Source organism: Paramicrobacterium agarici (assembly GCF_002563955.1).
Taxonomy (GTDB): domain Bacteria; phylum Actinomycetota; class Actinomycetes; order Actinomycetales; family Microbacteriaceae; genus Paramicrobacterium; species Paramicrobacterium agarici.
The window spans coordinates 1072215-1127900 of the sequence record NZ_PDJE01000001.1; the positions used below are offsets into that span (position 1 = coordinate 1072215).

At 65.6% G+C, this 55686-nt stretch carries 56 protein-coding genes, 1 pseudogene and 1 riboswitch (2 of these 58 running past the window's edge); of the genes and pseudogenes, 31 read left to right on the forward strand and 26 right to left on the reverse strand.

Annotation, left to right across the window (positions count from 1 at the left end):
* Window positions 1-128, reverse strand: partial view of a hypothetical protein gene (locus tag ATJ78_RS05280; RefSeq protein ID WP_141898212.1) — the 5' portion only. 163 nt of this gene lie to the left of the window's left edge; only the first 128 of its 291 coding nucleotides appear in the window; it begins with the start codon at window positions 126-128; its stop codon lies beyond the left edge, outside the window.
* A 121-nt stretch (window positions 129-249) separates the two neighbouring features.
* Between ATJ78_RS05280 and ATJ78_RS05285 the strand changes: the two genes are divergently transcribed.
* Window positions 250-2346 (forward strand): heavy metal translocating P-type ATPase, encoded by a 2097-nt coding sequence (locus ATJ78_RS05285; RefSeq protein ID WP_098406644.1) that lies wholly within the window; start codon window positions 250-252, stop codon window positions 2344-2346.
* A gap of 24 nt (window positions 2347-2370) precedes the next feature.
* Here ATJ78_RS05285 and ATJ78_RS05290 read toward each other — a convergent pair whose 3' ends face one another.
* From ATJ78_RS05290 to ATJ78_RS05300, 3 genes are all read right to left on the reverse strand, one after another.
* Window positions 2371-3219, reverse strand: a complete 849-nt coding sequence (locus ATJ78_RS05290) for an NADP-dependent oxidoreductase (RefSeq protein WP_098406645.1) — start codon at window positions 3217-3219, stop codon at window positions 2371-2373.
* The gene (locus ATJ78_RS05295) at window positions 3219-3566 is read right to left on the reverse strand and encodes a hypothetical protein (protein ID WP_098406646.1); all 348 of its coding nucleotides are present in this window, start codon (window positions 3564-3566) and stop codon (window positions 3219-3221) included. Before ATJ78_RS05295 ends, ATJ78_RS05290 begins: the two co-directional genes overlap by 1 nt.
* A gap of 102 nt (window positions 3567-3668) precedes the next feature.
* On the reverse strand, window positions 3669-3857 hold the full coding sequence (locus ATJ78_RS05300) for a hypothetical protein (protein WP_098406647.1): 189 nt from the start codon (window positions 3855-3857) through the stop codon (window positions 3669-3671).
* A gap of 73 nt (window positions 3858-3930) precedes the next feature.
* Between ATJ78_RS05300 and ATJ78_RS05305 the strand changes: the two genes are divergently transcribed.
* Both ATJ78_RS05305 and ATJ78_RS05310 read left to right on the forward strand, forming a co-directional pair.
* Window positions 3931-5211, forward strand: coding sequence for a M18 family aminopeptidase (locus ATJ78_RS05305; RefSeq protein WP_098406648.1), 1281 nt, complete (start codon window positions 3931-3933; stop codon window positions 5209-5211).
* 26 nt (window positions 5212-5237) lie between these two features.
* Window positions 5238-5528 carry a hypothetical protein gene (locus ATJ78_RS05310; protein WP_098406649.1) on the forward strand — a complete coding sequence of 97 codons (291 nt, stop codon included), beginning with the start codon at window positions 5238-5240 and terminating at the stop codon, window positions 5526-5528.
* A 58-nt stretch (window positions 5529-5586) separates the two neighbouring features.
* Here the strand turns inward: ATJ78_RS05310 and ATJ78_RS05315 are convergent, their stop codons facing one another.
* The 3 genes from ATJ78_RS05315 to ATJ78_RS05325 all read right to left on the reverse strand — a co-directional run bounded on the left by ATJ78_RS05315 (window position 5587) and on the right by ATJ78_RS05325 (window position 9114).
* The gene (locus tag ATJ78_RS05315; RefSeq protein ID WP_245836217.1) at window positions 5587-7209 is read right to left on the reverse strand and encodes a multicopper oxidase family protein; all 1623 of its coding nucleotides are present in this window, start codon (window positions 7207-7209) and stop codon (window positions 5587-5589) included.
* 272 nt (window positions 7210-7481) lie between these two features.
* Entirely contained in the window at window positions 7482-7880 is a 399-nt protein-coding gene (locus ATJ78_RS05320; RefSeq protein ID WP_098406650.1) for a transferase, read from the reverse strand.
* Window positions 7881-8082: 202 nt separating this feature from the next.
* Window positions 8083-9114 (reverse strand): LLM class flavin-dependent oxidoreductase, encoded by a 1032-nt coding sequence (locus tag ATJ78_RS05325; RefSeq protein WP_098406651.1) that lies wholly within the window; start codon window positions 9112-9114, stop codon window positions 8083-8085.
* Window positions 9115-9267: 153 nt separating this feature from the next.
* Between ATJ78_RS05325 and ATJ78_RS05330 the strand changes: the two genes are divergently transcribed.
* The 3 genes from ATJ78_RS05330 to ATJ78_RS05340 all read left to right on the forward strand — a co-directional run bounded on the left by ATJ78_RS05330 (window position 9268) and on the right by ATJ78_RS05340 (window position 10899).
* Window positions 9268-9702, forward strand: a complete 435-nt coding sequence (locus tag ATJ78_RS05330) for an SRPBCC domain-containing protein (protein ID WP_098406652.1) — start codon at window positions 9268-9270, stop codon at window positions 9700-9702.
* Window positions 9699-10019 (forward strand): ArsR/SmtB family transcription factor, encoded by a 321-nt coding sequence (locus ATJ78_RS05335; protein WP_098406653.1) that lies wholly within the window; start codon window positions 9699-9701, stop codon window positions 10017-10019. Before ATJ78_RS05330 ends, ATJ78_RS05335 begins: the two co-directional genes overlap by 4 nt.
* Before the next feature lie 85 nt (window positions 10020-10104).
* Window positions 10105-10899: an alpha/beta fold hydrolase gene (locus tag ATJ78_RS05340; protein WP_098406654.1), complete on the forward strand. Its 795-nt coding sequence runs from the start codon at window positions 10105-10107 to the stop codon at window positions 10897-10899.
* Window positions 10900-10935: 36 nt separating this feature from the next.
* Here the strand turns inward: ATJ78_RS05340 and ATJ78_RS05345 are convergent, their stop codons facing one another.
* Window positions 10936-12288 carry an MFS transporter gene (locus ATJ78_RS05345; protein WP_342744777.1) on the reverse strand — a complete coding sequence of 451 codons (1353 nt, stop codon included), beginning with the start codon at window positions 12286-12288 and terminating at the stop codon, window positions 10936-10938.
* 66 nt (window positions 12289-12354) lie between these two features.
* A riboswitch (guanidine-III (ykkC-III) riboswitch) is annotated at window positions 12355-12419 on the forward strand.
* A gap of 13 nt (window positions 12420-12432) precedes the next feature.
* Between ATJ78_RS05345 and ATJ78_RS05350 the strand changes: the two genes are divergently transcribed.
* Together ATJ78_RS05350 and ATJ78_RS05355 are read left to right on the forward strand one after the other, a co-directional pair.
* Window positions 12433-12747, forward strand: a complete 315-nt coding sequence (locus ATJ78_RS05350) for a DMT family transporter (protein WP_098409222.1) — start codon at window positions 12433-12435, stop codon at window positions 12745-12747.
* A gap of 2 nt (window positions 12748-12749) precedes the next feature.
* A complete protein-coding gene (locus tag ATJ78_RS05355; protein ID WP_098406655.1) occupies window positions 12750-13118 on the forward strand; it encodes a DMT family transporter in 369 nt (122 codons plus the stop codon).
* Here the strand turns inward: ATJ78_RS05355 and ATJ78_RS05360 are convergent.
* A complete protein-coding gene (locus tag ATJ78_RS05360) occupies window positions 13109-13849 on the reverse strand; it encodes an SDR family oxidoreductase (protein ID WP_098406656.1) in 741 nt (246 codons plus the stop codon). The genes ATJ78_RS05355 and ATJ78_RS05360 overlap by 10 nt on opposite strands.
* A 211-nt stretch (window positions 13850-14060) precedes the next feature.
* Between ATJ78_RS05360 and ATJ78_RS05365 the strand changes: the two genes are divergently transcribed.
* The 8 genes and pseudogenes from ATJ78_RS05365 to ATJ78_RS05395 all read left to right on the forward strand — a co-directional run bounded on the left by ATJ78_RS05365 (window position 14061) and on the right by ATJ78_RS05395 (window position 19790).
* Entirely contained in the window at window positions 14061-14612 is a 552-nt protein-coding gene (locus tag ATJ78_RS05365; RefSeq protein ID WP_098406657.1) for a hypothetical protein, read from the forward strand.
* Window positions 14613-14644: 32 nt separating this feature from the next.
* On the forward strand, window positions 14645-15313 hold the full coding sequence (locus ATJ78_RS05370; protein WP_098406658.1) for an NAD(P)H-hydrate epimerase: 669 nt from the start codon (window positions 14645-14647) through the stop codon (window positions 15311-15313).
* 36 nt (window positions 15314-15349) lie between these two features.
* Window positions 15350-16447, forward strand: a complete 1098-nt coding sequence (locus tag ATJ78_RS05375) for an AI-2E family transporter (RefSeq protein WP_098409223.1) — start codon at window positions 15350-15352, stop codon at window positions 16445-16447.
* 127 nt (window positions 16448-16574) lie between these two features.
* A complete protein-coding gene (locus tag ATJ78_RS05380; RefSeq protein WP_098406659.1) occupies window positions 16575-16952 on the forward strand; it encodes a YciI family protein in 378 nt (125 codons plus the stop codon).
* A 75-nt stretch (window positions 16953-17027) separates the two neighbouring features.
* Window positions 17028-17141, forward strand: a pseudogene (locus tag ATJ78_RS16060) (RNA polymerase subunit sigma-70); the annotation flags it as partial.
* Window positions 17142-17493: 352 nt separating this feature from the next.
* Window positions 17494-17889, forward strand: a complete 396-nt coding sequence (locus ATJ78_RS16065) for an RNA polymerase sigma factor (protein WP_245836418.1) — start codon at window positions 17494-17496, stop codon at window positions 17887-17889.
* Window positions 17890-17897: 8 nt separating this feature from the next.
* On the forward strand, window positions 17898-19430 hold the full coding sequence (locus ATJ78_RS05390; protein WP_098406660.1) for a deoxyguanosinetriphosphate triphosphohydrolase family protein: 1533 nt from the start codon (window positions 17898-17900) through the stop codon (window positions 19428-19430).
* A gap of 93 nt (window positions 19431-19523) precedes the next feature.
* Window positions 19524-19790, forward strand: coding sequence for a TFIIB-type zinc ribbon-containing protein (locus ATJ78_RS05395; protein WP_098406661.1), 267 nt, complete (start codon window positions 19524-19526; stop codon window positions 19788-19790).
* A 72-nt stretch (window positions 19791-19862) separates the two neighbouring features.
* Here ATJ78_RS05395 and ATJ78_RS05400 read toward each other — a convergent pair whose 3' ends face one another.
* Window positions 19863-20720: an aggregation-promoting factor C-terminal-like domain-containing protein gene (locus tag ATJ78_RS05400; protein WP_245836218.1), complete on the reverse strand. Its 858-nt coding sequence runs from the start codon at window positions 20718-20720 to the stop codon at window positions 19863-19865.
* A gap of 412 nt (window positions 20721-21132) precedes the next feature.
* On the opposite strand from ATJ78_RS05400, the gene ATJ78_RS05405 reads away from it, so the two are divergent.
* The 7 genes from ATJ78_RS05405 (at window position 21133) to ATJ78_RS05435 (ending at window position 29979) form a co-directional block, all read left to right on the forward strand.
* On the forward strand, window positions 21133-21669 hold the full coding sequence (locus tag ATJ78_RS05405; RefSeq protein WP_098406662.1) for a DnaJ family domain-containing protein: 537 nt from the start codon (window positions 21133-21135) through the stop codon (window positions 21667-21669).
* Window positions 21666-23171 carry a carboxylesterase/lipase family protein gene (locus tag ATJ78_RS05410; RefSeq protein ID WP_098406663.1) on the forward strand — a complete coding sequence of 502 codons (1506 nt, stop codon included), beginning with the start codon at window positions 21666-21668 and terminating at the stop codon, window positions 23169-23171. Before ATJ78_RS05405 ends, ATJ78_RS05410 begins: the two co-directional genes overlap by 4 nt.
* A gap of 165 nt (window positions 23172-23336) precedes the next feature.
* Window positions 23337-24962, forward strand: a complete 1626-nt coding sequence (locus ATJ78_RS05415; protein WP_098406664.1) for an ABC transporter substrate-binding protein — start codon at window positions 23337-23339, stop codon at window positions 24960-24962.
* Window positions 24940-25983 (forward strand): ABC transporter permease, encoded by a 1044-nt coding sequence (locus tag ATJ78_RS05420; protein WP_098406665.1) that lies wholly within the window; start codon window positions 24940-24942, stop codon window positions 25981-25983. Before ATJ78_RS05415 ends, ATJ78_RS05420 begins: the two co-directional genes overlap by 23 nt.
* On the forward strand, window positions 25980-26831 hold the full coding sequence (locus tag ATJ78_RS05425; protein WP_098406666.1) for an ABC transporter permease: 852 nt from the start codon (window positions 25980-25982) through the stop codon (window positions 26829-26831). The genes ATJ78_RS05420 and ATJ78_RS05425 overlap by 4 nt, the downstream gene beginning before the upstream one ends.
* On the forward strand, window positions 26828-28555 hold the full coding sequence (locus ATJ78_RS05430) for a dipeptide ABC transporter ATP-binding protein (protein ID WP_098406667.1): 1728 nt from the start codon (window positions 26828-26830) through the stop codon (window positions 28553-28555). Before ATJ78_RS05425 ends, ATJ78_RS05430 begins: the two co-directional genes overlap by 4 nt.
* Window positions 28556-28587: 32 nt before the next feature.
* Window positions 28588-29979 (forward strand): LLM class flavin-dependent oxidoreductase, encoded by a 1392-nt coding sequence (locus ATJ78_RS05435; RefSeq protein ID WP_098406668.1) that lies wholly within the window; start codon window positions 28588-28590, stop codon window positions 29977-29979.
* A 53-nt stretch (window positions 29980-30032) separates the two neighbouring features.
* Here ATJ78_RS05435 and ATJ78_RS05440 read toward each other — a convergent pair whose 3' ends face one another.
* The 4 genes from ATJ78_RS05440 to ATJ78_RS05455 form a co-directional block, all read right to left on the reverse strand.
* Window positions 30033-31838 (reverse strand): DEAD/DEAH box helicase, encoded by a 1806-nt coding sequence (locus tag ATJ78_RS05440; RefSeq protein WP_098406669.1) that lies wholly within the window; start codon window positions 31836-31838, stop codon window positions 30033-30035.
* Between the two features lie 127 nt (window positions 31839-31965).
* Complete coding sequence (locus tag ATJ78_RS05445) at window positions 31966-32793, reverse strand: MBL fold metallo-hydrolase (protein WP_098406670.1); 828 nt, start codon at window positions 32791-32793, stop codon at window positions 31966-31968.
* A 63-nt stretch (window positions 32794-32856) separates the two neighbouring features.
* Window positions 32857-33492 (reverse strand): hypothetical protein, encoded by a 636-nt coding sequence (locus ATJ78_RS05450; protein WP_098406671.1) that lies wholly within the window; start codon window positions 33490-33492, stop codon window positions 32857-32859.
* Entirely contained in the window at window positions 33492-34706 is a 1215-nt protein-coding gene (locus ATJ78_RS05455; protein ID WP_098406672.1) for a serine/threonine-protein kinase, read from the reverse strand. The genes ATJ78_RS05450 and ATJ78_RS05455 overlap by 1 nt, the downstream gene beginning before the upstream one ends.
* A gap of 353 nt (window positions 34707-35059) precedes the next feature.
* Here ATJ78_RS05455 and ATJ78_RS05460 point away from each other — a divergent pair, with 353 nt between their 5' ends.
* Window positions 35060-35533 carry a DUF4262 domain-containing protein gene (locus tag ATJ78_RS05460; RefSeq protein WP_098406673.1) on the forward strand — a complete coding sequence of 158 codons (474 nt, stop codon included), beginning with the start codon at window positions 35060-35062 and terminating at the stop codon, window positions 35531-35533.
* Window positions 35534-35609: 76 nt separating this feature from the next.
* On the opposite strand, the gene ATJ78_RS05465 is transcribed toward ATJ78_RS05460, so the two are convergent.
* From ATJ78_RS05465 to ATJ78_RS05480, 4 genes are read right to left on the reverse strand one after another with little or no spacing between them, the layout of a single operon-like run.
* On the reverse strand, window positions 35610-38693 hold the full coding sequence (locus ATJ78_RS05465; protein WP_098406674.1) for a glycoside hydrolase family 2 TIM barrel-domain containing protein: 3084 nt from the start codon (window positions 38691-38693) through the stop codon (window positions 35610-35612).
* Window positions 38693-39574, reverse strand: a complete 882-nt coding sequence (locus ATJ78_RS05470) for a carbohydrate ABC transporter permease (protein ID WP_211288511.1) — start codon at window positions 39572-39574, stop codon at window positions 38693-38695. The genes ATJ78_RS05465 and ATJ78_RS05470 overlap by 1 nt, the downstream gene beginning before the upstream one ends.
* Before the next feature lie 23 nt (window positions 39575-39597).
* Window positions 39598-40542, reverse strand: coding sequence for a carbohydrate ABC transporter permease (locus ATJ78_RS05475; RefSeq protein ID WP_098406676.1), 945 nt, complete (start codon window positions 40540-40542; stop codon window positions 39598-39600).
* Window positions 40539-41879: an ABC transporter substrate-binding protein gene (locus tag ATJ78_RS05480; RefSeq protein WP_098406677.1), complete on the reverse strand. Its 1341-nt coding sequence runs from the start codon at window positions 41877-41879 to the stop codon at window positions 40539-40541. The genes ATJ78_RS05475 and ATJ78_RS05480 overlap by 4 nt, the downstream gene beginning before the upstream one ends.
* A gap of 142 nt (window positions 41880-42021) precedes the next feature.
* Between ATJ78_RS05480 and ATJ78_RS05485 the strand changes: the two genes are divergently transcribed.
* On the forward strand, window positions 42022-42642 hold the full coding sequence (locus ATJ78_RS05485) for a TetR/AcrR family transcriptional regulator (protein WP_098406678.1): 621 nt from the start codon (window positions 42022-42024) through the stop codon (window positions 42640-42642).
* A 55-nt stretch (window positions 42643-42697) separates the two neighbouring features.
* Entirely contained in the window at window positions 42698-44056 is a 1359-nt protein-coding gene (locus ATJ78_RS05490; RefSeq protein ID WP_098406679.1) for a mechanosensitive ion channel family protein, read from the forward strand.
* 54 nt (window positions 44057-44110) lie between these two features.
* Here ATJ78_RS05490 and ATJ78_RS05495 read toward each other — a convergent pair whose 3' ends face one another.
* Window positions 44111-45535: a GntP family permease gene (locus ATJ78_RS05495; protein ID WP_098406680.1), complete on the reverse strand. Its 1425-nt coding sequence runs from the start codon at window positions 45533-45535 to the stop codon at window positions 44111-44113.
* Between the two features lie 157 nt (window positions 45536-45692).
* On the opposite strand from ATJ78_RS05495, the gene ATJ78_RS05500 reads away from it, so the two are divergent.
* Window positions 45693-46628, forward strand: a complete 936-nt coding sequence (locus tag ATJ78_RS05500; RefSeq protein ID WP_098406681.1) for a sugar phosphate isomerase/epimerase family protein — start codon at window positions 45693-45695, stop codon at window positions 46626-46628.
* Window positions 46629-46649: 21 nt separating this feature from the next.
* Window positions 46650-47612 (forward strand): 3-hydroxyacyl-CoA dehydrogenase family protein, encoded by a 963-nt coding sequence (locus ATJ78_RS05505; RefSeq protein WP_098406682.1) that lies wholly within the window; start codon window positions 46650-46652, stop codon window positions 47610-47612.
* A 62-nt stretch (window positions 47613-47674) separates the two neighbouring features.
* Here the strand turns inward: ATJ78_RS05505 and ATJ78_RS05510 are convergent, their stop codons facing one another.
* The 4 genes from ATJ78_RS05510 to ATJ78_RS05525 are packed head-to-tail and all read right to left on the reverse strand — an operon-like array spanning window position 47675 to window position 51448.
* The gene (locus ATJ78_RS05510) at window positions 47675-48409 is read right to left on the reverse strand and encodes a GntR family transcriptional regulator (protein ID WP_098406683.1); all 735 of its coding nucleotides are present in this window, start codon (window positions 48407-48409) and stop codon (window positions 47675-47677) included.
* Between the two features lie 18 nt (window positions 48410-48427).
* A complete protein-coding gene (locus tag ATJ78_RS05515) occupies window positions 48428-49222 on the reverse strand; it encodes a triose-phosphate isomerase family protein (RefSeq protein ID WP_245836219.1) in 795 nt (264 codons plus the stop codon).
* 4 nt (window positions 49223-49226) lie between these two features.
* On the reverse strand, window positions 49227-49688 hold the full coding sequence (locus ATJ78_RS05520; protein WP_098406685.1) for a ribose-5-phosphate isomerase: 462 nt from the start codon (window positions 49686-49688) through the stop codon (window positions 49227-49229).
* Between the two features lie 2 nt (window positions 49689-49690).
* Window positions 49691-51448, reverse strand: coding sequence for a dihydroxyacetone kinase family protein (locus ATJ78_RS05525; protein ID WP_098406686.1), 1758 nt, complete (start codon window positions 51446-51448; stop codon window positions 49691-49693).
* A gap of 165 nt (window positions 51449-51613) precedes the next feature.
* Here ATJ78_RS05525 and ATJ78_RS05530 point away from each other — a divergent pair, with 165 nt between their 5' ends.
* Both ATJ78_RS05530 and ATJ78_RS05535 read left to right on the forward strand, forming a co-directional pair.
* Window positions 51614-52000 carry a DUF7715 family protein gene (locus ATJ78_RS05530; RefSeq protein WP_143741376.1) on the forward strand — a complete coding sequence of 129 codons (387 nt, stop codon included), beginning with the start codon at window positions 51614-51616 and terminating at the stop codon, window positions 51998-52000.
* Between the two features lie 45 nt (window positions 52001-52045).
* Window positions 52046-52411, forward strand: coding sequence for a nuclear transport factor 2 family protein (locus tag ATJ78_RS05535; RefSeq protein WP_098406688.1), 366 nt, complete (start codon window positions 52046-52048; stop codon window positions 52409-52411).
* 35 nt (window positions 52412-52446) lie between these two features.
* On the opposite strand, the gene ATJ78_RS05540 is transcribed toward ATJ78_RS05535, so the two are convergent.
* A complete protein-coding gene (locus ATJ78_RS05540; RefSeq protein ID WP_098406689.1) occupies window positions 52447-53904 on the reverse strand; it encodes a DHA2 family efflux MFS transporter permease subunit in 1458 nt (485 codons plus the stop codon).
* 299 nt (window positions 53905-54203) lie between these two features.
* On the opposite strand from ATJ78_RS05540, the gene ATJ78_RS05545 reads away from it, so the two are divergent.
* Entirely contained in the window at window positions 54204-54824 is a 621-nt protein-coding gene (locus ATJ78_RS05545; RefSeq protein ID WP_098406690.1) for a TetR/AcrR family transcriptional regulator, read from the forward strand.
* A gap of 20 nt (window positions 54825-54844) precedes the next feature.
* On the opposite strand, the gene ATJ78_RS05550 is transcribed toward ATJ78_RS05545, so the two are convergent.
* On the reverse strand, window positions 54845-55264 hold the full coding sequence (locus ATJ78_RS05550) for a DUF2185 domain-containing protein (RefSeq protein ID WP_098406691.1): 420 nt from the start codon (window positions 55262-55264) through the stop codon (window positions 54845-54847).
* Between the two features lie 71 nt (window positions 55265-55335).
* Window positions 55336-55686, reverse strand: the final stretch of a protein-coding gene (gene poxB / locus ATJ78_RS05555; RefSeq protein WP_098406692.1) for a ubiquinone-dependent pyruvate dehydrogenase. 1374 nt of this gene lie beyond the right edge of the window; 351 of the gene's 1725 nt are visible here — the last part of the coding sequence; the start codon falls outside the window, past its right edge; its stop codon occupies window positions 55336-55338.

Genomic DNA, 55686 nt, shown 5'->3' on the forward strand with positions numbered 1-55686 from the left:
GTGCCGGGGTCACCGCTTGGCGATGGGTGTTCGGCGCGACCTGCGGCATCCGGCCTGGACCATGAATGTGCGCCGGGATCGCCGTGGTGGTCGGGGGATTCGTCTGGTGTGGCGTCGTTGTCGTTCATCGTGATCACTCCCTCACCGCTCGGTTTACGCGCTTTCGACCGGGAAAGCAAGGGGGAAGACAGGTCGACCGCGCTTGTGTTCTTATACCCCCTAGGGGTATAGTGCGAAGCGGGAGGAAACATGGCACATACGCGAGAAGCACACGCTGACCATTCACCGCATGGTGACCAGGGGCCTGTCAGCGGTGACTCAGCTCACGGCGACCACGAGCACGCTCAACACGGTGATCAGGGTGCGCACGATGGCCACTCCGGCCACGACCATTCGTCGCACGTCGCTCAATTCCGGCGGCTCTTCTGGATCATGCTCGTGCTCGCGGCGCCGACCGCATTCTTCAGCACCATGTTCGCCGAGATCCTCGGCTACCAGCGCCCCGATTTCCCCGGCGCGGACTGGGTCTCGCCCGTTCTCGGAACCATCATCTTCGTCTGGGGCGGGCGCCCGTTCTTGACGAGCGGCTGGGGTGAACTGAGGTCGCGGCAGCCGGGCATGATGCTGCTGATCGCCATGGCCATCACCGTCGGATTCGTTGCGTCACTCGGTGCAAGCCTCGGAATCTTCGACCACCAGCTCGATTTCTGGTGGGAACTCGCGCTCTTGATCGTGATCATGCTGCTTGGCCATTGGATCGAGATGCGGTCGCTTGCGCAGACGACGTCGGCGCTCGACTCGCTCGCGGCCATGATGCCGGACGAGGCCGAGCGTGTCGTCGGCGATACGGTCGAGACCGTCGCCCCCGGGCAGCTCGACGTCGGCGATCTCGTGATCGTTCGCCCGGGTGGCCGCATTCCAGCCGACGGTGAGATCGAGCACGGGGCCGCGGCCGTCGACGAGTCCATGATCACGGGAGAGTCGACACCGGTCGCGCGTGACGTGGGCGAGCGCGTTGTGGCGGGCGCTGTCGCGACGGATTCGGCGCTTCGCGTGCGCGTCACTGCGACGGGCGAAGACACGGCGCTCGCCGGCATCCGCACCCTTGTCGCTGAGGCGCAGAACTCAAGCTCTCGCGCGCAGCGCCTCGCTGACAAGTCTGCCGCGCTGCTGTTCTGGTTTGCCCTCGGCTCCGCCGTCATCACCGCGCTGGTCTGGACGCTCATCGGTAGGCCCGATGATGCCGTGATTCGCACCGTCACCGTGTTGGTGATCGCGTGCCCCCACGCGCTTGGGCTGGCCATTCCGCTCGTCGTGTCGATCGCCACAGAGCGCGCTGCGAACGCCGGTGTGCTCGTGCGCGACAGGTTGGCTCTCGAGACTATGCGGCAAGTCGACGCCGTGGTCTTCGACAAGACGGGAACGCTCACGCGCGGCGAGCCGGTCGTGACCGGAGTTGCGTCTTCAGGCTCGGACGATGAGAACGACGTTCTCGCCATTGCCGCCGCGGCCGAGCATGACAGCGAGCACCCGCTCGCGCGCGCGATCGTGCGCGCGGCGGAGGAACGCGGACTCGAGCTCCCCGAGGCGAGCGACTTCACATCAGAGCCCGCTGTCGGAGTGACCGCGAGCATCGGCGGCCGCGTGATTCGCGTCGGAGGACCGGCGCTGCTGCGATCCGTCGGCGGCGAGAGTCTTGCCGACACGGAACCGTGGGAAGACGATGGCGCCACCGTTCTGCACGTCGTGCGCGACGGCGAGGTCATTGGTGCGATCGGACTGGCTGACGAGGTGCGCGACGAGTCGCGTCGCGCTATCGACGAGCTTCATCGCCGCGGCATCCGTGTGGTCATGATGACCGGTGATGCGCAAGCGGTGGCGGATGCCGTCGCGCAGCGACTCGACATCGACGAGGTGCACGCGGGGGTTCGACCCGAGCACAAGGCCTCGCACATTGCGGAGCTTCAGAAAGCGGGCCGTCGCGTCGCCATGGTCGGGGACGGCGTGAACGATGCTCCCGCACTCGCGAAGGCCGACGTCGGGATCGCGATCGGAGCTGGAACCGACGTCGCGATCGGCTCCGCGGGAGTCATTCTCGCGAGCGACGACCCGCGCGCAGTCCTGTCCGTCGTCGACCTCTCGAACGCGACCTATCGCAAGATGACGCAGAACCTCTGGTGGGCTGCCGGCTACAACCTCATCGCCGTTCCGCTCGCGGCAGGAGTGCTCGCACCCGTCGGCTTCGTGCTCCCCGTCGCCGTTGGGGCGCTGCTCATGTCGGCGTCAACGGTGGTCGTCGCGCTCAACGCCCAGCTGCTGCGGCGGCTCGACCTCAGCCCGCGCTGAGCGCCGAAGCGCCGTTAGCATTCGCTACGTCGCCGCTTCCGGATGCTCGGCGCGCGTCGGTTCTTCGGTCGTGAGCACGAGCTTGCCCACCACGTGCCCCTCAAGCAGGCGTTCGTACGCTTCGCGCACCCGGTCGAGAAGGTAGCGTCCCGCGATGGGCACGTCGACCTCTCCATTCGCGATGAACGACGCCACCGTGCGCACGTCGTCGACCGAACCGTCGGCGTAACCGTAAGTGCTGAACCCGTGCTCGACCGCGAACGCACCGTCAACGAGCGTGTTCACGCGGTGCGCTGGCACACCGAGATCGCTCAGCACCCCGTGGTGCTCATCGCTCGCGGTTCCCACGACGACAGCACCGATGCGCTGCGCGAGCTGGGCGGTCAGCAGACCGACGCCGCCCGCGGCAGCGCTCACGAGCACCGTGTCCTCGCTCTGAATGTTCATCGCTTGAACCGTCGCCATCGCCGTTTTCGCCGCAATGTCGAGGCAGGCAGCCTGCTCCATGCCGAGACCGTCGGGCACGGGCAGAACTTCGGATGCTGGTGCGACGAGGTAATCGGACTGCGCAGCCATACGGCACCCGCCGAAGACCAGGTCACCGACGCCGAACTCGTCGACGTCGCGCCCCACCTCGACGACGCGCCCCGAGAAGTCGTTGCCATTGCCCGCGGGCAGCGTCACGCCGTATGCGTCGGCGACCTGCGGGTCGGCGGCGATCGCCGCATCGATCGGGTTAAGCCCCGCCGCGATGACGCGCACCTGAACCTCGTCTGCGCCCGTATCGGGCAGTTCCTGGGACACGACATCGAAGACCTCGGGTCCTCCGTGTCGGTCGAACTGAACTCGGCGCGGTGGAGTCACGTTCGTCATCAGGCCGGGCCTCCGTCCGTCTGCTGTTCTTCGCTCGGCTCGCGATCGTCGGTCTCAGCGACCGGCGGGTAGTCGGCGCCGTCGGAGCGGCTGTCCACAGCATCCGTCCCGAGAATGACGTCGTCGTCAGAGTGCTCCGTCAACTCCGGGTTCTCGGCAACCGGCTCGACCTCGCCGTCTTCGTTCACGACGAACTCGGGGTCCCGAGGGTCCTGCGTCTCCGCGACCGTCTCGGGGTCTGGCTCAACACCGCCCTCGACGGGTTCACCCGCGAGCGCATCATTCGTGACCGTCTCCTTCTCGGTCAGGCGCGGGTCTTCAGGTGCAGGGGGATTCGTGTCGGTCATCGTCGCCTCCCGTTCGTCAACGTGTGGGCCACGTTAGCCACGCCGAGGCGAGCGGCAAAAGGGGGTTGCGCGCGCGGTGCTCGAGTGAGACAGGCTGCGCGCTCAGCGCTTGCGGCCTCGGCGGCTCCCGCGATCGGGCACGATCTGCGCGACCATGTAGAAGCCCAGCAGCACAACGCCCGCGATCTGAAAGACCAGGGCGACGGTGGCGAGATCTCTGTTCGTGAGCACGATGACGATGCCGATGATGAGAAGGATCGCACCGATCAGAGGAACGAGATAGGGACGCACGCGTACAGCTTAGGCGTGAGCCTTGCGCCACTGCTGAGCGGATGCCGTGGCAGGCCCGTGATTGGATGGAGGAATGGATGCTGTGACCGACCACATTGCCGATTTCGCTCGCTTCATCACGGCGTCGCCGTCGTCGTACCACGCCGCTGCTGAGGTGGCTCGGCGTCTCGACGAGGCGGGTTTCGAACGGCTCGACGAGGCGGCCGCGTGGAATAGCACCCCGGGAGGGCGCTATATCGTGCGCGACGGAGCCGTAATCGCATGGCTGCAGCCCGAGGCATCGACGCCGACGACGCCGTTCCGCGTGCTCGGCGCACACACCGACTCGCCCGGATTCAAACTCAAGCCGTCGCCGACGACCGGACGCCTGGGCTGGCTGCAGGCCGGCGTCGAGATCTACGGCGGACCGCTGCTCAACTCGTGGCTGGATCGCGAGCTCGAGCTTGCCGGCCGCCTCGCACTGCGTGACGGAACCGAGGTGCTCGTGCGCACGGGCCCGTTCCTGCGCATTCCGCAGCTGGCTATTCACCTCGACCGCAGCGTGAACGACGAACTCAAGCTCGACCGGCAGCGTCACGTGCAGCCGGTGTGGGGCGTCGGGGATGCTCGGGAGGCTGACCTGCTGGGTGAGCTTGCGGCCATGGCGGGAGTCGATCGCGACGATGTCGCCGGGTACGATCTGCTCACCGCCGACACGCAGGAGCCGCGCCGATTCGGGCGTGACGATGCTTTTTTCGCTGCCGGCCGCATGGATAACCTTTCGTCGGTGTACGCGGGGCTCGTGGCGCTGCTGAAGGCGCACAGCGCTGGCGCCAACGCCGAGCACATTTCGGTGCTCGCCGCGTTCGACCACGAAGAGCTCGGCTCGCAGTCGCGCTCGGGTGCGAGCGGCCCGATTCTCGACGACGTGCTGACGCGCATCGGCGAGAGCCTCGGATCAACGCGGTCGCAGCAGAAGCAGGCCTATGCAGCATCCTGGTGTCTTTCGGCAGACGCGGGGCACGCCGTTCACCCGAACTACGCCGAGCGGCACGACGTGGCGAATCAGCCGTTTGCGGGCGATGGCGTGCTGCTCAAGATCAACGCGAATCAGCGGTATGCGACGGATGCTGCTGGTGCAGCGCTTGTCGCACGGCTCGCAGCTTCGAGCGGCGCCGACTATCAGACGTTCGTGTCGAACAACACGGTTCCCTGCGGATCGACGATCGGGCCGCTGACCGCCACGCGCCTCGGCATGCGGACGGTCGACGTCGGAGTGCCGCTGCTGTCGATGCACTCGGCGCGCGAGATGGTGCACGTCGACGACGCCGTGGCGCTGGCGGAACTTGCGGGAGCGTTCTTCGCAGGCGCATAGTCACATCTGCCCGGTAGCATCGCGCCATGGCCTCGTATCGCGTCACGCTGTCACCAGGGGCGATGCGTGCGGGCGTCGCTCCCGAGCGGGTGATTCCAACAGTGGCGGATGCTATCGCAGAACTCACAACCGTCGAGGCCAGCGATCTGCAGCTCGTGCGCGGAACGCCACGCATCGTCGTGCGCTTCGAGTCTGACGACGACGAGCTGGCCGAGCAGGTCGCCGCTCATGCAGCATCCGTCGCTTCGAGTGTTGTCGAGGTTGCCGGCTGGTTTCTCACCCGGCGCGACGGCGGCCGGTGGAAGCGCGTGGCCTGAGCCGCCGCGCGCCGCATCGGGCGTGAGGCCCGCCGGTGCGCGCTGCCGTGCGTGCCGCTCAATGCTGGTGATCGCCCTTGTCAGCGTCGTCGCCCGGCGTCTCGTCGACGCGCCACTGAGACGGAACGTCTGCTCCCGGTTCCACGACCAGAAACTGCCCCATCATGCCCGCGTCCTCGTGCCGCAGCAGATGGCAGTGGTACATGTACGGGTTCTCGTCGTCGGCATAGTCGGCGAACTCCATGATGATGCGGTATTCGACGTCGGGCTCGAGGTAGATGGTGTCCTTCCACCCGGCAAGCTCGGGCGGCGGAGGCGAACCGCTCACGCTCAGCACCTGAAACTGCACGTCGTGCACGTGAAAGTTGTGCGGCGCAGGCATCTCGTTGACGACGTTCCAGATCTCCGTCGTGCCCACTGTCGCGACGGCGTCGATGCGGTCCATGACCATTTGCTTGTCGTTGATGCTATGCCCGCTGAGCGTGAACGATCGCTCGCCCACAGCATCCGCCGGGTCGATCGGGTCGATCGTCGTGAGCGTCTCGGGAACCTCGCCGACATGATCCAGTGAGGATGCTGCACGCAGCTGCAGCACGTCGAAGCGGTCCGCGTGCCCCGCCGCCCCCGTGATCGGCTGGAAGTTCTCACCCAGATCCGGTGGGTTGCTGCGCAGCGTCACCGTCTCGCCGGGCTGCAGCCTCACGAGAATCTCCGCGCGCTCGGCCGGAGAGAGCCGCACGTGGTCGAGCGTTACGGGCTTCTCGAGCAGACCGCCGTCGCTCGCGATCATGGCGAACTCGCGGTCGTCGTCGAAGGCGAAGTCGTACACGCGGGCGGGCGACGCGTTGAGAATTCGCAGCCGCACGACGTCCGTCGTGACGTCGAGGTAAGGGCCGATGGTGCCGTTGACGAGCAGCGTATCGCCGAGGGTTCCGACGAAGTCGTTCGTCTTCTCGAACTCGCCGTCGTCAGAGAACCGGGCGTCCTGCACGATGACCGGAATATCGTCGACACCGTATTCGCGCGGCAGCGGCAGCGCCGTCTCGACGGCGTCGCTGATCTGCAGCATCCCCGCCATTCCGTGCGACACCTGACGCTCGGTGTCTTCGTGAGCGTGCGGGTGGTACCAGAGCGTCGCCGCCGGCTGATCGATCGTCCAGTCGGGGCACCAGTCTGCGCCGGGTTCGATGGGCTGGTGCGGACCCCCATCTGCGGCGGCGGGCAGGTGCATGCCATGCCAGTGCAGCGTCGTCACCTCGTCGAGGTTGTTCGTGAGGCACGGGGCGAAATGCTCGCCGCGATTCACCCGGATTGTCGGGCCGAGGTAGCTTCCGTTGTATCCCATGGTCGGAGTTTCGGTGTCGCTGCGAAATTCGGTGGTGCCCTGTTCGGCGGTGAGATCGACGTGCACGGTTCCGTCAGCGTCGACGGTGCGCTCGGCCAGCGGCGGAATCGCGAGGGGCGTGTCGAAGTCGACGTTGCCGACGGTGTCGACGGCGGGTGAACTCGGGGCACACGCGGTGATACCGACCGTGATGCCGAGGCCACACACAGCGATGGCGGATGCTGTCGCGAGAACGGCGCGCGGTCGTCGCAGCCGTGGCGCGCGGCGTTCGCGGCCCATCTGCTGCTCGGTCGTGGGGCGGCCTTCGTGCTGCGGATCGCGGGAGTGTTGAAGCATACGTCCAGCCTCGCGAGCGCGTCGCCTCGCAGCATCCGGACCTCACCCCAAACCCGCTCGGGGCTGACCCTGACGCAACCCCGAGGCGAGCTGTGGCATCGGGCCGTCCTGTCCTCATTGCCCCAAAGTGAGTTGCAGAAAGTGGCGGCCATCAGAGTGGCGAATTGCCGCCACTTTCTGCAACTCACTGCTCACCGCCCCGCGACACGAAAGCGGCGAATGGCGACTCCGTTGGGGGAGCGCCATTCGCCGCTGACGAATGCGTTGTGCCGTTAGGCGGGAATGTCTCCCGGTCCGGCGATGTCCGCAAATGCGTCGACCTGGCTGTCGCCCGGAATGTGGGCGCCGTTGCCGATGCGGGCGTTCGCGCCGATGCGCGAGTGACCGCCGACACGGGCGCCGTGCCCGATGTGCGAGTTCTGGCCGACGTGCACGTTTGCGCCGACAACCGCGGCAGCTCCGATCGTGGCGTCGCGGTCGATCCACGCGGTCGCGCCGATCCATGCTCCGCGGCCGACGACGGCGCCGGGCTCAACGTATGCGGTTCGTTCAATGTGGGCGGTCGGGTCGACCGTTGCTCCCGAAGCAACCAGGCCGCGGCCAAGGGGGTGGCGACGGTAGCGGGTGATTGTTCCGGTGTCGGTCTCGACGACCTCAGCGGGTGTGCTCAATCAAACTCCTTGGGAATGTGGCTCATCCGAGATAACAATGCATGCGCATGAAAGATTCCTGCGAAAGACATCGGCGGCGTCTGATCGCTGGGCGATCTCGGGGCAGGACGCGGCACGTCTTCAATTCAGCAATATCTCCCGCAAAACACTAACAAATGCCGGGTGAAAGGCCAAAATGAATGGATGCTGTCACAGCAGCCGGTCAGCTCGCGAGAATGTCCTTCACCATCGGGACGACCTTGGTGCCGTAGAGCTCGATCGACTCGGCGAGCTGCCCGTGCGGCATCGGGCCGTTCGAGTACTTGAGATCGAAGCGGTCGAGCCCGAGCGTCTGGACCGTCGCGGCGATGCGGCGCGCGACGGTTTCGGGCGACCCGACGTACAGCGATCCGCTCTCGGCTTCGCCCTCGAAATCTGCGCGCGTCGTGGGCGGCCAGCCGCGCTCGGCGCCGATGCGGTCGCGGTTCGCGGTGAAGTGGGGGAACAGCTGCTCACGCGCGAGTTCGTCGGTTGCGGCAATGTGGCCGGGGGAGTGGGCGCCGAGCGGCATCCTGTCGACGTGCAGTTCGTCGGAAGCGCGGTGGTAGAGGTCGACGTAGGGCACGAAGCGCGCCGGGTCGCCGCCGATGATGGCGAGCATCATGGGAATGCCGTATCTGACCGAGCGGATCACCGATTCGGGGCTGCCGCCCACGCCGATCCACGCGGGAATGCGCCCCGCGGCGGTCTTCGGATACACGTTCGCTCCGTGCAGCGGCGCACGGTGTGTGCCCTGCCAGTGCACCGGCTTCTCGTCGAGCAGCTTCGCAAAGAGGTCGAGCTTCTCGTTGAAGAGCGTCTCGTATTGATCGAGGTCGTAGCCGAACAGCGGGAACGACTCGGTGAAGCTTCCCCGACCGAGCGTGATCTCTGCGCGGCCGCTGCTCACAGCATCCAGAGTTGCGAATCTCTCGTACACGCGCACGGGGTCGTCGCTCGAGAGCACCGTGACGGCGGTGCCGAGGCGAATGCGGCTCGTCTGCCCCGCGATCGCGGCAAGCACCATGTCGGGCGAGCTGATCGCGTAGTCGTCACGGTGGTGCTCGCCGAGGCCGATCGCGTCGATGCCGACCTGATCTGCCAGCACGGCCTCCGCGACGACGTCGCGAATCACCTGATGGCCGGGCGTGCGCTCGCCGGCGTCGGTGACGGTGACGTCGCCGAACGTGTCGATTCCGAATTGGGGGTCGCTCATGGTGTCCTCGCGCTCGTTATCTATGCGTTTGCATAGAGCACCAACGGGAGCGGCGTAGGGAATATTCCAGGCAATGTGAGGATGCTGCAACAAAACAGTTGCACGTCACGACAGACATGTGCAATCATTTTGTTGCAGATCGAGGAGGCGGAAATGGAAGAACTCGACAGTATCGAACGGAACGTGCACATTGCGGCAGCGCCGGAACGAGTATGGGAGCTCATCTCCGAACCTGGCTGGTATATCAATGACGGGGAGCTTCGTGAGCACCGGATCGAGCGCCGCGGTGACATCACGATCGTTCACGACGATGCCCATGGCGCTTTCGCATTTCTGACGGTCGCGCTCGATGAGCCGCGGTACGCCGCGTTCCGGTGGCTGCAAGATGCGAACGATGAGCGGTCACCATCGACGCTCGTCGAGTTTCGCATCGCCGAACAGGCAGACGGCGTGAAACTGACGGTGACCGAGAGCGGGTTCGCGGCGCTGCCCGGCACAGCAGAGGAGCGCCGCCGAGAGTTTGACGCGAATGCTGAGGGCTGGGAGCAGGAAGTTGCGCTGGCGAAGTCGTTTGCGGAGCGAGCGTGAGCGGCACGGTCGACGTCGAGATCTTCGCAGCACTCGGAGACGCGACGCGCTGGAGAATTCTGCAGAAAGTCGGGCGCGAGCCGTCGTCGGCGTCCGCGCTCGCCGAGCAGCTGCCGGTAACGCGCCAGGCGATTGTGCGGCACCTCGACGTACTCGAGCGAGCTGGACTCGTCGAGTCGCGACGACATGGGCGCGAACGCCGCTACGTCGCTCTCGGTGCTCGCCTCAATGCGGCCGCTCGTCTGCTCGCTGACCTGGGTGCCGGCTGGGACACGCGCCTGGCGTCGATCAGATCAGCCGCGGAGAACGAGGCCTGAACATGCGACGGGCCTGTAGCGCGCCCGTGCATCAAGGTGGCAGGCTTGTGGCGAGAACAGTGCCTCGATCACGAAGGAGTGACTGATGACGGAGTTCGTGACGTCTGCCGATGGCACGCCCATCGCGTACGACAGCTACGGTTCAGGTCCGGCGGTGATTCTGATCGCCGGGGCCATGCAGGCGCGCGCCTCAGACGCCACGACAGCGCAGATGGCTGAGATGCTTGCCGAACGAGGGTTCACGGTTATCAACTACGACAGGCGCGGGCGCGGTGAGAGCGGGCCTGTGAAGCCGGAGGATGCTGGACACGAGCTGCAGCACGAGATCGACGACATCGCCGCACTCATCGACGCCGCCGGCTCGGAGGCCGCGCTGTTCGGCAACTCCTCAGGCGGCTCGATCTCGCTGTGGGCGGCGAATGCCGGGCTGCCGATCAGTCGCCTCGCGCTCTGGGAGGTTCCGTTCACCGTCGAGGACTCCGGTGAGGCAGAAGAGAACGTCATCGAGCTGCGAAACCGCATCGCCGCTGGCCGCAACGAGGCCGCCGTCGAGTACTTCATGCGGGACATGCCGCCTGCGTGGCTCGAGGGTGCCAAATCGAGCGGCGCGTGGCCGGGCATGGTGGCTCTCGCTCCGTCGCTCGTTGCCGACGCGGCATCCATCGCGATTCATGACACACCGCGGGGGCAGCGTTGGCCGAACGTCACGCAGCCGACGCTTGCCATGGTCGGCACCGAGACGCTGCCGATCTTTCCGCCCGCCGCCGAGATGATCGTGAGCGAGCTTCCCAACGCGCGGCTGCGCACGGTCGCTGCGACGTACCACCAGTGGGATGCCACGGTGATGGCGGGCGCGCTCGCCGAGGAGTTTGGTCAGTAGCGTGCACGCCCGAAGCGCCACGGCGGCGTTGAGCTGTCACCGTTGCGGGTCGAGCGCGTCGTAATTCGCAAATCGCGGGTGCGTGCGCACCAGCATCCACACGATCAGCACAATGAGGATGCCGCCGAAAAGCGGTGGCACCCAGAGGGCCGTGAGCGCCGTCACCGCGCCCGCGACGAGGTCGCCGACCCGTGGGCCGCCCGTCACGACGACAGTGAAGACGCCCTGAATGCGGCCGCGCATCGCATCGGGCGCTGACGCCTGCAGCAAGGTCATACGGAAAATCGAGCTGACGTTGTCTGCACCGCCCGCGACAACCATGCAGAGCGTTGCGGCGATCAGCGCCGGCCAGTTCACCTGCTGCTCGCTCGCGACACCACCGCTGAGCGCCGCGATCAGAAGTACGACGCCGAACGCGAGCGTCGCTGCGCCGAACACCGCGATGGAATTGCGGATCGCGAGTCCCTGACGTCGCAGGGCACCGAGCCGGCCAGAGAAGACGCTCGTGATGAACGCGCCGACGGCGACACCCGCCGTGAGCACGCCGACCGTGATCGCGCCACCGCCGAGCAGCAGCGTTCCGACCGCGGGGAACATGACGCGCGGCTGCCCGAAGGTCATGGCCACGATGTCGACGATGAACGACATGCGAATGTTGGGCGCCGTCTTCAGAAAGCGCAGACCCTCCATGATGGAGGCGAACCCCGTTGAGCGCACCTCGCCCTGCGGCTCGATTTTCGGCAGCGACGCGATCCCCGCGAAAGCGAACGCAAACAGCACGACATCGGTCGTGAATGTCCACTGCACGCCGACCGTTGCGACGAGCACGCCCGCGAGCGCTGGGCCGACGGTGACCATGACACCCGCGCTGATGCCCGTGAGGGCGGATGCTGCCGGCAGAAGCTCGATCGGCAGCAGGCGAGGCAGAATCGCCTGCCTGGTCGTACCGAGCACCGTCGCGGCAACGGTGTTGATCGTCATCACGAGGTAGAACGGCCACACCTGCTCCACGTGCAGCCATGCGAGAATCGCGAGCGTCACCGTTGAGCTCCACGCGATGACCGCCGTGACGAGGGCAAGCTTTCGGCGATCGAACGCATCGGCCAGCATGCCGCCGTACAGCCCGAAGACGAGCATCGGCACGAGGGCGAAGAGCGCGACGAGCGAGACCGCGAACGTCGACGCCGTGAGGTCGTAGATGTGCAGGCCGATCGCGACGATCGTCATCTGCGTGCCGATTCCGGCGACGGCATTGCCGCCCCACAGCCGGGCGAACGCCGGGCTGCGCTTGAGCGGCGTCAAGTCCGCGAAGATCCCGGTGCGCGGCGCATCGGGAGGCGTGCCGGGAGAATCGTGCTCTGCCTCACCCGGGTTCTCGGAGTCAGTCACAACGTGATCACCCGGTGAAACTACCACGTGCTCCAGATCTGCTCAGGCAGCCCCGCTATTCTGGTCACCAAGGTCCCCACCGGGCCTGCGGACGAGGGAGCAGTACCCGCACAGCGACAAGACTGACCAGGAAAGGTGATTGTCGTGGCGTGGGTGATTCTCATCGTCTCGGGCGCACTTGAGGCCGTGTGGGCCAGTGCCCTGTCAGCATCCAAGGGTCTTAAAAAGCTGTGGCCCAGCGTTCTGTTCGTCGTCTCGATGTGCGCGAGCATGGCCGGTCTCGCGTTTGCGATGACGTCGATTGCGACCGGCACTGCCTACGCCGTATGGGTGGGGATGGGCGCCGTGCTCACGACCGTGTGGGCAATCGTGTCGAAGCAGGAGCGCGCGACGGTCACGCGCGTGCTGCTGCTCGCGGGGCTCGTCGCGTGCGTCGTCGGCCTCAAGGTGGTGAGCTGACCATGCGGTTCTGGATCGTTCTGCTTGCCAGCTCTGTGCTCGAAGCCGTGTGGGCGACGGCCCTTGGGGAGTCGCACGGGTTATCGCGGCTTGTTCCATCGATGGTGTTCGTCGTCGCGCTGACCGGAAGCATGCTCGGTCTCGGCTATGCCATGAAGGGGCTGCCCGTGAGCGTGTCATACGCGGTGTGGACGGGCGCGGGGGCCGCCCTCACTGTGACATGGGCCATGGCGACGGGCGCAGAAGCGGCGTCACTGCTCAAGGTGCTGTTTCTCGCGGGAATCGTGGCGTGCGTCGTGGGTCTCGCTGTCTTCACGCCCGCGACGCCGAAGCAGCAGGCAGAGTCCGAGACGGATGCTGCTCAGCTGTAGTGCTTCGCGAGGTACTCGCTGAAGGTCTGCGTGCCGTAGCCGGGACCCGGCACCATGTTCTTGCGTTCGCGCAGCGCCCGAACGATCGCTCCAGGCAGCCGGATGGATACGATGCGCTTCGTCGAGTGCGCGGCGGCCTTCCACTGCCGCGCCATCTGTTCGGCACTGAGCTTCTCGGGGCCGCCGATGTCGCGCACACGACCCGCCGGTTCTCCTGCTGCCAGCTCAGTGAGCCGCGTGGCGACGTCATCCACAGAGATCGGCTGCGCGCCGAAGCGCGGAACGAAGATCCACGGCAGGCGCTTCTGGTACGCGAAGATCATTCTCATGAGGTCGTGAAACTGGGTGGCGCGCAGAATCGTGTGGGGTACTGGTGAGGCCTCAAGCAGGTGCTCCACCTCCAGTTTCGACTGGTAATAGGGAAGAGGGATGCTCTCGATGCCGACGATCGAGATGTAGATGATGTGCGACACACCGCGACGCTCCGCCTCGACGAGCAGCCGCTCGGCAGCATCCACGTCTTTTGCATTTCCCGACGTGGCGAGGTGCACCACGGTGTCGACGCCGTCGAGAGCGTCGCCCAGACCGGTGCCCGTGAGCAAGTCGCCCTGCACTCGATCCGGCCCGGCATGGCGGCTCAGAACGCGCACCGAATGTCCCGCTCGGCGCAGTGCATCGACGGTGGGAATGCCCACCGTTCCCGTTCCTCCGGTGACCAGAATCTCGCTCATTCCATCATTGTCTCGAACCGGTGCGATTCCGGCTAGAGGTGCGGGGCTGACAAATGCGAGGCGGAGGGCTATATTGGTCGGCGGCCTGAAAACGGGAGGTGTGCAATGCGGTTCTGTGAGACACAGCATTCGTCCCGCGTTCATGCCGAGAAAGCCCGGTCGACCCGACCGGCACCCGCCCTGTGCGGGCCCCACGAGAGAAAGCACAGAAGTGAGTGCATCGTCCGTCGTTCTGCGACGTGGTGATTATCTTGACTGCCTGACAGAACTTGATGCCGAAGCCTCAGGGCGCGGCGTTCTGACCCGCGAGTTCGAGGAGTTCGTCCTGCACCGTGAAGGTGAGGATGCTGCGAGAGCGCTGATCGTCGGCGTCGACCTGTCTGAGTGCGATCGAGTGCGCGAGGTAAAGCGGTCGCTGCGTCGCATTGAGCAGCAGATTGACGATTCGTGCGCATTGCTCGAGGGCGACGCGCACGTGTACGTCGTGATCAAGGGAGGCGCCGCGCGCTCGTCGCGCGTTCTGCCCATCTACGAGACGCTCGCCGAGAAGTTGCACATGCTGGCCGGAAGCTCGCACGGCATCGAGATCAGCTCGACCGTGATCGACTGCACCGACTGCGAAGACAAGACGCTTTTGGCGAGGCGCATCATGGGTGACGTCACATCGACGAGCGCCGACGAAGGTTCGCCCGCGTCGGCTCTGCAGTGGCGTGAACTCGCGGACAGTTCCATTTGTGAGGCGTCGCTCAGCGACTACCTGTAGCGGCTCTGCGGCTGTCGCCATAGCCTGGCAGCATGATCTCGTATACGGCAGCGCAGGTGCGCGCCGCTGAACAGCCGTTTCTCGATGCGGGCGTGCCGCTTATGCAGCGAGCAGCACTGGCGCTCGCCGATGAGATCAGTGCCGTGGTGGATCACGCGCAGATGAGCACGCACGATTCTGCACCAGCACGCGTTCTTCTCGTCATCGGATCGGGCAACAACGGCGGCGATGCGCTGTTCGCCGGCGCGATTCTGGCCGCTCGGGGTCTTCTCATCGACGTGGTGCAGACCTCCGAACGCGTACACGAGGCAGGACTCACGGCTGCCGAGCAGGCGGGAGCGACGGTGACGTCCGCCGAGGACGTCGACGCCCTGCACTACGACATCATCGTCGACGCTATCCTCGGAACCGGATCGAGCGGCAGCGGGCTGCGCGGCACGGCACGCGAGATCGTGCAGCGCATGCTGTCGCAGCTCACTGAGCCACAGCATCCGATCATCGTCGCGTGCGACCTGCCGAGCGGCATTCATCCAGACACGGGAGCTGTGCCCGGCCCGTGCGTTCTGCGAGCCGACCTTACCGTCACGTTCGGGGCGGCCAAGGCGGGGATGCTGCGGGAACCCGCAGCGTGGTACGTCGGTCGGCTCGTCGTCGCCGACATCGGGCTTGCGGCCGAACTGGAGCGAATCGCGGCCGGGTGACGCCTCGCGACCCCGTGCTCCCATAGAGTGACCGACATGAGACGTCGTCGGCAACCCGCCATCGAGCCCGAGAATCGTCGGCCCCGCATGATCGTCGTGGGGAGGCCGCTGCGCACAGGATTTCTCGTCACGATCGGCGTGCTGCTCGCCGTCGCGCTCGGCGTCGCCGTGTCGAGCCTGTCAACGGTTCTTATCTATCTACTCTTCGCCGTCTTTCTCGCGCTTGCGATCGAGCCCGCGGTGAAATGGTGCTCACGGCGCGGAATCTCACGACCGTGGGCAATCGTCATCGTGTTCGCCGGTGTCTTCGTTGTGCTCGGCGGCATCCTCGGCTTCGCGATTCCCATTCTCGTGGGGCAGATCGCCCTGTTCGCCCGGTCGGTTCCCGCGCTCATCGACGAGTTTGCGACGTCGGATCTGTTTCATACCCTTGAGGGAATTTTCGGCCCGGGACTCGAGGGGCTGCTCGGTGATCTGCAGGCGTTCGTCGCCGACCCCTCGAACATCGCCGCGATCGGCGGCGGCGCGCTCAAGGTCGGAGTCTCGGTGGCGACGGGACTTTCGGGCGCGGTCATCGTGATCGTGCTGACGCTGTACTTCGTTGCATCGCTGCCCAGCATCAAAATGTCGATGTACCGCCTGGCACCCGCGAGAAACCGGGCGCGGCTCTCCGATATGACCGAGCAGATCACCGACGCGATCGGCGGATACACGGCGGGAATGGTCACGTTGGCATTCGTCAACGCGATCTTCACGGGGCTCCTGTATTTCGTTCTCGGACTGCCGTTTCCGCCACTCATGATGGCGGCCGCGTTTCTGCTCACGCTCATTCCGCTCGTCGGATCCGTGTTGTTCTGGGTCATCGGCTCGGTGCTCGCGCTCTTCGCGAACCCACTTAACGCACTCATCTTCGCCATCGCGTATCTCGTATACATGCAGATCGAAGCATATGTGCTCACTCCTCGGGTGATGAACAAGGCAGTATCGATTCCGGGCTCGCTCGTTGTGATCGGAGCTCTCGTGGGCGGCACGTTGCTGGGGTTGCTCGGCGCGCTCATTGCTGTGCCCGTGACGGCATCCATTCTGCTCATCATCAAGCAGATCTGGATTCCGGCTCAGGACGCCCGCGTCTGACGCCAGCACTGACCTGGCGCACGAACGGAACAGGGCATTTTTCTCGAAGTGTCGATTGACGGACGGGTCGATCGTCATCAAGGTAGAAACGGCAACGGGTCGTTTCGTACCTGGTAAGGAGAAACACATGCGTTACGCGCTCATTTTGCACAACGAAGAGGTCAGGCAAGAAGACGTTCCGGCCGAGGCATGGGCAGACGCCGAAGTGGGCTTCGAACGTTTCGTTCGCGAGCTGACCGATGCCGGCGTGCTGGTCGATGCCGCCATGCTGCACCCGTCGTCGTCTGCCTCGATCGTCAACGTGCGCGAGGGGAAGATGCGGGTGCAAGACGGTCCGTTCGCCGATACGAAGGAGCAGCTCGCCGGGATCTTCGCCATCGACGTGCCTGATCTCGATGCCGCGCTCGCGTGGGCCGAGAAATGTCCAGGCGCTGCTTACGGAAGCATCGAGGTTCGACCGGCGCAGCTTGTCGCCGGCGACGGAGCGTGGCACCCGGCCGGTTGACCCATGGCTGAGCAGAACGCGCGCGACGTTGCCGAAGAGGTTCGGCGCGCCGCGCGCGATTCTCGTGGCCATCTGATGGCGATCCTCGCCGCCGGAACGGGAGACATCGCGGCGGCAGAAGACGCGGTTTCGGACGCTTTCGAGCGAGCGCTGCGGACGTGGCCGATCTCGGGAGTTCCCGACAATCCGAGCGCGTGGCTTCTCACCGTTGCGCGCAATCGAATGCGAGATGGCTTTCGCTCGGCGAACGCGCGCACAACTGTTCCGCTCGACGAAGCAGAGGCGACACCACACCCACACGATGGTGCCAGCGATGTCGACGGCATTCCCGACCGTCGCCTCGAGCTCCTCTTCGCCTGCGCGCATCCGGCAGTCGAACGCACCGTGCGAACACCGCTCATGCTCCAGGTGATTCTCGGCGTCGACACCGCGACAATCGCTCGCGCGTTCGCCGTGCCCGCGCCCACCCTCGCGCAACGGCTCGTCAGGGCCAAGCGAAAAATCCGAGGATGCCGAACTCATCAGGCGAGGCGAAGACTACGTGCGACGCGCCGCAGACGCCCATCGCGTCGGGCGTTTTCAGCTCGAGGCGGCGATCGAGTCCGTGCACTGCGACCGGGCGCGAACAGGCCGCGTCGACTACTCCGCGCTGGCCACACTTCTCGCGGTGCTCGTCGCCCGAGCTCCGACCCTTGGCGCACTTGTCGCACAGGCGGCTGTGGCCGCAGAAACCGAGGGACTAGAGGTCGCGCTCGCACTGCTCGACGCCATACAGCACGCGGAGAGGTTTCAGCCTGCCTGGGCGCTGCGTGCGCACCTCCTTACGCGTCTTCGTCGAGACGACGACGCCCGGCGAGCGTACGACAAGGCGATATCACTCACGACGGAGCCGCCGCTTCGCGCCTACCTCGTCGAGCGGGCACGCGCGCTAGGCTGAACCGCACTATGGTCACGAGGCAGAGAACGCACACCGAGGGCGGGCGCGAGCGGGCGATCGACGAACAGGTTCGCGAGGGCGAAGACGAGTTTCGCGTCGACATCGAGCGCATCAGGTTCTCCCCGTATTTCTCGAGGCTCTCCGCCGTGACGCAGGTGATTCCGCAAGCCGGATCCGGGACCGTGATCCACAACCGGCTGACGCACTCTCTCAAGGTGTCTGCCGTAGCACGTTCGATCGCCATTGGGCTGCGCTCGACCGACGAACCGACTCAAGCGCTCATTCAGGAGCTGGGCGGGTGCGACCCGGTCGTCGTGCAGGCGGCGGCTGCGGCGCACGATCTCGGTCACCCGCCGTTCGGCCACCTCGGAGAGCAGGAGCTCGACAGGGTCGCGCGCGAGACGCTCGGGCTTCCCGACGGCTTTGAGGGCAACGCGCAGACCTTTCGCATACTCACAGCGCTCGACAGCTGTGACGCGACGGCGCGCGGGCTGAACCTCACGCGCGCGGTGCGCGCCGCTGTGCTCAAATACCCGTGGACGCGCAACGAGTGGCGCACAGTTCCGGGGCGCCCGCCCGAGCAGATGCCGCGCGGCGTCGGAACCGATCTCGCGGCGGGGGCTCAGAAGTTCTCGGCATACGACGTCGAAGCCGACGAGATGCGCGACGCACTCTCGGTGTTTCCCACGATCGCCGAGCACCAGCAGACCCTCGAATGCTCGGTCATGGACATCGCCGATGACATTGCGTACGCGGTTCACGATCTCGACGACTTCTACCGTGCCGGCATCCTGCAGTACACGGCGGTCTCAGCTGAGCTGCGAGCGTGGCTCGATGGGCGAGCGCAGCTGGCGGCATCCGACTATTCCGAGCTTGACCCGCGCAGGCCGGGGCACGCGCTTGAAATCGCATGGCGCCGTGTCGAGGCGAAGGATCCGTGGACCGCTGATGCCGAGGCCTTTCGAGAATCGGTTGAGCGGATCGGCACCGACCTCGTCGACGGTCTGCTCGCGGTTCCCTACGATGGCGGACTCGAAGCCGATCGTGCGGTGACCGGGTTCACGAGGCGGTGGATCGACAGGCTCAAGGCCTCGATCGCCGTCGAGCGCGAGCCAACGGTGCGCAGCGGTCACGTCAGGCTTGCGGATGCTGCATGGCATGACGTAATCGTGCTGAAATTCGTGCATTCGCGCTTCGTTCTCGACCGCTCCGACCTTGCCGTGTATCAGCGGGGGCAGACGCGCATCGTCGCCTCGCTCGCGGAAGGATTCAACGATTGGCTCGCCGATCGTGACGACGCCGATCGAGCGCCGCGACGGCTGCTCGACTCCGTTGAGGCCGCGACCGAGGAGTACCGGCAGCTGCGCGACACGGCCCCCGAGCTGTTCGAGCACGGCGGTGGCGCGGAGGTTGAGCGCCTCGGTCGTTCGCGAGCCATCGTTGACTACATCGCGTCATTCACCGATGCGCAGGCGATCTCGCTGAACGCTCTTCTGACGGGCACGTCTGAGGGTCTCTGGGAGGCGGGCCGCGGCCTCTGAGCCCAGGCGGCGGAGTCTGAGCGAATCCGGAGCTTCGCGACACCGCGCTCGGGTACTCTGAGGCAACTGACGCCCCTGGAGGAAGGTTCCCCCATGAAGTGCCCTGTTGACGATGCTGTACTGCTGATCTCCGAACGCTCGGGCATCGAGATCGATTATTGCCCTCAGTGCCGCGGTGTCTGGCTCGACCGCGGTGAACTCGACAAGATCATCGACCGCAGCGAGTCCGTGCCGCCCGCTGCTGCTCAGAGCTTTCCGCCGCCGCAGCAGCCGCGCTATGACGATCGTCGTTACGGCGACGACCGAGGATACGGACGCAAGCGCAAACGCGAGAGCTGGCTGAGCGACCTCTTCGACTGAGGCCTCTGCGCGCACCGATTCGGTCCCGCGCAGCATCGAGCGACATGCAGGATGCTGCGCGGGTTCCGTTCGTCAGTACCAGCCGGTGGCCTGGGAATGGCCCCAGGCTGAGCAGGGCGAGCCATAGACGCTCGAGATGTACTGCAATCCCCAGGTGATCTGGGTTGTCGCGTTTGTCTTCCAGTCGCTCGCGACGCTGCTCATCTTGCTGCCCGGGAGTGCCTGCGGAATCCCGTAAGCACCGCTCGATGGGTTGGACGCCGTGTGCGACCAGCCAGACTCCTTGTTCCACAGCGACACGAGGCAGCTGAACTCGCCAGCTCCCCAGCCGTATGTCTCGGCTGCCATCGACTTGGCTGTCGCCTTGGCGCCTTCTGGAGTGTTGGCGGCCGCGCGGCGTGCGGCCTCTTCCGCGGCGCGCTTTTCGGCCTCCTCGGCCTTGCGCTGCTTCGCGGCCTCGCTGTCTTCGGCCACCGAGGCGGTCTCGGCTTCCGTCTGCTTCACGAGGTTCGTGGTAAACGTCGGCGTGAGCGTGCGGTACTCGGACAGCCGATCGACGTACGTCGCCAGATCTTCGGTGTCGACGGATTCATCGGCCTTGTCGAGCACCGAGCTCGCGCTCTCGAGCGTCTCTTTCGCGCTCTGCTGGGCCGTCTGCTCGGCTCGGAGCTCATCGTTCGCCTGTGCCACGGCTGCGGCGGAGTCGACCAGTGGGTCTTGGTCAACCGCTGGCGTTGCCCAGCTTGCGGCGAGGCCGGTTCCGCTCAGGGTGAGTGTGAGGGCCAGAGTCGCGCCAAGTCCAACGCGTGCCCTGCGCCGGTTGCGCGCCCTGCGCATGCGGGCGAGGTGGTTGCGGCGCGGGAAGGGGGTGAGTAGTTCGTCGCCGGTCTCGGCGGGGGTATCAATCGATGAAGTATCAGCAGAAGTCATTAAGTCTCAGGGGTCGGGTTCAGGGGACGTACCGCGCGTTGGGTCAACGCGCTCGCGAGCGCGCAGTGCTTCGGGGCAGGCGCGCTCTGGGCACGAAGCACGACACTGATGCATAAATCTGAGTGGTTTCATACCGCAATCTGGGAAAACAGTTCATGGCAGCGTGGCTGGGCAGGCGGGGAGGTCGAGAAAACCGGGTTGAATCGGATGCTGTTGTGTCGCTGTCTCGCCTGCCATGGCGCGGAACTCGCGCTCATGTGACGCGGCACGGCGAGCGAGCGATCCTGGAGTTGATGCGTGGCACGGCCGCCGTCTCAGAATCCGCTGAATACGCGGGAATTCTGCTCTGCGGATAAGCAGGAACGTGCCGGTCGTACGGCACACCGTAGCCTAGACGTGGGAGGGGGCAGCGATGACTGACACGCACAACGACGACGACCGCGCAAGCGCAAGCGTCGGCGGGCCGCCGCAGTGGAACACCGAAGAAGAGCGGTGGGCTGCCGTTGAGACAGCGCTCGAACTGGCACGACGCCGCGGCGAATTCGACAACCTGCCCGGCGCGGGCAAGCCGCTGAAAGACATCGAGAAGCCGCGCGACCCGGACTGGTGGATCAAGCAGAAGATCGAGACAGAGCAGCTGACCGGAATGGCGCCGCCCGTCTTTCAGCTGCGCAAAGAGCACGAGCAATTCGACGAGACCATTGACGCGTTGAACTCCGAGAAGCAGGTGCGCGACTACGTCGACGGCTTCAACAAGCGCGTGCGCGAGGCGCGGCGGCAGCTGCACGGCGGACCGCCCGTCGTGACACCGACGCGAGACGCCGATGCCGAGGTGGTCGCATGGCAACAGCGCCGCGACGCTCGCCTACCGGCGCACGAGACCGGCACGACTCAGGGCGCGCCGCGGCGTCGCTGGTGGCACGGCCGGCGTGGTAAGCAAGAGGCATGACCTCGACGCCGAGCACCGCTGAAAGGCCCGCGCCTGAGCCAGATGAGCAGCCGCTCGTGCACACAGCGGCGGGCACGGTGCGCGGCAGGCATCTCGGCCCGCACCAGACGGCATTCCTCGGCATCCCCTACGGTGAAGCGCCGACCGAAGACCTACGATTCGAGCGACCCGTCCCGCATGCTCCCTGGCGCGGCGTTCGCGACGCGACCCAATACGGCGCAACACCCCTGCGTGATTTCATGACGGGCATCACTCTCATTCCCGAACCGGCCTACCCCGGCGACGAGACGCTCACGGTCAACGTCTTCACACCGAGAACGCGACGCGATGGGGGTCTGCCCGTGCTCGTCTGGATCCACGGCGGCGGCTTCACGAGCGGCTCGCCCGCATCGCCGTGGTACGAGACCGGCAGCTTTCCTCGCGACGGCGTCGTCGTGGTGACGATGTCGTACCGGCTCGGCCTCGACGGTTTCGGCGTCATTGACGGGGCGCCGGGCAACAGGGCCGTTCACGACTGGATGCTGGCGCTTGACTGGGTGCAGCAGAACATTGCCGCGTTCGGCGGCGACCCCTCGCGCGTCACGATCGGCGGTCAGAGCGCGGGCGGCACCGCCGTGTTGACGCTGCTGTCGATGCCCGCTGCCCAGCACCTCTTCTCTCGAGCAATCGTGGAGTCGCCCGGCGCGAGCACAGGCGAGCGCAGCGACGTCGCTCGGAGCACGGCAGAGGTCGCCACGCTTTTGAGAATCGCGGCGACGCGCGACGATTTCGCGAGCGTGCCTGAGCACGACGTGTTCGAGGCGCAGACGCGCGCGCAGAAGCACGACATGAGGCTCGCCTGGCTGCGCCGGCTGATGCGCGGAGGCAGCTCGATGCAGTGGACGCCGGTCATCGACGGCGATCTCGTGCCGTACTCCGTCGCGGAGGGCCTCGCACGCGGCATCGGCTCGGACAAACCGCTGCTCATCGGTGCGAACGCGAACGAAACCGATGCGATGCTGCTCGAGTCATCAGCGGCGCTCGACCTGCTGCCGCGGGCGCTGGCGCTGCGCATCGTCGGCCTCGGGCGCATCAGGCGCCAATACGGCGAACTCACTCCCGGCCGCACGAGGCGCATGCTCGGCGCCACAGCCTCTGACGCCGTCTTTCGGCTCACGACCGCGCGCGCCCTCGCCGCGAAGACGGGTCGGGCATACGCGTACGACTTCAGGCTCGCGTCATCGCACAATGCGCTGACCGGGCACTGCATGGAGCTGCCGTTCGTCTGGGACTGCCTCGACGGCGAGAACGTCGAAGCGAGCACGGGGACGAACCGGCCGCAGAGCCTCGCCGATGAGATGCACGGCGAGTGGGTGCGATTCATCGCCGACGGCACGGTGTCATGGCCCGCATACGAGGTCTCGGGCGGTCGCACGGGTCGGATCTTCGACAGCGAGCCGCGTACGCAGAAGATCTTCGACCGTGAGCAGCGGATCGTGGCCCTGGAGAAGGGCGCAGAATAGCGCTTCCGGCGCACGCGCACCGAAGATGACGTCGTGTGACTGTCGCGCGCGTTCACGCTACGAACTGTGACATCGCAGGCTCTGCCCGGCACGTCGACGCCCCATAGGTTCGAGTCTCAATCACGCCGCTCGTGCGGCATCCATTCGAGACTCTGAGGTTCGCCCATGCCACGTCACAGCCCTCTCGCCGCTCTCGCCCTGGCCGCAGCCGCGATGATGTGCCTGACATCGTGTGCTGCCGCCTCGTCGTCAGCCGAGCAGCAGGCCGACGGCGGCACGCTCGTCTACGCCCACCAGCAAGAGCCGCCGTGCGTGTTCGGCGGGTGGATCGAGCAGGCCTACCTCAGCTATCAGGTGCTCGACAGCCTCACCTCACTCGATGAGAATGGCAACGCTGTCGCATGGCTCGCCGACTCGTGGACGGTCTCGGACGACGGTCTTGACTGGACGTTCCGGCTGAAGCACGGCGTGACGTTCACCGATGGCAGCGAGCTGACAGCATCCGTCATCGCCTACAACGTCGAGTACTGGATGGCGGGCGGCAACAGCACGGCGAAGGTGTGGCTCGACGGCTACTACTCCTCGGCCGAGGCCATCGACGAGCACACTCTCGCCCTGCACCTCGATAAGCCGTATCCGCGCCTGCCCGAAACGCTCGCGCAGGGATACTTCGGCATCCAGTCGCAAGAAGCCCTCGAGACACGCAGCGACGAGCAGAACTGCGAGCAGCCGATCGGCAGCGGCGCATTCACCGTCGCCGAGTGGAACCGAGGGCAGAACATCGTGCTCGAGCGCAACGACGACTACACGTCATGGCCGGCAAACGCGCAGCACGAGGGGCCTGCGCTCGTGAAGACCGTCGACTGGCGGTTCGTCCCCGACGGCGCGACGCGGGCGTCTGCGCTGAAGAGCGAAGAGGTCGACGCGATCTACGACGTGCCGAGTGTCGAGTGGGAGACTCTGGAGCAGGGCGGCTTCGGCCTGCACAAATACGTGACACCCGGGCGTCCTCAGCAGCTGGCGTTCAATACAGCCCAGGGACCATTCACCGATGAGCGGGTGCGCAAGGCGTTCGCCTACAGTCTCGACCGCGAGGCACTCGTCGAGACCATCGGCCTCGGGGTCATTCCCTACGAGGGAAACGGAGCCGTGAGCCAGGCGACGCCCGGCTACAGTCAGCGAGCCGCCGACCGGTACAGCCACGACGCCGAGAAGGCGAACGACCTGCTTGACGCGGCGGGCTGGGGTGAGACGAACGCCGACGGGTTCCGCGTGAAAGACGGCCAGGTGCTCGAGGTCACGCTGCCCTACGGGGCGGGAACCATCATCAACGCCGAGGGGGCGTCCATTCTTCAGGGCGTCGCCCAGCAGGCAAAGCAGGTCGGATTCGACGTGACCCTTGTTCCCGTGCCGCCGAGCGAGCACTTCGCCGGCGCCCACACGCAGCGCGACGAGCGCGACATCGCCGCGGGGTACTGGACGAGCGTGACAGCGGGGATTCTCTGGATCAACTGGCGCGCCGATACCGAAGAAGCGCCCAACGGCAACAACGCAGCGTTCTACAACTCGCCAGAGCTCGAAGACCTCATTCTGCGCGCAAATTCGGCGGCGGACATCGCCGAGCAGAACGAGCTGTACCAGCTGGCGCAGGAGTACATCGCCGACCACGCGCTCTCGATCGGGCTGTACGACAGGCTGAGCACCCTCGCGGTCTCGCCTCACGTCGCGGGCATCTGGCAAGAGCACTCACAGGGGGGACCGGTCTTCCATGACGCACACTTCGTCGCCTGACACCGAGCGGGCGGGCACGCTCGAGGCCAGAATCACAGCGGATGCTGCCGCGGGCAGTGCTCGTCGCACAGCGCGCCGCACTGCGCTGATCCGTCGCATCGCCGGCAAGGTCATCGGCGCCGCGATCACGCTCTTCGGCGCAGCATCCGTCGCGTTTCTCGCTCAGCTCGCTCTGCCCGGTGACCGCGCAACCGTGATCTTCAACATTCGCGCCGGGCAGGCCATCGAGCGCACGCCCGAGGAACTCGCGCAGATCAACGAGCAGTACGGACTGCTGCAGCCCGTACTCCTGCAGTACGTCGACTATCTACGCGCCCTCGTCTCGGGCACCCTCGGAATGTCATATCAGCAGTACCGTCCCGTGAGCGACATCATTCTGGAACAGCTTGGCCCGACGCTCACGCTGACACTCACGGCGATCGTGCTCTCGTGGCTCATCATGATCGTGTGGGTGACGCTCACGGCGGGGCGGGGCCGGCGGCTCGGCACGTTCGGGGCGATGGCCGACACCACAGCTGCCGGTCTGCCGCACTACTGGCTCGGCAGCATCCTGCTCGTGGTCTTCGGGCTCTGGCTCGGATGGTTTCCCGTGATCAGCGGAACGAGCATCGCGGGCCTCTGGCTCCCCGCGCTGACGCTCGCGATTCCGCTCGCGGGGTTCATGGGCCAGGCGACGCGCACCGAGTTCGAGCGGACGCTGCAGCAGCCGTTCATCGTCACGGCCCGCATGCGCGGCATGGGCGAGACGGGTGTGCGACTGCACCACGTGTTGCGGCACTCCGTGCTGCCGGCCGTCACGCTCTCGGGCTGGGCGCTCGGCGCGACGATCTCGGGCGCGGTCATTGTCGAATCGCTGTTCTCGCGGCCGGGAATCGGCTCGGTGCTCATCACCGCCGTGAACGCGCAGGACCTGCCGATCGTCACGGGCGTCGTCGTGCTCATCGCCGCCCTCTACGTGGTCGCGAACCTCGTCGTCGACCTCATCTACACGCTCATCGATCCGAGGTTAGCCACATCATGACCGTTGTTCAGCTTCCACAGTCACCGACCGAGACGCGCCGGCGACAGCATCCGTATGGCCTCTATGCCGCACTCGCTGTGACCGCGTTCTTCGTCGTCGCGCTCGTCGCGCCGCAGGCTCTCGCCACGCACGACCCCTTCGCGCTCGCGCTGCACGACGCACTGCAGCCGCCAAGCCTCACGCACTGGTTCGGCACAGACGAGCAGGGCCGCGACCTGTACAGTCGGGTCGTCTTCGGGGCGCGCGAGTCACTGCTGATTGGCGCAGGCGCTACAGCCGTGAGCATGACGCTCGCGCTGATTCTGGGCGCGGCCGCGTCGCTCGGCGGACGCGTGGTCGGCGCGGTTGCCGCGCGGGTGATTGAGATTCAGTTCGCCTTTCCGACGCTGCTTCTCGCCCTCTTGCTCGTCGCGATCGCGGGGCCGTCAGCCATGTCGCAGGTGTTCGCCGTCGCCATCGGAACAGCGCCGGGCTACGCGCGGATGGTGCGCGCGCAGATTCTCGCCGCGAAGACGGGCGGCTACGTTGAGGCCGCGACGGCACTGGGACACTCGCGCGGACGCATTCTCGCGAGGCACATCATTCCGAACGCTGTGCGGCCGCTCGTCGCGGTGATCGCGATGTCGGTCGGGCAGTCGATCGTCTGGGCATCGAGCCTGTCATTCCTCGGTCTCGGGGTTGCGCCGCCCTCGCCCGAGTGGGGCGCTCTGCTCGAAGCCGGCCGGCTCTACATCACGCACGCACCATGGCTCACCGTCATGCCCGGCCTCGTGATCGTCGTGATCGCGATCACCGCCACGACCATCGGCCAGCACGTGCAGCGAGCGCTGGAAAGGGGAGAGAAATGACAAACACAGTGGCGGTGACGGATGCTGCGCCGCACTCCGAGGCGCCAGACGACGTGGTGCTGCGGGCCCGCGGCCTGAATGTTGGATTCAACCGCGCAGGCCAACGTCGGCAGGTGGTGCACGACGTCTCGTTCGAGCTGCGTCGCGGGGAGTGCCTCGCGATCGTCGGAGAATCGGGATCGGGCAAGTCGGTCACCGCGCGCACTCTCGTCGGGCTCACCGGCGCTGGCGCTCACGTCGACGCCGGCGAGCTGCGCCTGGGCGGGGCGACCGCGGCAGATCGGCACGATCTCACGCGCACGAGCGAGAGGCAGTGGCGGGCACTTCGCGGGCGACGCATCGGGTTCGTGCTGCAAGACGCTCTCGTCTCGCTCGACCCGCTGCGCCCGGTCGGCGCCGAGATCGAGGAGGCACTGCGTCTGCACGGCTGGCGCAGGGGAGACGACCGGCGGCGCAAGACCATCGAGCTTCTCGACGCCGTCGGCGTACCGCAGCCGCAGCAGCGTGCGAAGCAGCGCCCCGACGAACTCTCGGGTGGGCTGCGTCAGCGCGCCCTCATCGCATCGGCGCTCGCCCTCGATCCCGAGCTGATCATCGCCGACGAACCGACGACGGCGCTCGACGTCACGGTACAGGCGCAGGTGCTCGCGCTCCTTGCCGACACCAAACGTCGCGGCGTCGCGCAGATCCTGATCAGCCACGACCTCTCGGTCGTCGCAGAACTCGCCGACCAGATCGCGGTGATGACGGAGGGACGCATCGTCGAGGCAGGGCCAGCTGCTCGGGTGCTGAGCGACCCGCAGCATCCGTATACCCGCCGCCTTCTCGACGCCGTGCCCGGCCCGCACACGAGAGGCTCGCGGCTGAGTGACGCGCGGCCGGCGATCGCGCAGCGGCACGCGCATCACGACGACGCGGGCACCGGGCCCGTGCTCGAGGCGCGCGGGCTGGTCAAGCGGTTTCCGCGTCCGGACGGGTCGGTCGCGACCGCCGTTGACGGTGTGTCATTCGCTCTCGAGCGCGGCCAGACGCTCGGCATTGTGGGGGAGTCCGGCTCGGGCAAGAGCACAACAGCGCGCATGGCGCTTGCGCTCACGGTGCCGGACGCGGGTGACGTGATGCTGGGCGGCCGGGAATGGACGCGCGTGAGCGAGCGCCGCCGCCGGCCGCTACGGCCCCGCATCTCGGTCGTCTATCAAGACCCACTGAGCTCGTTCGACCCGCGGTGGAACACCGAGCGCATTCTTCTCGACGCGCTGCCCGCGAGTACGGCTCGTGCCGAGAGGGGCGAGCGCGTTCGCGAGCTCGTGCGGCAGGTGGGACTGACGGATGCTGTGCTGCAGAGGTTTCCGCTCACGCTCTCGGGTGGGCAGCGGCAGCGCATCGCGATTGCACGTGCACTGGCGCCGTCGCCGCAAGTGCTCGTGCTCGATGAGGCCGTGTCCGCGCTCGATGTCTCGGTGCAGGCGCAGATTCTCGACCTGCTCGACGACCTGAAGCAGCAGCTCGGGCTGAGCTACCTGTTCATCTCGCATGATCTCGGCGTGATCGCCCACGTGAGCGACGACGTGCTCGTCATGAAAGACGGCCGTGTCGTCGAGCACGGCTCTGTCGAGCAGATCTTCACGGCATCTCAGCACCCGTACACCGCACAACTTGTCGGTGCGACGCACGTCGCGGCGCGACAGCATCCGGAATCTGTATCGATCTCCGGCCTCACATAACCCCAACCGCAGAGCTCAGAAGGAGCACGACAATGACCGATGACGCCCAGACGACGCCGACCAGACCACTGCTGTTCAACGCCTTCGTCATGAACACGAACTCGCACATTCAGCACGGTCAATGGCGCAGGCCGGATGCTGGTCAGACGGAGTTCAACGACGTCGACACCTGGATCAACCTCGCCAAGCTGCTCGAGGCGGCGAAATTCGACGGCATGTTCTTCGCCGACGTGACGGGCCTGTACGGTGACGCCGATGCGCCGTACGACGTCTACGTGAACGAGGGACTGCAGATTCCGAGCAACGACCCCACGGTGCTGCTCAGCGCACTCGCCGTGAATACGACGCATCTCGGCCTGGCGCTCACCTCGAACGTGATGCAGAGCCATCCGTTCCACTTCGCCAGGCAGATCTCGACGCTCGACCACATCACGCGCGGACGCGTCGCCTGGAACATTGTCACGGGCATGCAAGACAACGGCGCCCGCAACTTCGGTCTCGAGCGGCTCGTCGACCACGATGAGCGATACGAGTGGGCGGAGGAGTACGTCGACGTCGTCTACAAACTGTGGGAGGGGTCGTGGGACGACGATGCGCTGTTGAAGGACCGCTCCGGCGCATACTCGGATGTGTCGAAGGTGCACAAGATTCACCACACGAGCAAGCGGTACAGCGTTGAGGGTCCGCACCTGCCGTCGCCATCGCCACAGCGTACCCCGGTGCTGTATCAGGCGGGGTCGTCAGTTGCCGGGCGCCGGTTCGCGGCGCGCAACGCCGAGGCGACGTTCATCGTCGCGCCGAGCCCCGAGATCGCCCGCCAGCAGATCGATGAGACGCGCGCGCTCGCCGTGGAGTTCGGGAGGAAGCCAGAAGACATCACGTTCTTTCAGGGGCTGAGCTTCATCATCGGCGACACGCAAGAAGAAGCCGAGGCGAAGGCAGACGAGTACTTTAAGTACGTCTCTGTCGAAGGCTATGCGGCGCACTCGGCGATCGTCGACCCGGAGGGCCGCGTGTACCCGCCGGAGACACCGCTGAAGGACGTGCAGACGAACTCGGCCCGCGGGTTTGTGGAGTGGGTGTCGCGGTACATCACGGACCGCGAGCCGGTCGTCGGCGACCTCGTGCGACTGCGCGCTCGAGAGAGCACGATCATCGGCACACCCGAGACGATCGCAGACGAACTGGAGATCTGGCAGGCCGCGGGGGTCGACGGCATCAACGTGATCAACTGGGTGATCCCCGGTTCGTTCGAGGAGTTCGCCGACAAGGTGCTTCCCGTGCTGCGCGAGCGGGGGCTGGCGAAGACGGAGTACGCAGACGGGACGCTGCGCGAGAAGCTGTTCGGTCAGGCGCGGCTCAACGATCGTCACCCGGCGGCGCGCTACCGCGGTGCGTTCAGCGAGGTTCCGGCCAGCGTCTAGTCCGCACGTTCGCGGGTCTCCGCATCGACAATCGGTGCGGGGACCTCGCGTCGTCAGTGGCGGGGCTTGCGCGGCTTACGCGTGGGGCGGTCGTCGTCTTTCCACCCGCCGTCGCGCTTGCCGTCGCGGTCGTACGATCCTCGCTTGCCGCCGCGAGCGCCGTCGCGCTTGCGGCCTCCGAACTTGTCGGGCTTGATGTCGATCGGCACGCCGCTCACGCGCGTATTCGCGACCTTCGTGAAGAAGTCCTTCGGCAGATCGGCGGGCAGTTCGACGACAGAGAAGTCCAGACGGATGTCGATCGCCCCGAAATCGTCGCGGCCTAGACCGCCCTCGTTTGCGAGCGCCCCGACGATCTGGCGCGGCCCCGCGTGCTGACGACGGCCGACCTCGATGCGATACGGCGCCATGGGCTTCGACGAACGCTTGCGGCGCTCGGCCCCGTCGGCATTGCGCTGCTTCGTGTTGCGGTCGTCGCGCGCGAGCTTCACCTCGTCTTCGGGCGACAGCAGCAGCGGAGTCTCGCCCTGCGCGACGACGGCAAGCGCCGCAGCGACGTCGGCCTCGGGAACATCGTGGTGCGACACGTAGTGCCCGATGATGTCGCGGAACGCGTCAATGCGCTTCACCTGGTTGAGCGCCTCGGTGATGGCATCGTCGAAGCGCGCCAGGCGCGTGACGTTTACTTCGTCGACGCTCGGCAGCTGCATCTGCTCGAGCGGCTGACGTGTCGCCTTCTCGATGGCGCCGAGCAGGCGTCGCTCGCGCGGCGTGACGAAGCTGATCGCGCTCCCGCTGCGTCCGGCGCGACCGGTGCGACCGATGCGGTGCACGTATGACTCCGTGTCGATCGGAATGTCGAAGTTGACGACGTGGCTGATGCGGTCGACGTCGAGGCCTCGAGCGGCAACATCGGTAGCAACGAGAATGTCGAGCTTGCCCGACTTCAGCTGGCCGACCGTGCGCTCACGCTGTGCTTGAGCGACATCGCCGCTGATCGCCGCAGCCGAGTACCCGCGCGCCCTCAGCTTCTCGGCAAGCGTCTCCGTCTCGTTCTTCGTGCGAACGAAGACGATCATGCCGTCAAAGTTCTCGACCTCGAGGATGCGGGTGAGGGCGTCGACCTTCTGCGGGTACGACACGAGAAGATAGCGTTGCGTCGTGTTCGCCGACGTCGTCGTCTTGCTCTTGACCGTGATCTCTTCAGCATCCCTCAGATACTGCTTCGAAATACGGCGGATTTGCGCGGGCATCGTCGCCGAGAACAGGGCGACCTGCTTCTCGTCCGGCGTCTCGGCGAGAATCGTCTCGACGTCTTCGGCGAAGCCCATCTTGAGCATCTCGTCTGCCTCGTCGAGCACGAGGTACTTGAGTTCCGAGAGGTCGAGAGTGCCCTTCGCGATGTGATCCATGATTCGCCCGGGGGTGCCGACGACGACGTGCACGCCGCGGCGCAGCGCCGAAAGCTGAACGCCGTATGCCTGGCCGCCGTAGACGGGCAGAACGTGCACGCCGGTGAGGTGCGCCGCGTACTGCTCGAACGATTCGCAGACCTGCAGTGCAAGTTCGCGGGTCGGCGACAGCACGAGAGCCTGCGGCGCCTTTTGTGTCTTGTCGAGGCGCGAGAGGATCGGAAGTGCGAACGCGGCGGTCTTTCCGGTACCGGTCTGTGCGAGACCGACGACGTCACGGCCCTCGAGCAGCGTCGGAATCGTCGCCTCCTGAATGGCGGAGGGTGTCTCGTAGCCGACATCTCGCACGGCCTTCAGCACAGCATCGCTGAGCCCGAGATCGGCGAATGTCGTCTGGGCGGGCGCGGCCGACTCGTCCGCGGGCGCAGCGGTGTCTGAAGAAGTCATTGAAACAACGGTACTCGCCCGGGCGGCTCGATTCTCGCGAGATTCTGCCGATGGGGTCGATTTCTCGCGAATTCGAGCCCTTACGAGGCAGATTCCCAGCCAGGGGAGCGGATGCTGTCGCGCGCTGCTACGTCAGGTGGTCGTTCGCGCCGCTCGTCCACGCGACATACCGCTGCGCGGATCGCTCGACGATCGCCTCGGCATCTGGTCCTGCGCTCGCACCGAAGTTGTTGTAGAGCACATCGAACCGGTAGCGCTTCACGAAGTCGGCCATGCGCCGAATCACCGCTGGCGAGAGCGGGATGCGATTGGGGTAGCTGCGCAGAAACGTGACGTTGCCGTCGGGCGTTGGAAAGATGGCGTCGCCCGCGAACAGTACGCCCCTGCCGTCTGCGCCGTCGGCCCAGTGCGCAATCGTGCTGCCTGGAAAGTGCCCGCCGATTTGATCGAGGCGAATGCCGGGGAGCACATCGAAAGCGTCGGTCCAGACGCGAACAGCGTCCGGGCGGTAACCGAGCCACGCGGCATCCTTCTCGGCAACCCAGATCGGAGCATGGTCGAACGTTGCGCTCCACGCTGATTGCACGCCGTACATGTGCGGGTGGCTCGCCACGATGTGGTGGATGCCGCCAAGCTCGCGGACCCGCGCGATGGCAGCGTCGGAGATGAGCCCAGGCACGTCGAACAGCAGGTTCCCCTCGTCTGTCTCCACGAGCATGCCTTGCTGGGTGATGCCGACACCCGGTGCGCTGATTCCCCACAGGCGGTCGGCGACGCGTTCGATCTCGACGTGATGCCCAGAATCGCTCAACTCCTGAACGGTCGTCCAGCGCTGCCCCGTCGCAGGGACATACTGTCGCTCGTCTTCGCAGATGGGGCACTGCGCGGGCGGCGTGGCCGAGGGAGCGTACTCGACGCCGCACGTCGCGCACAGCCAAAGATGCGGATCGCTCATGCTCACATTGTTGCGTACCGCTCGTCGCTCTGTCACGCAGCTGGTGGGCGGAGCGCCTTGGCGTTATTGCGAGGGCAGCGGCGTGGGCGTCGAGGTGCTGTCCGTGTCTCCGCCGCTTCCGTCGGTGTCACCCGTTCCATCGGCGTCGCCTGTCCCGTCGCCGTCGGCGTCCCCTCCGTCGCTGTTTCCGTTTCCGTTGTTCCCGTTGCCGTTATTCCCGTTGTTGCCCTCTCCGTTATTTCCGTTGTTCTCCTTGTTCTTGCCGTTATTTTCTTTGGTGTCTTTGTCTTTCGGCCCCGTGTTCTCGCCGTCGCTGTCGTTTCCGCTGTTCCCGGAGTTGTCGGCGGGTGGTTCGGGTGCCGTGGGGGTCTGCGTCGGGCTCGGCGACGAGGGCGACTCGAGGTCGTCGCGAACCAGCTCGATCGTCACTTTGATGGCGGCTCCCCTCTCGGCGTCGATCGTGCCGTTGCCGAGCCCAGCGGTGAGCTGCGCCTCCAGCTTGTTGAGGGCGGCCAGCGCGGCGTCGGGGTCGTCTGCCGCGGCGGCGTCGGCGATCGCGAGCACGCTCTGCTGCATGCTTCGTGCTGTCTCGACTGTGATGTCACCAGGCTGTGCCGTGCACCCGGTCATGAATCCAATGACGATCATGACGGTGCCGAAGGCTGTGACCTTCTGGGCTCGGCGACGACGAGTGGGCATCACGGGGTGACCTCCTGCATGAGCCGGTCGAGGTGCGTCGAAAGCGGGTCGGGAAGTGCGGGCAGATCGGGTGGTGGAGCTGTCTGACCCAGCTGGATCATTGGCCAGATGACCATGCCGGCGATCGCTATCGCTACGATCAGCACGAGCAGAGCCACGAGAATCCATCGCCAGGCCGGCAGGCCACGGCGGGTCTCGTTCGCCTTTGCCGCCGAGCGCTCGCTCGAGGAATCGGTCGTGGGCTCCTCGTCGGTGCGCGGTGCAGCCTCGACCTGCTCCTCGTGCTGGTCGAGCACCATGGTGGGTGTATCGCGGGGCAGTTCATCGGTGTCGACGCCGAGGGCGCTCGCCGCCATTGTCGAATCGGCATCGTTCGCGCCCATTCCGCTGACCCTCGATGCCACGTCTCGCGCTGTCGGCCGTTCGGCGGGATCGAGAGCCGTCATCGCGGTGAGCAGCGATTTCCATTCGTATCCGACCGAACCCGGTATTTCCGGCGGGTCGCTCAACCGAGCGAACAGGGCTTCACGCTTGTCGGCCTGAGCGTACGCGCGGTGACCGGTGAGTGCTTCGCAGAGCACGAGGCCCAGCGCGTAGATATCGGCGGGCGCGGCAGGGTCAGCGCCTCGCACCTGTTCTGGGGCGAGGTATGCCGCGGTGCCGACGAGGAGTCCCGGAGTCGTGACTCGGGCAGAGTCGATCAGGTACGCGATGCCGAAATCTGCAAGTTTTGCCCGGAACGCGGGCTCGGCCATCGGAGCTGGTGTCAAGAGGATGTTCGAGGGCTTGATGTCGCGGTGCACGATGCGCGCGTCGTGCACGACGTGCAGCGCTTCTGCGAGATCGAGCGCCATGGCTGCGACCGCGTCGCTCGGCAGAGGAGCGTCCTCGATGCGCTGCGCGAGCGTCGGTCCGGAGACGTACTCCATGACCAGGTACGCGCCATCTTCAGCATCCACATTCGCGTCGAAAAGGGTGACGAGGGCGTGGTGGTTCAGCGAAGCGAGCACGCGCGTCTCTGACGTCTTGCGTGCAGCATCCGCCGGTTCTGCGGCTGCGGGGGAGAAGAATTTTATGGCGACGGTTCGGCCGAGAGATTCGTCAACGGCGCGGTAGACCGTGGCCATTCCTCCCGTGCCGATCCGTTCTTCAAGGCGGTAACGGCCATCCACGAGTTCCCCCGTCTTGCGCGAAGAGGCGATGGCGTCGGTCATGCGGCCTCCTTGTCTCGTGTCCTTGTCGCTGGGGCCGACACGCGCGATACCCCAGTGAAGCCAACTATGTCGTTTCGGGCGCTCGGGCCGTGTGGCGGCGCGAACTCTGACAGTCGCAAACTAGCGCTTCACGGGGTCCACGTGCAGGGGCTTGACTTACCTCCCTCGCGTGAGAAAACGGGCACGGCTCGGCCGAAGTCGAGCCGGATGTCCGGCCCGAATGCGCGTGCGTCGAGGCCGCTTTGCGCTGCGTCGGCGTGCAGGTACGTCGCACCGGGCGTCCGGGGACCAGTACCGTCGCCCCGAGGTGCTCGCATCGGCGGAATGTCGGTGCCGCAACATAGCGTTCGGGCATGACTGAATCCGACACAGCACAGACGCAAGCCTGGCTCGACCAAGAAGACCGCCACGTCGCCCTCACGATTCGCAAATACGGCTGCCTCGTGCAGTACGTCTCGACACCAGCGAAGACACCATCGTTCGGCTACACCGTTGGGCTCTTCGGCCTCGGGCATCCGGAGCTGATCGTCTTCGGCATGACACGGAACGCTGCCGCGTACACGCTGAATTGGTTCTTCGACCGGATCCGCGACGGTGAAGATCTCATGCCGGGACAAGTGCTCAGGCCCGATGACAAAGCACCACGGTTCCTCGTCGAGAAGTTTCCCAACCCCGCCGAATACCTCTTCTCGGCAAATCGGCACTACGATCGACCCGATTTTCTGAGCGTACCCGCCTATCAGCTGACATGGGACGACAACGGAGCGTTCCCGGGGGAGGATGGCTACACGAAACCCGCCTGGCTGCAGCCGCGCCCTGGCGCATAGTCGACATGCGGTGAGCCGTCGGACTCTGTGTGCGAAGCGCGGGTCTGCCGCCAGCCTTTGCGCGCGGGCTGCGGAGTTACAGCCCCGTGAAGCGCAGCGTGATCGTGCGGGCCTCCGGCCGCAGCAGGAAGTCGGGCCACACGTCTGGGCCGCAGGCACGTGAGCCGAGGCCGTTCTGCGCCGCGTCGACATACAGGTACGTCGCATCGTTCTGCGGCAGCTCGTGCGGATGCCGGGCGGCGTCAAGCTGCTGCGCCGTGTGGCGCGTCAGGGTGAAGCCGGGCCTGCGGCCGTTCGCGTCTGCCGCAGCATCCATGCGCAGCCACGCCGTGCCCGTGCTCGGCCCGTGACCGGCGCCGGTGCCGTCAGCGCTGCCGCCCCCGTTGATAGTGAGCGAGCGCACGTCGCTGCGGTGACCGGTCTCTTGCGGGCGCGAGTAATCGACGGTCAGCTCGTCGAGCGGGGCGTCGAAACGACCAACACGTGCGGCGTGCCTGCTGTCTGGATACGACTCGAGGGGGCCGGTGCCGAACCACGAGGCGCCCTCGACGTCGCCGGGCAGATCGAACCGCAGCCCGAGGCGCGGCCACACCGTGTCCCATCCGCTCGTCGGTGTGATGTCGGCCCTCAGCCACAGCTCGCCGTCGACGAGCTGCCAGCGTTCGTCTGTGACGACCGAGTCGCGGGAGTTTGCGGCGGCCCACCGGCGGCGCACATGCACGGCGGTGTCGCCCGTCTCGACGAGCTCGATGCGTGATGTGAGTCGGTCAAGTCCGGCGTCGCGCCAGATTGTGTCGTAGGCGGGAGCCGGTTCGCCGTCTCCGTTGTTGAGCCACGGGTCGATGCGCTCGTACGAGCCGCGTCCCTGCCCGCGATCATTGTCTGTCGGGCCGCGCCACAGCTCGAGCCTCGGACCAGACACCGGCTGCCCCGCGAGTTCCACGAGCTGCCCGTGCTCGAAGCGCGCCGGCCCGAGCACGAGGTGTGCCGCGACGTCAGCTGAGACGCCGGATGCTGCCAGCCGCGGTGCCGTGAGAGTTGATCGCTGCGGTGCGAGGTCGACTTGCGTGAACACGATTCCGTGGCCAGAGGGCGCCCACACGGCATCGTCGCGCAGCACGGCCTCGACCGTCAGCCACACTTCGCCCTCGTCGGGCACGTCGAGTGCGGGCATGGCCACGCTCGCGCGCGACCCTGCGGCGACAGCATCCACCTCGATCACCCCGCTCGACGACTCGACGCCGTCGGCCTCGACGCGCCAGCGGAACTCGAGGTCGCCGGTGTCAGCTGAATGCCTGCGGTTCTCGACGTGCAGCACGAGTGCTCCGTCGTCGCCGCGCACAACCGCGAGCCGCACAGGCGCGACGACCTGCTTGTACTCGTGCAGCCCCGGCGACGGCGTGTTGTCAGAGAGCACCATGCCGTCCATGACGAAGTTGCCGTCGTGAACGACCTCGCCAAAGTCGCCTCCGTAGCCGAAGTACTCGGTGCCGTCGGCGTCGTGCGTGCGCAGGCCGTGGTCGCGCCACTCCCACACGAAGCCGCCGTGCAGGCGCGGATGCTGCCACACGAGGTCCTCGTACTGGTCGATGGCTCCAGGCCCGTTGCCCATCGCGTGAATGTACTCGCAGAGAATGAACGGCTTCGTGCGCTGCCGCGCCGACTCGGGCGCCGTGCAGCCCAGCAACAGCGACCGCGAGTCGTCGCGCCCGATCGCGTCTGTCTCGGGAACCGACGAGTACATGCGCGAATAGACGTCGGTGTACGCACCCGTGTAGTCGCCCTCGTAGTGCACGGGACGCTCGGGGTCGCGGTCGTGCACCCACGCCGACATGGCGGCGAGGTTCTGCCCCGTTCCCGACTCGTTGCCGAGCGACCACATGACGATCGACGGGTGGTTCTTGTCGCGCTCGACGGTGCGCTCGATGCGGTCGAGGTAGGCGTCACGCCAGGCTGGGTCGTCGCTCGGGTTGCCGGCCCAGCCGCCGTGCTCGAAGCCGTGCGTCTCGAGGTCGCACTCGAGAATCACCCAGAAGCCCAGCTCGTCGGCGATGTCGAGAACCCGCGGATGCGGCGGGTAGTGGCTCGTGCGAATCGCGTTGACGTTGAACCGCTTCATGAGCGCGAGGTCGGCGCGCGTCCACTCCTCGTCGAACACGCGGCCGCGGTCAGGGTGCGTCTCATGGCGGTTGACCCCGTGGAACACCACGCGCTCGCCGTTGACGAGAAACTGGTCGCCCTCGATGCGCACTGTGCGGAACCCCAGACGCAGCGATACCGTCTCGCCGGCACTCGACACGACGGCGTCGTACAGCCGCGGCGTCTCGGCGCTCCAGGGCTCCACGGCGTCCACGCGCACGGGCGCGATGTCGGCGGGCGACGCCCACTCGACGTCGACACCGAGTTCGGCAACGCGCAGGGAGACGGGGAAGGCGGCATCGGATGCTGTCAGCTGCGGCGTGATCAGGCCGGAGCCGTCCTCGCCGAGACCTGCGCGAAGCCACACGTCGTCGATGCAACCGGCCGGGCGTGCCTGCAGCGTGACGTCGCGGAAGATGCCCGGCAGCCACCACTGATCCTGGTCTTCGACATAGCTCGCTGCCGACCACTGGTGCACGCGAACGGCGATCGTGTTCTCGCCTGTGGCGACAGCATCCGTCACATCGAACTCCTGCGCCAGCCGGCTGCCCGAGCCGACGCCGATCTCGATGCCGTTCACCCACACCTTGTACCGCGACTCGACGCCGTCGAAGCGCAGCAGCACCTGCGCAGCATCCGACCACTGAGCTGGCACCTCGAATGTGCGCCGGTAATCGCCGGTTGGGTTCTCGTCTGGCACGTTCGGGGCGTCGATGGCAAACGGAAACTGCACGTTCGTGTAGATCGGCGCGCCGTATGAGCCGTCGCCCCGCAGCACCCAGTGAGAAGGAACCGGGATGCTGCTCCATGACGCGTCGTCGAAATCGGTGCGAGAGACATCGTCGACGCCCTCGCCTGCGGGCAGCACGCCCGCAGCCCCCACCTCACCTGGCGCACCGGACAGCAGGCGGAACCGCCAGTCGCCGTTGAGCGACAGAGTCGGCGCATCCGTGTGCAGCCAGGACCGCGCCGGTGTGCGAGCGCCAGACCCGGGGCCGGGATCGGTGAGGTACGACGTCATTACTTGACAGCTCCTTCTGTGAGGCCGCCGCGCCAGAAGCGCTGCAGCACGATCATTGCGATGGCGAGGGGGATCACCGAGAGCAGCACGCCGCCGGTCGTGAGCTCGTAGAACTCGGGCAGACGGTCGACCTGGCTGAGCCAGTTGTTGAGGCCGAGGGTGATGGGGTACAGCTTCGAGTCTGACAGCATCACGAGCGGCAGAAAGTAGTTGTTCCAGATGGCGACGAGCTGAAACAGGAATACCGTCACGAGCGCAGGGGTCAGGATGCGCAGGCCCACCGTGTGGAAGATGCGAATCTCTCCAGCGCCGTCGAGTCGCGCCGCCTCGAGCAGCGCGTCGTCGACCGTCGCCTGCGCGTAGATGCGGCACAGGAACAGCCCGAACGGCGAGACGAGAGACGGAATGAGCACGCTCCAGTACGTGTTCGCGATGCCCAACTGGCTGAACAGCAGAAACAGCGGGAGCGCCGTTGCCGTCGCCGGCACGAGCACGCCGCCGAGGATCGTTCCGAAAACGAGGTTGCTTCCGCGGAACCGGTACTTCGCGAGTGCGTAGCCGCCGGCTGCCGCGAAGTACGTCGCGAGCAGCGCGCCGACTCCGGCGTACAGAATCGAGTTGAGAAACCAGCGCACGAAGATGCCGCCGCCGTACGTCAGCACCTGCACGAGGTTGTCCCACAGCGCGAACGTCGGAGCAAACCAGAACCCGTACGTCGAAAAAAGGTCTTCTGTCGTCTTCGTCGTCGCGACGAACACCCAGTACACGGGAACGATGAAGTACAGCGCGACGATCACGAGAATCGCCGTCACGATGATTGTCGATGACCGGCGCCGGCCCGCGGCACGGTTGGGAGCCGCGTCGGGCTTCACAGCACTCATCTGCGAGGTCTTGAGTGTCGTCGTCATTTGCTCTTCCTGTTCGTCAGGCGGAGGAACGCGAACGAGAGAACGAACGCGACGACCGCGATGAGCACTGCCTGTGCTGCGGCGACGTTGTAGTCGTTGTAGGCGAACGCCGTCGTGTACGCCGACAGGTTGGGGGTGTACTGACTGTCGATCGCCGGTGCGACGGTCTGCAGCACTTGCGGCTCGGCGAACAGCTGCAGCGTTCCGATGATTGAGAACACCGTGGTCAGCACCAGGGCTGGCGCGATGAGCGGAATCTGGATGCTGAAGGCAATACGCCATGCGCCCGCTCCATCGACCCGCGCGGCCTCGTATAGCTCGCCTGGGATCGATTTGAGCTGCGCGATGATAATGAGCATGTTGTAGCCCGTGTAGCTCCACGTGACGATGTTGGCGATCGACCAGAGCACGGTTCCGGCGCCGAGGAAGTCCACGTCGAGTCCCATCCAGCTCGCCACGTCGATGACGGGGCTGAGGCCGGGAACGTAGAGGAACGACCACAAGATGGTCGCGATGACGCCGGGTACGCCGTACGGCATGAAGTACGCGGCGCGGAAGAGCCCGGGCCAGCGGGCGGATGCTGATTCAAGCAGCAGCGCGAGCACGGTCGCCGCCACGATCATGACGGGAACCTGCACGATGCCGAAGAGGATCATGCGCCCGATCGAGGCGATGAAGTTGCCGTCGGCGAGGGCGAGAGCGTAGTTGTCGAACCAGGCGAACTCGCTGGTCACTCCCTGCTCGCCGAAGAGTCCGCTTCGGGTGACCTTGGTGAAGCTCGATCCGATGGCCACGAGGATCGGGAGAATGAACGTGAAGATGAACAGCGCGAGAAACGGCGCCAGCAGGAGCCACGGCGCTCGTGCTGTCGCGCCCGAGCGTGTTCCCTTCTGCTGAGCCGTTGCATCGCGTGTCGTCATGCGCTCTGTTGCGGTGCTCATGCCTGCTCCTTTCGGATGCTGAGGCCCTTGTGCCTGAACGCCTCGATGATCTCTTTCTCGGCGTACGCGACGGCGTCGACGAGCGTGCCTCCTGACGCTTTGCGCCGGAATCCGTCGGAGAGGATGTTGAACGACTGCTGTGTGACGGGCCACCACGACCAGTCAGGATTCTGCTGCTTGGTCGCGGGCACGAATACCTCTTCGTTGTAGTTCTGGCCGCTGAAGAACTCTGAGGGCTCCTTGCGAGCTGCGCCGATGTAGTCTGCTGCTGGCGACCAGCCGATGCCGCAGTGCTCGATGAGCGCGTCGATGGCTTCGTGATCCGTGCACATCCACACGGCGAACTCCAGTGCTTCCTTGGGGTGTGCGCTGTTCGCGAGAACCGCGGCCGTCGACCCGCCGAGGTAGCTGGAGCCGAAGCCGCTGTCGCCCCACGTTGGCATTGCGGAGACCTTCCACTTGCCCTCGCCTCCGGCGACGCTCTGCACCAGGGCATCGCCCCAGCTCGCGCTCGTCACGGCCGCGAGCTTTCCTTCCGCCGCGGCGGCATACCACGCGGGCGAGTACGGCGTGTAGCTCGTGGTGACGAGGTCGTTGTCAATCGCCTTGTCGAAGAAGCGCGCGACCTTCAGCGTCGCCTCATCCGTCATATTGATGATCCAGCCGTCGTCGCCGGGTGTCAGCCACTGCGCGCCCGCCTGCGTTGCGAAGGCGCAGAAGGGACTGGCGTCTGAGATGGGGAAGCACTCGAGATAGATGTCCTGCCCGCGCAGCTCCTTGGCGAGCTCCGCCCACTCATCCCAGGTCGCGGGAGGTGTTCCCCCGACGGTCTCGTAAAGAGCTGGCTGATAGAACGTTCCCATCGGACCGGAGTCCTGCGGGATTCCGTAGACGCCTCCCGTGAAGCTCACCTGATCCCACAAGGTCGTGTCGAACTTCTCCGCGTGTTTGTCCGCCCCGTAGCGCGAAAGATCGACGAGTCCGTTCACGAGCATGAATTCCGGAATCGTGCGCATCTCCACCTGCGCGAGGTCGGGTCCACCGCCGGCAGCCAGGGCGGAGTACATCTTCTGGTAGCCGCCGTCGTTCCCGCCGGGAATCCACACGGCCTCGACCTGAACGTTCGGATTCTTGGCGTTCCAGATGTCGGCGACCTTCTGCAGGTTCTTGAGCCATGCCCAGTAGGTGAGTGTGATCTTCTCGCCGGCGGCTGCCGGAGCGATCACGGGTTGCGCGTTGACCGAGGTCGTTCCCGGTGTAGCGCAGCCGGCCAGCATCCCGACAGCGGCCGTGCCAAGCCCGAGGCTCAGCAGCTGTCGTCGCGTGACTGATGTCATACGGTCTCCACTTCGTCGTGTTGCTCCTGTGCGCGATCGTCGATGCCGGTGCGTCGAAATCGGCGACGTGAGGAAAGATAGCACAATTTCGAGTACCCACTCGAAATTCGCCAAAGAACTTCCGGAACGATAATCTTCGGGCATGAGCAACGTGGATACTCCGCGACGTCGCGGTCCCTACGCGAAGTCGGCCGAGCGGCGCAGAAGCATCGTCGATGCTGCATTCGAGGTGTTCGCCTCACGCGGGTATCGCGGGGGATCGCTGCAAGATGTCGCCGACCGCGTCGGGCTCAGCCAGACGAGCCTTCTGCACTACTTTCCCTCGAAGCGCGACCTGCTCGTCGCGGTGCTCAACAAGCGGGATGCCGAGGCAGATACCGGTCCCATCGGGCAGGGCCACGTCGACTTCGAGACGACGCTCGTCGAACAAGCCCGCTACAACGAGGGAATCCCCGGGCTTATCGAACTGTACTCCGTGCTGTGCGGCGAGGCCGTGACCACCGACTACCCGGGCCGCGACTACTTCGTTGCGCGGTTCGCTCGGCTGCGCGAGGAGTACTCGGCAGAGCTCATTCAACTGCGCGAGCAGGGGCGGCTGCGACCCGGTGTCGACCCCGAGCGTGCCGCATCATCCATCGTTGCATTGTGGGACGGCATCCAACTGCAGTGGCTGCTCGACCCGAACGTAGACATGGCCGCCTGCCTCAAGGATTTTCTGGACTCGATCATCGTGCCCGCGGACGCAACCCCGACAGCATCCTGATCGCGCACGGAAAGATCTGTGGCATCGTGGGCAGTCGAGGAAAGGAGTCTGCCGCATGGATCCTGTGCAGTCCTGGCTGACATTCGCAATCGCACTCGTCGTCACGGCTATCGTCGTCGTCGCGATCGTCATCGTGATCGGTCTCGCTCTCACGACGCTGCAGCGGCGTAAACCCGCTCTGGGCCACCTACGCGCACGCTGCCGAACCGCATTCATCTCGTTGCTCGGCGTTGCCGCCCTGTGGGGTGTCATGGCAGCGACGTTCCCGCTCACCGGCTGGCTGCCCGGGCTCATGCACCTGTTCTCGGTCGTCATGATCGCGATCGTCGCATGGCTGCTCGTCTGCGGCGTCTACGTGCTCGCCGATGTCTCGAACGCCAAGTATGCCGGCGCCGAAGACACCATCGCCGCGCGGCGCATGCGCACGCAGATGACCATGGTGCGGCGCCTGCTCATCGTGATCGTCGTGGTCATCGCGCTCGGTTCGATACTCATGACGTTCCCCGGCATTCGCACGATCGGGGCGAGCGTTCTCGCCTCCGCTGGAATTGCGAGCATCGTCGCTGGTCTCGCGGCGCAGTCGGTGCTCGGCAACCTGATCGCGGGGGTGCAGCTCGCCTTCAGCGATGCGGCGCGCGTCGGAGACGTCGTGGTCGTCGAGGGCGAGTGGGGTCGCATCGGCGAGATCACGCTCGCCTACGTCGTCGTCGATATCTGGGACGAGCGCCGCCTCATTGTGCCGTGCACGTACTTCACGTCGCAGCCATTCACGAACTGGACGCGCAGTGCAAGCCAGATTCTCGGAACCGTCGCGTTCGACATCGACTGGCGCGTGAACATTGCCGCCATGCGCGTGAAGCTGCACGAGGTTCTCGAGGGCACCGATCTCTGGGATGGCCGAAGTGGTTCGCTGCAGATCATCGATGCCACGGGAGGGTTCGTGCGCGCCCGCTCGACCGTCTCGGCCGCTGACTCGGGCAAGCTCTGGGATCTTCAGTGCCTCGTGCGTGAAGAGATGATCGCGTGGCTGCAGAAGTCCGGAAACTTCTCGCTTCCTGTCACGCGCGTGCAGATGGTCGACGGCGAAGCCATGGATCGCAAGCTCTCGCGATCGGGGCCGAAGGCAGCGGATGCCGAGGCCGAACGCGACAACTCGGGAATGTTCTCCGGTTCCCCAGAGGCCGAGGCGCGCGGAAGCATGTTCACGGGAGCCATCGCCGTGCAAGAGCGCGAGCAGGAGGCCGCTGCCGAAGTAGCGGCCGAAGCCGCGACCGAAGAGATGGATGCTGAGACGTCCGTGCCGTCTCAGGCGTGGCAGCAAGTGCCGCCTCCTCGGCCGCCGCTTCCGCAGCAGAGCACTGAGCAGCTGCCGCCTCCGGCTGACGAGCCGGGTCCGGACGACACGACTCGCTGAGCGGTAGAGCACACGGGGCGGGAATCGCGAAACGCGGTTCCCGCCCCGTGCGCGTTAGATGCCGACGGCAGAGACGATCGCGTACAGCGCCCACGCAATCGCGAAAGCGAGAAAACCGACGGCTGTCGAGATGACGCTCCACGACTTCAGGGCGTCCTTCGTTGACATCTCGAGAAATCGGCTGACGAGCCAGAACCCAGAGTCGTTCACGTGTGAGAACGAGATTCCTCCCGCGCCGAGCGCGACGACGATGAGCGCGAGCTGCAGCGGACTCTGGCCACCCGTGGCGATCACGGCGGGGGCGAGAAGACCTGCGGCGGTCGTGGTGGCGACCGTCGCCGAACCCTGGGCAAGGCGCATGGCAACGGCGATGACGAAGCCCGCGACGATGATCGGGAGGCCGATGGAGTTCATGATGTCGGCGAGCGCGCCGCCGATTCCCGTCGCCGTGAGCACTCCGCCGAACATGCCGCCGGCACCCGTGATCAGAATGATGGAGCAGACGGGAGCGAGAGCCTCGTCGACAATGGTCTCGATGGCTCCGCCGATCTTGCCCTTGGCGGGAACGACGATGAGCACGATCATGGCGACGATCGAGGTGATGAGAAGAGCGATCGGGGTGGCGCCGATCGTCGTGAGGACCGGGAACCACGGCTCGTCTCCGCTCAGTGTGCCGTTCGTCTGCAGTGCAGCCGCACCCGTGTTCAGCGTGATGAGAATGAGCGGAAGAACGAGCATCAGCAAGACGGTGCCGAACTTCGGAAGTGCGACGCCTTCCTCGGCGAAGTCTCGCGGAGTTCCGAGGAGGTTCGGAATGGGGAACTCGGGGAATCGGCGCGCGATGAAGAGGGCAAGACGGTAGCCCGCGAGGTACCACACGGGAATGGCGATGAGAATGCTCGTGATGACGACCAGGCCAACGTCGACGCCCAGGATCCCCGAAGCCGCTGTGGGTCCCGGGTGCGGAGGAACGAGAGCGTGCATGGTCAGGAACGCTCCGGTCGAGGGTAGCGCGTAGAGCAGCAATCCGCCCTTCAGTCGCCTCGCGACCTGATAGATGATCGGGAGCATCACGATGAAGCCTGCGTCGAGGAAGATCGGGAACGCGAAGAGGAACGACGCGAGCGAGAGGGCGAACGGCGCCTTGCTGTCGCCAAAGCGGCGAATAAGGCTCTCGGCGAGCACTTGGGCGCCGCCCGAGATCTCGATGATGCGCCCGAGCACCGCACCGAAGCCGATGAGTAGGGCGACGTTCCCGAGCGTCGATCCGAACGGTCCGGTGACGGTTTCGAGAAGGTCGGCAGCCGAGACGCCGGCGGCGAGAGCGGTCAGGATGCTGACGATGACGAGCGAATAGAAGGCATGCAGTCGCACCTTGATGATGAGAAGCAAGAGCAAGGCGATGGCTATGGCCGCGATGGCGAGCAGCACGGGCACGGAACGCGTGGTCTCGGCCGCGGCTTCGAGCGCAATATTCATGGGAAGAGTCGCATCTCCTTTGTTGCGGGGTGGGCAAACATCCTAGAGCCTATAGGATATGTGGAAAGGGCGGTAGGGTATTCCACGAGATGAGGTTCTCCACGGGCCTCTGCCTCACCGCGACAGAGTCGAACACAACGATCCGCAACGGAGCACCATGTCACACACGGCACCATTCACTGCAGAGACCTGGCCGATCGCCACGTGCCTCCACGGTTTCGCACCCATCGATGCTGACGGCATCGCCATGCACGACGCCGATCCGCAGGTGTGGGACGACATGTTCGCCCAGATCGAGGACGTCGGCTTCACGCTCGCCGAGCTTGCCGACAGCCACGTTCGACCAGCGGATCTGTCAGCCGCTCGTCGCGATGAGTTTCTCGCGATCGCGCGATCGCACGGCGTCGGCGTCCCGTCGGTGCACCTGCAGCGGCAGAGCGTGATTATGCCCGGGCATGAGGAGCGCAACCTTGACTACGCGCATCGTACGATCGATGCAGCGGCCGAGTGGGGAATGGAGGTCTTCTCGACGGGTCTCCATCAGCCGTTCAACGAAGCGCAGAAGAAGGCGCTTTGGTTCTGGACGGCGCAGGGACCGAAAGACCCAGAGGACCCCGAGGTGTGGAATGCCGCAGTGGCGCGCTTGCGCGAACTCGGCAAGCACGCCTCCGACGTCGGGCTACGCATGTCGCTCGAACTGTACGAGGACACGTACCTCGGAACCGCAGACAGCGCCGTGCGCCTGGTCGAGGAGATCGGACTCGACAACGTGGGGCTCAACCCCGATGTGGCCAACCTCATCCGCCTGCACCGGCCCGTCGAAGACTGGCGCGAACTGTTCGCGAAGACGCTTCCCTACGCCAACTACATGCACGTCAAGAACTACACGCGCGACGAAGCCGCCGACCTCAGCTGGTCCACGTCGGTGCCCTCCACCATGGAGACCGGCCTCATCAACTACCGCCAGGTCTTTCGCGACGCGATCGCGCTCGGCTTCGACGGCATCATTCTCATGGAGCAGTACGGCGGCGACAGCCTCGGCGTCTGCGCCACAAACCAGAAGTACGTCCGCAGCCTGCTGCCGCAGGCCTGAGAGACAAGGAAGAAGAACACAATGAGCGAACGCACCATCGCCGTCGTCGGCTCGGGATACATGGGCGGCGGAATCGCCCAGGTCCTGGCGCTCTCCGGGGCGCACGTCCGCATCGCCGACATCTCCGAAGAGATCGCGAAGAAGAACTATGACCGGCTCATCGACGAGGCACGACAGTTCCTCGCCGACGAGCTCTTCCCGGCCGACGCTGTCGAGCGCATCGAGGCGAACGTCGAAGCCGCAGCATCCATCGAAGCCGCCGTCGCCGACGCTGACTTCATCGAGGAGGCGGTCCCCGAGAAGATCGAGATCAAGCACGACACGCTTCGTCGGATCAGCGCAGCGGCACGCGAGGACGCCGTCATCGGCTCGAATACGTCGACGATTCTCATCGGCTCGCTCGCCGAAGCCGTCACGAATCCCGAGCGCTTTCTCGGCGTGCACTTCTCGAACCCCGCGCCGTTCATTCCCGGTGTGGAGCTGATCCCTCATGAGGGAACGGACGAGAGTGCGATCGACACCGCCGAGCAGATCGTCGCCGCAACGGGCAAGGAGTCGGCTCGCGTCAAGGACTCGACCGGCTTCGTTCTCAACCGCCTGCAGTACGCGCTCTTTCACGAGGCCACGCAGATCGTCGAAGAGGGAATCGCGACGCCCGAAGACATCGACACGATCGTGCGGACGACCTTCGGCTTCCGCCTGCCCGCGTTCGGGCCGTTCGCGATCGCCGACATGGCGGGTCTCGACGTCTACTCGTTCTGCTATGCGTCACTTCAGACGCGGTGGCCCGAGCGCTTCGCCACGCCGGATTCCCTCAAGCAGCTCGTGGATGCGGGCAAATTCGGCACCAAAACCGGTGCCGGCTACCTGGACGTGCCCGAGGATCGCACTCCCGAACTCGTCGCGTACCGCAACAAGGCATACGTCGCGATCAAGAAGCTCATGGACGAGCTTGGTCCGGCACCCATTCACCCCGAGCGCTGAGTGAAGACGGGCGGCCTCGCACAGCCGTCCGTTTGCACTCCCGCGTCGATGGACGGATGCTGTCAGCCTGCGGCGTTCGACGCCTGTCGGGCCGCATCGCGGCGAGAGCGCTCGCGCACCTTGTCGACGTGCTCGCGCATCGCCTGCGCCGCAGCATCCGGTCCGACAGCGAGCGCGTCGAGAATGGCGCGATGCTCGGTGACCGCTTCATGGGCGTCGCTCACCCCGGTCTTGACGGTCTGGCGCATGCGGTGCACGCGCGTCGATATCGCCTCCGACATGTCGAGCAGGAACGGATTGCGCGCTCCCTCGAAGATGAGGTGGTGAAAATTCCAGTCGACGGCGAAGTATTCGCGAATGAGATCGACGGGCATATCGCCGCTCGCGGAGGAGCTCTGCACGCGCTCCATCACGGTGACGTGCTCTGCGAGCGCAGCCTCAAGCGCGGGGATCAGCTGTTTCGGCTCGCGCGCCGCGAGTGCTGTCGCGCCGCTCTCGAGCACTATTCGAGCATCAAAGAGAGCCTCGAGCTGGTCATCGGCGATGGGCGGAGCAACGCGATAGCCCTTGTGAGCCTCTCGAGTGACGAGACCCGTTCGCTCAAGCTGCACGAGCGCCTCTCGAACGGGCGTGGGCGAGACGTTGAGGTCGCGCGCGATGGCGTCGATCGAGAGACGGGTTCCCGCCTCGATCGACGAGCTCATGAGCATGTCGAGAACGAGATCGTACACGCGGTCGCGCAGTCCGCGTCTCTCGAGAGACGACGTGGCGCCGGGGGAAAAGATGGTTTCGGCCATGACTGGTCTCCGCGGGGTTTAGATGATCGTGGGTGCGCTGTCGCCGCTTAACACCTTACGCACCTCATCCAGAACCGTGCCGAGTGCCGCGGGATCATGGGCCAGCCGCCCGAGGAACAGGCCATCGACCGTGTTCCTGATCTCCGTGACGAGCCCCGGTCCCGCGCTTCCGCCGTAGATGACGCTCGAGTCGGGAAATGCCGTGAGCCCGCGTACGCGGTCGCGCAGGGGCTCGCAGACGGCGCGAATGTCACCGGCCGAAGCAGGTTCGCGCGCCCCGATCGCCCACCCCGGCTCGTAGGCGACGATGAGACGGCCGGTACGGCCGCGCTCATGAGCGAGCGCGAGAGCATCGTCGAGCTGGCGAACGCATTCGGCAGCAGCATCCGCCGCATTCCGCCGCTCCGTCTCGCCCACGCAGAGCACGGGGGAGAGGCCATTGCGCAGAGCGGCGTCAGTCTTGAGACGGACGATCTCGTCCGTCTCACCGAAGAGACGTCGTCGCTCTGCATGACCCACCTCGACGAGAGTGCAGCCGAGCTCGGCGATCTGCGCGCCGGACACCTCGCCCGTGAAAGCGCCCTCGTCATCGGTGGCGAGATCCTGTGCGCCGACGGCGGCGAGACCGTCGAGGATCTCGCGCGCGGCTGGAATCGACTGGTAGGAGGGAACGACAAAGAGCTCAGCCTCTCCCGCCGACACCGCGTGGTGGCTGCGGGCGATGTCAGCGCCGGCTTCGCACCACTCGAGCGTGCGTGCGTGCCCGAAGTACATCTTCAGGCTCACGCCGATCAGAAACGGAGAGGCGCTCACCGCTCTAGTCGCCTTCGTACGCGCAGATCTCCTGCACCTTCTCGTTCGAGGCGCTTGTCGCGTCGAACTCATATGTCAGCCACTCGCGCACATTGCGACGTGCAAGCTCGAGCCCGACGACGCGCTGACCCATGCACAGCACCTGGGCGTTGTTCGAGAGGACGCTGCGCTCGACCGAGTAGCTGTCGTGCGCCGTGACGGCGCGGATTCCCCTGACCTTGTTCGCGGCGATGGCGACTCCGAGTCCCGTACCGCAGATCAGCACCGCGCGATCGGCATCGCCGCGAGCGACGATCTCCGCCGCGGTCGTTGCGATTGTCGGGTAGTTCGTATGCCCGTCAGCATCCACTCCGACATCGATGACCGATGTCACGAGGTCACTTGCCTCGAGGTCGGCCTTGATCGCTTCCTTGTAATCGAAACCAGCGTCGTCCGACCCGACGACGACCGTCCATGTTCGTGCCATGATCACTCCTTCTTCTCGGTGGTCTCGTGTGCGCCGTCGCTCAGGACGCGCGTGATCGTCTCGGCGATCAGTGCAAGCGACACGGCTCCGGGGTCTGTCACGCCGACGGCCTTCTCGCCGTGCGCGCGAGCGCGGCCGACTGCAGGAAGGAGGTCGGATGTCTTCTCTGCAGCATCCCTCGCCACCGTGCTCGCTGCCGCCCAGGCATCGACGAGCGACGCCCCGTTCTCAACGTGCTCGGCGAGCGTGTCGGCGAACGGAACGAGAGCATCGACCATCGTCTTATCGCCGACCTTCGCTTTTCCGTATGACATGACTGCGTCCTTTGCCGCGACGATGCCGGCGCTGACCGAGGCCGCTGACGGCGTGCCGTCGTCGCCGAGCCTCGCGCCGATCGTGCGCAGGATGACGCCCCACAGAGCGCCCGATGTTCCGCCAGCACGGTCTGACCACGCGTCGGCGGCGCGGGCGAGAAGCGTCTGCGCCCCCGCACCCTTCTCGACGACCGATGCCGCCTCCGCCGCCGCGGCGCGAGACCCGCGCTGCATGCCGATGCCGTGGTCGCCGTCGCCCGCGATCGAGTCAATGTGCCCCAGTTCCTCTGCATGCTCGTCGATCACGTCGCGCACTGCCTCGAGCGCATCCGCCAGGGTGGATGCGGTACGGCGGGAGTCCTGCGAGGCGTCGGGAATGACAGCATCCGTGTCATCGTCGTCGTCCGGGTCGACAGCCTGCAGGCCCGCGGCATCGAACGACCCACATCGGAAGGCAGGGGTATCGGCGGGTGCGCTCCAGAGCGTCTCGAGCTCGTCGTCGAGCCAGAGCAGCGTGAGCGACGCCCCGGCCATGTCGAAGCTCGTGCAGAACTCGCCGATCTGGGGGTCGACGACGGTGACCCCGGCGTCGTCAAGAAGATCTGCGATGCGGCTGAAGACCACGAAGAGCTCTTCGCTCTTCACTGAGCCGAGCCCGTTGAGAACGGGGACAACGCGTGCTCCGTGGTCGGTGACGTTCTCGGGGATCTCGGCGTCGTCGAGCAGGTGCTCGATGAACAGGTCGGCAAGACCGTCGGCCGTCGGAATGTCCGTCTCATCGATTCCCGGTTCGCCGTGGATGCCGAGTCCGATCGCCATGCGGCCCGCGGGAACAGTGAACAGCGGCTCGTCGGCGCCGGGAAGTGTGCAGCCGGTGAAGGCGACGCCCATCGACCGGGTGCGGGCGTTCGCGAGATGTGCCACGCGTTCGACGCCGTCAATGTCGTACCCGGATGCCGCTGCCGCACCAGCTGTCTTGAAGACCGTGAGATCTCCGGCGATGCCGCGACGCTTGTGCTGCTCATTCGGGGCGGCGCTGAAAATGTCGTCGGTGACCGTCACCGTGCGACAGTCGATTCCGTCTGCGCGCACGGTCTCCTGAGCCTCGGAGAAGTGCAGCACATCGCCGGCGTAATTTCCGTAGCTGAGGAGGACGCCCTTCCCCTGCTCACTCGCTCGAATGACAGACTCGACCTGGTGCGCCGACGGCGATGCAAAGAGATTGCCCATGGCTGCTCCGTGAGCGAGCCCAGGGCCGACAAGCCCGGCGAAGGCCGGGTAGTGGCCGGAACCACCGCCAATCACAACGGCCGTCTCTGCCTCTGCTGATCGTGTCGATCGCGAGACCCCTCCATGGACTTTGCGCACCCATCGGCCATTGGCGCGGACGAACCCCTCCACCATCTCGTCGGCGAAATCGGACGGTTCATTCCAGAGCCGAGTCATTACATGTCTCCTCGTCGTCGAGCCCAAAAGTCTTGTAGTCCTATAGGATATTGGAAAAGTACGCAAAGTGCACGGTTATCGAGACACCGTCGGAAACGGGTGTCGGAGGCTGCCTCTACGGTCGATGGCGTGCCGGATCTTCCAGCCGAAATACGGGAGAAGATCATGAAAGTACTCATTGCAACGACAGAACTGCAGGGCAGCGAGACCGGCGACTTCATCACCGCCATTCCGGGCGAGCTCGTCGTCGACGCCGGGCCGTGCGAAGACGCGACGGCCACTGACGACTGGAGTTGCACCTGCTCGCGGAGCTTCGTCGGGGTCTCGTCTGGACTCATGACGACGACAGCCAAGGTCGTCGATAGCATCGTCGTTGACGCACGCACGTACGAGCTCGCGGTGCGGCAGGGGATCGGAATACGATTTTGCGCTGACTGCGCGAGCGACATCGCGAAGCTCTCGCTCTCCATCGCGAATCACTGGGAGGCAGGCACGGTGCTCGAGCGCTCCCGAAGCACGATTCGAGCGCGGGAGGCTCATCTGCGAGCATGATTCGACGGGGTCGACGCGGTGGCGCGCGCTTGTTATCGTGAGCGCATGTCACGAGACGAAGATCTCTACGCTCTGGAACGCCGAGGGTGGCAGTCACTGTGCGACGGCACCGGTGGGGTCTTTTACGGGAGCCTCATGACCGATGACGCGCTCATGGTGCTCGCGGGAGGGTTTGCGCTCGACCGCGACGGCGTGGTGGCGTCGCTGACCGATGCGCCGCAATGGGACGACTTCGACATCAGCGGCGAGCGTGTCATCGCCGTGTCAGAGGACGTGCGAACCCTTGTGTACACCGGTAGCGCCATGCGGGGGAACGAGCCGGAGTTTCGGGCGCTCATGTCGAGCACCTACGTGCGCATCGACAACGAGTGGAGGCTCGCGCTGTACCAGCAGACTCCCATGGAGTCCTAGCGCTGCGCGAGCCTCCTGACTCAATCTGTCTCGAGTCAGACGGTGGCGTCGGTCTCGACCACGGGCTGAGATTCGTCGGGAATCTCGTCGGCGGGCTTCTTGACGAGGAACGCGCCGATGATCGCGAACGAGAAGATGATCGCACCCGAGAGGAAGGCTCCGCGAACGCCGCTCGCGATGGCCGCATCCTTAGCGGCTCCGCTGGCGATGAGTCCCGTGGACACCGTCGCCATGACGGTGACGAACAGCGCGGTTCCCGCTGCGCCGGCCACTTGCTGCACCGTGCCGACGATCGCGCTCGCGTGCGAGTAGAGATGCGGCCGGACCGAACCCATGCTCGACGTGAACAGCGGCGTGAATAGCAGCGACAGTCCGAGGCTCAGCACGAGGTGCGCACCGAGGATGAAGAACGGCGACGTCGTCTCAGACACGGTCAGGGCGAGCGTCCACAGCACTGCGGCAACGACCAGCGTGCCGGGAATGAGCAGCGGTTTCGTGCCAAGGCGGTCGTACAGGCGGCCCACGACGGGTCCCATGAGGCCCATGAGCAATCCACCGGGGAGTACGAGCAGGCCGATGACCAGCGGCTCAAGGTGGAGCGCCTGCTGAAGGTAGATCGGCAAGAGCACGATGGTGCCGAAGAGTCCCATCATGGCAACGATCATCATGACCACCGATGTCGAGAAGTTCACCGACGTGAACGTGCGCGTGTCGAGGAGGGCGTTGTCTGACTTCTCGAGACGCTTCTGCATCATGACGAGGATCGCGAGTGCCACGATTCCGATCGCGATGGTCACCCAGACGAACGCGGGCGTGCCCTGCGGATTGTCTCCGTCACCGCTTCCGATGTTGCTCAAGCCGTACACGAGTGAGCCGAATCCGATGGCCGACACGATGATCGAAGGGATGCTGATCGGGAGCTTGCGCGGCTCGTTCACGTTGCTGATGAACTTGATGCCGACGACCAGCATCGCCACGGCGATGGGCAGCACGAGGATGAACATCCAGCGCCATCCGAGCATATCGAGAATGACTCCGGAAACGGTCGGACCGACAGCGGGTGCGACGGACATGACGATCGAGACGTTTCCCATCGTCTTGCCTCGGGAGGCCGGGGGTACGAGCGTCATGATGGTGGTCATGAGCAGGGGCATCATGATGGCGGTTCCGGACGCCTGCACGACGCGGGCACCGAGCAGCATCCAGAATCCCGGCGCGATGGCCGCAAGCGCGGTTCCCGCAGAGAAGAGCGTCATTGCCGCGATGAAGACCTGGCGTGTCGTGAAGCGTTGAAGGAGAAATCCCGTGATCGGGATCACGACGGCCATCGTGAGCATGAACGCGGTCGTCAGCCACTGCGCGAGACGCGCGCTCACCTCGAGGTCGCGCATCAGGTCGGTGAGCGCGACGCTCATGATCGTCTCATTGAGAATGACGACGAAGGCTGCGCCGAGGAGAAGCCAGATCACCTTCATCGGAGAAGCATCTGCCATTGTTCCGGACTCTGGCGGAGAGACAGAGGTGCGGTTGGTCAAGAGAGTTCCGTTCGTCGATTGTGGGCGCGGAGAAACCGCAGAATCTGGGAGATGTGACGGTGAATCGCTTCGATGGGATTGGCAACCGTGCGCTGAGCTGAACTATTCCATCACCGGCCGAAGAATTTGGCAAGACTTCGGAACCGAGACCGCTCGGCGTGTGTGCATGGACTCCTCGAGGACGTAGGCGACAATGTGGACAGTGTGAACACGTAGGATGTAGACACCGTACACATCATGGGAGCGGGGAGTCAAGAGTGCCGGGTCGAGACACGTACCATCACGGCAACCTGCGGGCCGAACTGATCGAAGCGGCACTCGCCGAAGCACGCGAGTCAGGCCCCCAGGCAATCGGGCTGCGCAGCATCACCCGGAAGCTTCGCGTGTCGCCGAACGCCGCCTATCGGCACTTCGACGACCGGAACGCTTTGATTCTCGCGGTCGCCGCGGAGATTCAGAACAAGATGGTCGACGAGATGCGCTCGCGGATGCCTCCGCCCGATGGACGAACGGCGCGAGAGAAGGCGCGGTCTCGGCTGCGCGCCGTCGGTCTCGGTTACATTGCCTTTGCCCGGTCAGAGCCCGGCTGGTTCGCTCTCGCGTTCTTCGGAGCGCGCGATGTTCCTGGTCCGCCGCTCGAATCGACCGATGGCGGCACACCGCCGCCTTTCGCGCTGCTGACAGAGACCCTGGACGAGCTGGTCGCGGCAGGCGGTCTTGCTCCCGAGCGGCGAGACGGCGCTGAATGGGCATGCTGGAGTGCTGTGCACGGCTTTGCGGAACTGGCGAACTTCGGCCCTCTCGCGTCGCACGACGACTCTCAGGTCACGGCGCTCGCGGAGCGGGTCGTCGACGACATCATCTCCGGAATCGCCTGAGAGCGTCGCACACGCGATCGTCAGAGCCGATCGTCTTCTCTCAGGTCGTCAAGGCTGTCGACAGCATCCACATCGAACTCTTCCCATCCGTCATCAGACTCGTCGCCGAACGCATCATCGTCGGCGAACTCGTCTGATCCCTCAATGCGCACCAGTTCGGTGCCGGGTGCAGCATCAAGGTACTCGACGATCGCGTCGTCGAGATTCGCGATCTCGTTGACATCGAAGACGCCGACGTGACGCTCGTCGTCGAGATACTCCTGGCTCTCGTCGCCCGAGAGAAAACGCCAGCCGCTGTCGGCGTCGTCAGAAGGTTCTTCGCGGTACATGTAGCCGACGGCGCGACCCGCCACCGTGATCTGGTCAGAGGCTACGGCCGTGCCGTAGCCGGTGGCGAGATCGAGAAGCTCTTCGCTGTCGAGCACGTATCTCTTGGACATGGTCACCCTCCGATGGCATCAAGAATGGCCCACCCGGCGCTGGGAGACAAGACCTGTTCCCGAACCGATACCTAGAGGATCTGACGAGCGTTGGTGCGGGCCAGATCGATCAGCTCGTCACCACGACCGGACATGACGGTGCGGATGGCGTAGAGCGCAAAGCCGCCGACCTGCTCGGCCGTGATCGCGGGCGGCATGGAGAGCTCCTGGCGCTCGGTCACGACGTCGACGAGCGCAGGCCCGTCGTGCGCGAACGCCTGCTTCACGGCATCCTGCAGCTCACTCGAACGCTCCACGCGGAAGCCCTTGATGCCGAGCGCTGTCGCAACGTCGGCGAAATTGGGGTTGTCGAGACCTGTTCCGAATGTGAGGATGCCCGCGGCCTTCATCTCGAGTTCGACGAAGTTGAGCGACGAATTGTT

Coding starts and splice junctions, on each gene's coding strand:
- ATJ78_RS05285 (WP_098406644.1), top strand. CDS start 250: ATGGCACATACGCGAGAAGCACACGCTGACCATTCACCGCATGGTGAC.
- ATJ78_RS05290 (WP_098406645.1), bottom strand. CDS start 3,219: ATGACGAACGTGACTCCACCGCGCCGAGTTCAGTTCGACCGACACGGA.
- ATJ78_RS05295 (WP_098406646.1), bottom strand. CDS start 3,566: ATGACCGACACGAATCCCCCTGCACCTGAAGACCCGCGCCTGACCGAG.
- ATJ78_RS05305 (WP_098406648.1), top strand. CDS start 3,931: ATGGATGCTGTGACCGACCACATTGCCGATTTCGCTCGCTTCATCACG.
- ATJ78_RS05310 (WP_098406649.1), top strand. CDS start 5,238: ATGGCCTCGTATCGCGTCACGCTGTCACCAGGGGCGATGCGTGCGGGC.
- ATJ78_RS05315 (WP_245836217.1), bottom strand. CDS start 7,209: ATGCTTCAACACTCCCGCGATCCGCAGCACGAAGGCCGCCCCACGACC.
- ATJ78_RS05325 (WP_098406651.1), bottom strand. CDS start 9,114: ATGAGCGACCCCCAATTCGGAATCGACACGTTCGGCGACGTCACCGTC.
- ATJ78_RS05330 (WP_098406652.1), top strand. CDS start 9,268: ATGGAAGAACTCGACAGTATCGAACGGAACGTGCACATTGCGGCAGCG.
- ATJ78_RS05340 (WP_098406654.1), top strand. CDS start 10,105: ATGACGGAGTTCGTGACGTCTGCCGATGGCACGCCCATCGCGTACGAC.
- ATJ78_RS05355 (WP_098406655.1), top strand. CDS start 12,750: ATGCGGTTCTGGATCGTTCTGCTTGCCAGCTCTGTGCTCGAAGCCGTG.
- ATJ78_RS05360 (WP_098406656.1), bottom strand. CDS start 13,849: ATGAGCGAGATTCTGGTCACCGGAGGAACGGGAACGGTGGGCATTCCC.
- ATJ78_RS05370 (WP_098406658.1), top strand. CDS start 14,645: ATGATCTCGTATACGGCAGCGCAGGTGCGCGCCGCTGAACAGCCGTTT.
- ATJ78_RS05375 (WP_098409223.1), top strand. CDS start 15,350: ATGAGACGTCGTCGGCAACCCGCCATCGAGCCCGAGAATCGTCGGCCC.
- ATJ78_RS05380 (WP_098406659.1), top strand. CDS start 16,575: ATGCGTTACGCGCTCATTTTGCACAACGAAGAGGTCAGGCAAGAAGAC.
- ATJ78_RS05390 (WP_098406660.1), top strand. CDS start 17,898: ATGGTCACGAGGCAGAGAACGCACACCGAGGGCGGGCGCGAGCGGGCG.
- ATJ78_RS05395 (WP_098406661.1), top strand. CDS start 19,524: ATGAAGTGCCCTGTTGACGATGCTGTACTGCTGATCTCCGAACGCTCG.
- ATJ78_RS05400 (WP_245836218.1), bottom strand. CDS start 20,720: ATGACTTCTGCTGATACTTCATCGATTGATACCCCCGCCGAGACCGGC.
- ATJ78_RS05405 (WP_098406662.1), top strand. CDS start 21,133: ATGACTGACACGCACAACGACGACGACCGCGCAAGCGCAAGCGTCGGC.
- ATJ78_RS05410 (WP_098406663.1), top strand. CDS start 21,666: ATGACCTCGACGCCGAGCACCGCTGAAAGGCCCGCGCCTGAGCCAGAT.
- ATJ78_RS05415 (WP_098406664.1), top strand. CDS start 23,337: ATGCCACGTCACAGCCCTCTCGCCGCTCTCGCCCTGGCCGCAGCCGCG.
- ATJ78_RS05420 (WP_098406665.1), top strand. CDS start 24,940: ATGACGCACACTTCGTCGCCTGACACCGAGCGGGCGGGCACGCTCGAG.
- ATJ78_RS05425 (WP_098406666.1), top strand. CDS start 25,980: ATGACCGTTGTTCAGCTTCCACAGTCACCGACCGAGACGCGCCGGCGA.
- ATJ78_RS05430 (WP_098406667.1), top strand. CDS start 26,828: ATGACAAACACAGTGGCGGTGACGGATGCTGCGCCGCACTCCGAGGCG.
- ATJ78_RS05435 (WP_098406668.1), top strand. CDS start 28,588: ATGACCGATGACGCCCAGACGACGCCGACCAGACCACTGCTGTTCAAC.
- ATJ78_RS05440 (WP_098406669.1), bottom strand. CDS start 31,838: ATGACTTCTTCAGACACCGCTGCGCCCGCGGACGAGTCGGCCGCGCCC.
- ATJ78_RS05445 (WP_098406670.1), bottom strand. CDS start 32,793: ATGAGCGATCCGCATCTTTGGCTGTGCGCGACGTGCGGCGTCGAGTAC.
- ATJ78_RS05450 (WP_098406671.1), bottom strand. CDS start 33,492: ATGCCCACTCGTCGTCGCCGAGCCCAGAAGGTCACAGCCTTCGGCACC.
- ATJ78_RS05455 (WP_098406672.1), bottom strand. CDS start 34,706: ATGACCGACGCCATCGCCTCTTCGCGCAAGACGGGGGAACTCGTGGAT.
- ATJ78_RS05460 (WP_098406673.1), top strand. CDS start 35,060: ATGACTGAATCCGACACAGCACAGACGCAAGCCTGGCTCGACCAAGAA.
- ATJ78_RS05465 (WP_098406674.1), bottom strand. CDS start 38,693: ATGACGTCGTACCTCACCGATCCCGGCCCCGGGTCTGGCGCTCGCACA.
- ATJ78_RS05470 (WP_211288511.1), bottom strand. CDS start 39,574: ATGAGTGCTGTGAAGCCCGACGCGGCTCCCAACCGTGCCGCGGGCCGG.
- ATJ78_RS05475 (WP_098406676.1), bottom strand. CDS start 40,542: ATGAGCACCGCAACAGAGCGCATGACGACACGCGATGCAACGGCTCAG.
- ATJ78_RS05480 (WP_098406677.1), bottom strand. CDS start 41,879: ATGACATCAGTCACGCGACGACAGCTGCTGAGCCTCGGGCTTGGCACG.
- ATJ78_RS05485 (WP_098406678.1), top strand. CDS start 42,022: ATGAGCAACGTGGATACTCCGCGACGTCGCGGTCCCTACGCGAAGTCG.
- ATJ78_RS05490 (WP_098406679.1), top strand. CDS start 42,698: ATGGATCCTGTGCAGTCCTGGCTGACATTCGCAATCGCACTCGTCGTC.
- ATJ78_RS05495 (WP_098406680.1), bottom strand. CDS start 45,535: ATGAATATTGCGCTCGAAGCCGCGGCCGAGACCACGCGTTCCGTGCCC.
- ATJ78_RS05500 (WP_098406681.1), top strand. CDS start 45,693: ATGTCACACACGGCACCATTCACTGCAGAGACCTGGCCGATCGCCACG.
- ATJ78_RS05505 (WP_098406682.1), top strand. CDS start 46,650: ATGAGCGAACGCACCATCGCCGTCGTCGGCTCGGGATACATGGGCGGC.
- ATJ78_RS05510 (WP_098406683.1), bottom strand. CDS start 48,409: ATGGCCGAAACCATCTTTTCCCCCGGCGCCACGTCGTCTCTCGAGAGA.
- ATJ78_RS05520 (WP_098406685.1), bottom strand. CDS start 49,688: ATGGCACGAACATGGACGGTCGTCGTCGGGTCGGACGACGCTGGTTTC.
- ATJ78_RS05525 (WP_098406686.1), bottom strand. CDS start 51,448: ATGACTCGGCTCTGGAATGAACCGTCCGATTTCGCCGACGAGATGGTG.
- ATJ78_RS05530 (WP_143741376.1), top strand. CDS start 51,614: ATGAAAGTACTCATTGCAACGACAGAACTGCAGGGCAGCGAGACCGGC.
- ATJ78_RS05535 (WP_098406688.1), top strand. CDS start 52,046: ATGTCACGAGACGAAGATCTCTACGCTCTGGAACGCCGAGGGTGGCAG.
- ATJ78_RS05540 (WP_098406689.1), bottom strand. CDS start 53,904: ATGGCAGATGCTTCTCCGATGAAGGTGATCTGGCTTCTCCTCGGCGCA.
- ATJ78_RS05550 (WP_098406691.1), bottom strand. CDS start 55,264: ATGTCCAAGAGATACGTGCTCGACAGCGAAGAGCTTCTCGATCTCGCC.